This window comes from Micromonospora sp. NPDC049102 (genome assembly GCF_043197485.1).
Lineage (GTDB): Bacteria > Actinomycetota > Actinomycetes > Mycobacteriales > Micromonosporaceae > Micromonospora.
The window spans coordinates 171,508-226,648 of record NZ_JBICTE010000006.1 but is presented as its reverse complement, the minus strand read 5'-3'; the positions used below and the strand labels follow the sequence as shown (position 1 = coordinate 226,648).

At 72.7% G+C, this 55,141-nt stretch carries 57 protein-coding genes and 1 pseudogene (1 of these 58 cut by a window edge); 11 read left to right on the top strand and 47 right to left on the bottom strand.

All coding sequences use genetic code 11. The annotated features are described in order from the left end of the window. Positions 1 to 145: 145 nt before the first annotated feature. The 3 genes and pseudogenes from ACGFH9_RS09755 to ACGFH9_RS09745 form a co-directional block, all read right to left on the bottom strand. Positions 146 to 1,699, bottom strand: a complete 1,554-nt coding sequence (locus ACGFH9_RS09755) for an anthranilate synthase component I (RefSeq protein WP_393217165.1) — start codon at positions 1,697 to 1,699, stop codon at positions 146 to 148. Next, a complete protein-coding gene (gene hisI / locus ACGFH9_RS09750) occupies positions 1,696 to 2,118 on the bottom strand; it encodes a phosphoribosyl-AMP cyclohydrolase (protein ID WP_393217185.1) in 423 nt (140 codons plus the stop codon). Before hisI ends, ACGFH9_RS09755 begins: the two co-directional genes overlap by 4 nt. A gap of 180 nt (positions 2,119 to 2,298) precedes the next feature. Further along, positions 2,299 to 2,622 (bottom strand): annotated as a pseudogene (locus ACGFH9_RS09745) (phosphoribosyl-AMP cyclohydrolase); the annotation flags it as partial. A 554-nt stretch (positions 2,623 to 3,176) separates the two neighbouring features. On the opposite strand from ACGFH9_RS09745, the gene ACGFH9_RS09740 reads away from it, so the two are divergent. The 3 genes from ACGFH9_RS09740 (at position 3,177) to ACGFH9_RS09730 (ending at position 5,347) form a co-directional block, all read left to right on the top strand. Further along, positions 3,177 to 3,917 (top strand): ABC transporter ATP-binding protein, encoded by a 741-nt coding sequence (locus tag ACGFH9_RS09740; protein ID WP_393217164.1) that lies wholly within the window; start codon positions 3,177 to 3,179, stop codon positions 3,915 to 3,917. Further along, complete coding sequence (locus ACGFH9_RS09735) at positions 3,914 to 4,669, top strand: ABC transporter permease (RefSeq protein WP_355236776.1); 756 nt, start codon at positions 3,914 to 3,916, stop codon at positions 4,667 to 4,669. Before ACGFH9_RS09740 ends, ACGFH9_RS09735 begins: the two co-directional genes overlap by 4 nt. An 81-nt stretch (positions 4,670 to 4,750) precedes the next feature. Beyond that, on the top strand, positions 4,751 to 5,347 hold the full coding sequence (locus ACGFH9_RS09730) for a TetR family transcriptional regulator (RefSeq protein ID WP_355236773.1): 597 nt from the start codon (positions 4,751 to 4,753) through the stop codon (positions 5,345 to 5,347). Positions 5,348 to 5,431: 84 nt separating this feature from the next. Here ACGFH9_RS09730 and ACGFH9_RS09725 read toward each other — a convergent pair whose 3' ends face one another. The 3 genes from ACGFH9_RS09725 to ACGFH9_RS09715 all read right to left on the bottom strand — a co-directional run bounded on the left by ACGFH9_RS09725 (position 5,432) and on the right by ACGFH9_RS09715 (position 9,944). Next, complete coding sequence (locus tag ACGFH9_RS09725; RefSeq protein WP_393217163.1) at positions 5,432 to 6,181, bottom strand: DUF2470 domain-containing protein; 750 nt, start codon at positions 6,179 to 6,181, stop codon at positions 5,432 to 5,434. 95 nt (positions 6,182 to 6,276) lie between these two features. Continuing rightward, positions 6,277 to 8,052 carry an ABC transporter ATP-binding protein gene (locus tag ACGFH9_RS09720; RefSeq protein WP_393217162.1) on the bottom strand — a complete coding sequence of 592 codons (1,776 nt, stop codon included), beginning with the start codon at positions 8,050 to 8,052 and terminating at the stop codon, positions 6,277 to 6,279. An 8-nt stretch (positions 8,053 to 8,060) separates the two neighbouring features. Further along, positions 8,061 to 9,944: an ABC transporter ATP-binding protein gene (locus tag ACGFH9_RS09715; protein WP_393217161.1), complete on the bottom strand. Its 1,884-nt coding sequence runs from the start codon at positions 9,942 to 9,944 to the stop codon at positions 8,061 to 8,063. Positions 9,945 to 10,107: 163 nt separating this feature from the next. On the opposite strand from ACGFH9_RS09715, the gene ACGFH9_RS09710 reads away from it, so the two are divergent. The 3 genes from ACGFH9_RS09710 (at position 10,108) to ACGFH9_RS09700 (ending at position 13,778) form a co-directional block, all read left to right on the top strand. Beyond that, positions 10,108 to 10,737 (top strand): TIGR03085 family metal-binding protein, encoded by a 630-nt coding sequence (locus ACGFH9_RS09710; protein ID WP_393217160.1) that lies wholly within the window; start codon positions 10,108 to 10,110, stop codon positions 10,735 to 10,737. Between the two features lie 129 nt (positions 10,738 to 10,866). Continuing rightward, on the top strand, positions 10,867 to 11,814 hold the full coding sequence (locus ACGFH9_RS09705; protein WP_393217159.1) for a terpene synthase: 948 nt from the start codon (positions 10,867 to 10,869) through the stop codon (positions 11,812 to 11,814). 137 nt (positions 11,815 to 11,951) lie between these two features. Beyond that, positions 11,952 to 13,778: an AMP-dependent synthetase/ligase gene (locus tag ACGFH9_RS09700; RefSeq protein ID WP_393217158.1), complete on the top strand. Its 1,827-nt coding sequence runs from the start codon at positions 11,952 to 11,954 to the stop codon at positions 13,776 to 13,778. A 74-nt stretch (positions 13,779 to 13,852) separates the two neighbouring features. Here ACGFH9_RS09700 and ACGFH9_RS09695 read toward each other — a convergent pair whose 3' ends face one another. Continuing rightward, positions 13,853 to 15,310, bottom strand: coding sequence for a PLP-dependent aminotransferase family protein (locus ACGFH9_RS09695; protein ID WP_393217157.1), 1,458 nt, complete (start codon positions 15,308 to 15,310; stop codon positions 13,853 to 13,855). 59 nt (positions 15,311 to 15,369) lie between these two features. On the opposite strand from ACGFH9_RS09695, the gene ACGFH9_RS09690 reads away from it, so the two are divergent. Continuing rightward, positions 15,370 to 16,044, top strand: a complete 675-nt coding sequence (locus ACGFH9_RS09690; RefSeq protein ID WP_393217156.1) for a YitT family protein — start codon at positions 15,370 to 15,372, stop codon at positions 16,042 to 16,044. Between the two features lie 102 nt (positions 16,045 to 16,146). Further along, positions 16,147 to 16,608 carry a hypothetical protein gene (locus tag ACGFH9_RS09685; protein WP_393217155.1) on the top strand — a complete coding sequence of 154 codons (462 nt, stop codon included), beginning with the start codon at positions 16,147 to 16,149 and terminating at the stop codon, positions 16,606 to 16,608. Positions 16,609 to 16,703: 95 nt separating this feature from the next. Here the strand turns inward: ACGFH9_RS09685 and ACGFH9_RS09680 are convergent, their stop codons facing one another. Together ACGFH9_RS09680 and ACGFH9_RS09675 are read right to left on the bottom strand one after the other, a co-directional pair. Further along, the gene (locus ACGFH9_RS09680; RefSeq protein ID WP_393217154.1) at positions 16,704 to 17,249 is read right to left on the bottom strand and encodes a GNAT family N-acetyltransferase; all 546 of its coding nucleotides are present in this window, start codon (positions 17,247 to 17,249) and stop codon (positions 16,704 to 16,706) included. 11 nt (positions 17,250 to 17,260) lie between these two features. Continuing rightward, complete coding sequence (locus ACGFH9_RS09675) at positions 17,261 to 17,740, bottom strand: hypothetical protein (RefSeq protein ID WP_393217153.1); 480 nt, start codon at positions 17,738 to 17,740, stop codon at positions 17,261 to 17,263. Positions 17,741 to 17,915: 175 nt separating this feature from the next. On the opposite strand from ACGFH9_RS09675, the gene ACGFH9_RS09670 reads away from it, so the two are divergent. Further along, positions 17,916 to 18,164, top strand: a complete 249-nt coding sequence (locus tag ACGFH9_RS09670; RefSeq protein WP_393217152.1) for a hypothetical protein — start codon at positions 17,916 to 17,918, stop codon at positions 18,162 to 18,164. Positions 18,165 to 18,506: 342 nt separating this feature from the next. Here the strand turns inward: ACGFH9_RS09670 and ACGFH9_RS09665 are convergent, their stop codons facing one another. The 13 genes from ACGFH9_RS09665 to hisD all read right to left on the bottom strand — a co-directional run bounded on the left by ACGFH9_RS09665 (position 18,507) and on the right by hisD (position 26,951). Next, a complete protein-coding gene (locus ACGFH9_RS09665; protein WP_393217151.1) occupies positions 18,507 to 18,713 on the bottom strand; it encodes a DUF397 domain-containing protein in 207 nt (68 codons plus the stop codon). Positions 18,714 to 18,963: 250 nt separating this feature from the next. Beyond that, positions 18,964 to 19,731 carry an imidazole glycerol phosphate synthase subunit HisF gene (gene hisF, locus ACGFH9_RS09660; RefSeq protein ID WP_393217150.1) on the bottom strand — a complete coding sequence of 256 codons (768 nt, stop codon included), beginning with the start codon at positions 19,729 to 19,731 and terminating at the stop codon, positions 18,964 to 18,966. A gap of 72 nt (positions 19,732 to 19,803) precedes the next feature. Further along, positions 19,804 to 20,802: an NADP-dependent oxidoreductase gene (locus tag ACGFH9_RS09655; RefSeq protein WP_393217149.1), complete on the bottom strand. Its 999-nt coding sequence runs from the start codon at positions 20,800 to 20,802 to the stop codon at positions 19,804 to 19,806. A 47-nt stretch (positions 20,803 to 20,849) separates the two neighbouring features. Further along, positions 20,850 to 21,281: an organic hydroperoxide resistance protein gene (locus ACGFH9_RS09650; protein ID WP_393217148.1), complete on the bottom strand. Its 432-nt coding sequence runs from the start codon at positions 21,279 to 21,281 to the stop codon at positions 20,850 to 20,852. A gap of 5 nt (positions 21,282 to 21,286) precedes the next feature. Further along, positions 21,287 to 21,733, bottom strand: coding sequence for a MarR family winged helix-turn-helix transcriptional regulator (locus tag ACGFH9_RS09645; protein ID WP_393217147.1), 447 nt, complete (start codon positions 21,731 to 21,733; stop codon positions 21,287 to 21,289). A gap of 95 nt (positions 21,734 to 21,828) precedes the next feature. Further along, positions 21,829 to 21,987, bottom strand: coding sequence for a hypothetical protein (locus ACGFH9_RS09640; protein WP_393217146.1), 159 nt, complete (start codon positions 21,985 to 21,987; stop codon positions 21,829 to 21,831). Beyond that, positions 21,984 to 22,709, bottom strand: a complete 726-nt coding sequence (priA, locus tag ACGFH9_RS09635) for a bifunctional 1-(5-phosphoribosyl)-5-((5-phosphoribosylamino)methylideneamino)imidazole-4-carboxamide isomerase/phosphoribosylanthranilate isomerase PriA (protein ID WP_393217145.1) — start codon at positions 22,707 to 22,709, stop codon at positions 21,984 to 21,986. Before priA ends, ACGFH9_RS09640 begins: the two co-directional genes overlap by 4 nt. 14 nt (positions 22,710 to 22,723) lie before the next feature. Then, positions 22,724 to 23,047 carry a hypothetical protein gene (locus ACGFH9_RS09630; protein ID WP_355236707.1) on the bottom strand — a complete coding sequence of 108 codons (324 nt, stop codon included), beginning with the start codon at positions 23,045 to 23,047 and terminating at the stop codon, positions 22,724 to 22,726. 39 nt (positions 23,048 to 23,086) lie between these two features. Beyond that, positions 23,087 to 23,722 carry an imidazole glycerol phosphate synthase subunit HisH gene (gene hisH, locus ACGFH9_RS09625; RefSeq protein WP_393217144.1) on the bottom strand — a complete coding sequence of 212 codons (636 nt, stop codon included), beginning with the start codon at positions 23,720 to 23,722 and terminating at the stop codon, positions 23,087 to 23,089. Then, the gene (locus ACGFH9_RS09620) at positions 23,719 to 23,892 is read right to left on the bottom strand and encodes a hypothetical protein (protein WP_393217143.1); all 174 of its coding nucleotides are present in this window, start codon (positions 23,890 to 23,892) and stop codon (positions 23,719 to 23,721) included. The genes hisH and ACGFH9_RS09620 overlap by 4 nt, the downstream gene beginning before the upstream one ends. Before the next feature lie 58 nt (positions 23,893 to 23,950). Next, entirely contained in the window at positions 23,951 to 24,562 is a 612-nt protein-coding gene (hisB, locus tag ACGFH9_RS09615) for an imidazoleglycerol-phosphate dehydratase HisB (protein WP_393217142.1), read from the bottom strand. After that, entirely contained in the window at positions 24,562 to 25,632 is a 1,071-nt protein-coding gene (locus tag ACGFH9_RS09610; protein WP_393217141.1) for a histidinol-phosphate transaminase, read from the bottom strand. The genes hisB and ACGFH9_RS09610 overlap by 1 nt, the downstream gene beginning before the upstream one ends. Beyond that, entirely contained in the window at positions 25,629 to 26,951 is a 1,323-nt protein-coding gene (hisD, locus tag ACGFH9_RS09605; protein ID WP_393217140.1) for a histidinol dehydrogenase, read from the bottom strand. The genes ACGFH9_RS09610 and hisD overlap by 4 nt, the downstream gene beginning before the upstream one ends. Positions 26,952 to 27,057: 106 nt before the next feature. On the opposite strand from hisD, the gene ACGFH9_RS09600 reads away from it, so the two are divergent. Then, the gene (locus ACGFH9_RS09600) at positions 27,058 to 27,762 is read left to right on the top strand and encodes an LON peptidase substrate-binding domain-containing protein (protein ID WP_393217139.1); all 705 of its coding nucleotides are present in this window, start codon (positions 27,058 to 27,060) and stop codon (positions 27,760 to 27,762) included. On the opposite strand, the gene ACGFH9_RS09595 is transcribed toward ACGFH9_RS09600, so the two are convergent. The 25 genes from ACGFH9_RS09595 to mraZ all read right to left on the bottom strand — a co-directional run bounded on the left by ACGFH9_RS09595 (position 27,677) and on the right by mraZ (position 54,567). After that, entirely contained in the window at positions 27,677 to 28,444 is a 768-nt protein-coding gene (locus tag ACGFH9_RS09595) for a DUF2567 domain-containing protein (RefSeq protein WP_393217184.1), read from the bottom strand. The genes ACGFH9_RS09600 and ACGFH9_RS09595 overlap by 86 nt on opposite strands. A 188-nt stretch (positions 28,445 to 28,632) precedes the next feature. Next, a complete protein-coding gene (locus ACGFH9_RS09590) occupies positions 28,633 to 30,333 on the bottom strand; it encodes an AAA family ATPase (RefSeq protein WP_393217138.1) in 1,701 nt (566 codons plus the stop codon). A gap of 74 nt (positions 30,334 to 30,407) precedes the next feature. Next, the gene (locus ACGFH9_RS09585; protein ID WP_393217137.1) at positions 30,408 to 31,436 is read right to left on the bottom strand and encodes a hypothetical protein; all 1,029 of its coding nucleotides are present in this window, start codon (positions 31,434 to 31,436) and stop codon (positions 30,408 to 30,410) included. A gap of 42 nt (positions 31,437 to 31,478) precedes the next feature. Continuing rightward, a complete protein-coding gene (locus ACGFH9_RS09580; RefSeq protein WP_393217136.1) occupies positions 31,479 to 32,423 on the bottom strand; it encodes an RluA family pseudouridine synthase in 945 nt (314 codons plus the stop codon). After that, on the bottom strand, positions 32,420 to 33,034 hold the full coding sequence (lspA, locus tag ACGFH9_RS09575; protein ID WP_393217135.1) for a signal peptidase II: 615 nt from the start codon (positions 33,032 to 33,034) through the stop codon (positions 32,420 to 32,422). The genes ACGFH9_RS09580 and lspA overlap by 4 nt, the downstream gene beginning before the upstream one ends. Before the next feature lie 65 nt (positions 33,035 to 33,099). Beyond that, on the bottom strand, positions 33,100 to 33,519 hold the full coding sequence (locus ACGFH9_RS09570) for a TraR/DksA C4-type zinc finger protein (protein ID WP_007463005.1): 420 nt from the start codon (positions 33,517 to 33,519) through the stop codon (positions 33,100 to 33,102). A 223-nt stretch (positions 33,520 to 33,742) separates the two neighbouring features. After that, the gene (locus ACGFH9_RS09565) at positions 33,743 to 35,242 is read right to left on the bottom strand and encodes a potassium/proton antiporter (protein WP_393217134.1); all 1,500 of its coding nucleotides are present in this window, start codon (positions 35,240 to 35,242) and stop codon (positions 33,743 to 33,745) included. Between the two features lie 22 nt (positions 35,243 to 35,264). Next, positions 35,265 to 35,576 carry a DUF167 domain-containing protein gene (locus ACGFH9_RS09560; protein ID WP_393217183.1) on the bottom strand — a complete coding sequence of 104 codons (312 nt, stop codon included), beginning with the start codon at positions 35,574 to 35,576 and terminating at the stop codon, positions 35,265 to 35,267. A 1-nt stretch (position 35,577) separates the two neighbouring features. Next, on the bottom strand, positions 35,578 to 36,243 hold the full coding sequence (locus tag ACGFH9_RS09555) for a hypothetical protein (protein ID WP_393217133.1): 666 nt from the start codon (positions 36,241 to 36,243) through the stop codon (positions 35,578 to 35,580). Between the two features lie 80 nt (positions 36,244 to 36,323). Beyond that, a complete protein-coding gene (locus tag ACGFH9_RS09550; protein ID WP_355049472.1) occupies positions 36,324 to 37,127 on the bottom strand; it encodes a DivIVA domain-containing protein in 804 nt (267 codons plus the stop codon). Positions 37,128 to 37,171: 44 nt separating this feature from the next. Then, the gene (locus tag ACGFH9_RS09545) at positions 37,172 to 37,477 is read right to left on the bottom strand and encodes a YggT family protein (protein WP_355049471.1); all 306 of its coding nucleotides are present in this window, start codon (positions 37,475 to 37,477) and stop codon (positions 37,172 to 37,174) included. A 30-nt stretch (positions 37,478 to 37,507) separates the two neighbouring features. Next, entirely contained in the window at positions 37,508 to 38,203 is a 696-nt protein-coding gene (locus ACGFH9_RS09540) for a cell division protein SepF (RefSeq protein WP_355236660.1), read from the bottom strand. 190 nt (positions 38,204 to 38,393) lie between these two features. Beyond that, positions 38,394 to 39,137, bottom strand: a complete 744-nt coding sequence (locus ACGFH9_RS09535) for a YggS family pyridoxal phosphate-dependent enzyme (protein WP_393217132.1) — start codon at positions 39,135 to 39,137, stop codon at positions 38,394 to 38,396. A 9-nt stretch (positions 39,138 to 39,146) separates the two neighbouring features. Next, positions 39,147 to 40,262 carry a cell division protein FtsZ gene (gene ftsZ, locus ACGFH9_RS09530; RefSeq protein WP_355236654.1) on the bottom strand — a complete coding sequence of 372 codons (1,116 nt, stop codon included), beginning with the start codon at positions 40,260 to 40,262 and terminating at the stop codon, positions 39,147 to 39,149. Positions 40,263 to 40,509: 247 nt separating this feature from the next. Then, positions 40,510 to 41,331 carry a cell division protein FtsQ/DivIB gene (locus tag ACGFH9_RS09525; protein ID WP_393217131.1) on the bottom strand — a complete coding sequence of 274 codons (822 nt, stop codon included), beginning with the start codon at positions 41,329 to 41,331 and terminating at the stop codon, positions 40,510 to 40,512. After that, the gene (gene murC, locus ACGFH9_RS09520; RefSeq protein WP_393217130.1) at positions 41,328 to 42,893 is read right to left on the bottom strand and encodes a UDP-N-acetylmuramate--L-alanine ligase; all 1,566 of its coding nucleotides are present in this window, start codon (positions 42,891 to 42,893) and stop codon (positions 41,328 to 41,330) included. Before murC ends, ACGFH9_RS09525 begins: the two co-directional genes overlap by 4 nt. Further along, positions 42,890 to 43,996: an undecaprenyldiphospho-muramoylpentapeptide beta-N-acetylglucosaminyltransferase gene (gene murG / locus ACGFH9_RS09515; RefSeq protein WP_393217129.1), complete on the bottom strand. Its 1,107-nt coding sequence runs from the start codon at positions 43,994 to 43,996 to the stop codon at positions 42,890 to 42,892. Before murG ends, murC begins: the two co-directional genes overlap by 4 nt. Further along, positions 43,996 to 45,405 (bottom strand): FtsW/RodA/SpoVE family cell cycle protein, encoded by a 1,410-nt coding sequence (locus ACGFH9_RS09510; RefSeq protein WP_393217182.1) that lies wholly within the window; start codon positions 45,403 to 45,405, stop codon positions 43,996 to 43,998. Before ACGFH9_RS09510 ends, murG begins: the two co-directional genes overlap by 1 nt. Before the next feature lie 494 nt (positions 45,406 to 45,899). Beyond that, positions 45,900 to 47,024: a phospho-N-acetylmuramoyl-pentapeptide-transferase gene (mraY, locus tag ACGFH9_RS09505; protein WP_234591416.1), complete on the bottom strand. Its 1,125-nt coding sequence runs from the start codon at positions 47,022 to 47,024 to the stop codon at positions 45,900 to 45,902. After that, positions 47,021 to 48,418, bottom strand: a complete 1,398-nt coding sequence (gene murF / locus ACGFH9_RS09500) for a UDP-N-acetylmuramoyl-tripeptide--D-alanyl-D-alanine ligase (RefSeq protein ID WP_393217128.1) — start codon at positions 48,416 to 48,418, stop codon at positions 47,021 to 47,023. The genes mraY and murF overlap by 4 nt, the downstream gene beginning before the upstream one ends. Then, on the bottom strand, positions 48,415 to 49,971 hold the full coding sequence (locus tag ACGFH9_RS09495) for a UDP-N-acetylmuramoyl-L-alanyl-D-glutamate--2,6-diaminopimelate ligase (RefSeq protein WP_393217127.1): 1,557 nt from the start codon (positions 49,969 to 49,971) through the stop codon (positions 48,415 to 48,417). The genes murF and ACGFH9_RS09495 overlap by 4 nt, the downstream gene beginning before the upstream one ends. Positions 49,972 to 50,023: 52 nt before the next feature. Further along, complete coding sequence (locus ACGFH9_RS09490) at positions 50,024 to 52,219, bottom strand: peptidoglycan D,D-transpeptidase FtsI family protein (RefSeq protein ID WP_393217126.1); 2,196 nt, start codon at positions 52,217 to 52,219, stop codon at positions 50,024 to 50,026. 3 nt (positions 52,220 to 52,222) lie between these two features. Further along, positions 52,223 to 52,828 (bottom strand): septum formation initiator family protein, encoded by a 606-nt coding sequence (locus ACGFH9_RS09485; protein ID WP_355236633.1) that lies wholly within the window; start codon positions 52,826 to 52,828, stop codon positions 52,223 to 52,225. Continuing rightward, the gene (gene rsmH / locus ACGFH9_RS09480) at positions 52,825 to 53,931 is read right to left on the bottom strand and encodes a 16S rRNA (cytosine(1402)-N(4))-methyltransferase RsmH (protein ID WP_393217125.1); all 1,107 of its coding nucleotides are present in this window, start codon (positions 53,929 to 53,931) and stop codon (positions 52,825 to 52,827) included. Before rsmH ends, ACGFH9_RS09485 begins: the two co-directional genes overlap by 4 nt. A 204-nt stretch (positions 53,932 to 54,135) precedes the next feature. Next, positions 54,136 to 54,567: a division/cell wall cluster transcriptional repressor MraZ gene (gene mraZ / locus ACGFH9_RS09475; protein ID WP_393217124.1), complete on the bottom strand. Its 432-nt coding sequence runs from the start codon at positions 54,565 to 54,567 to the stop codon at positions 54,136 to 54,138. A gap of 355 nt (positions 54,568 to 54,922) precedes the next feature. Between mraZ and ACGFH9_RS09470 the strand changes: the two genes are divergently transcribed. Next, positions 54,923 to 55,141, top strand: the beginning of a protein-coding gene (locus ACGFH9_RS09470) for a MurT ligase domain-containing protein (protein ID WP_355236993.1). The gene runs 1,029 nt beyond the window's last position; only the first 219 of its 1,248 coding nucleotides appear in the window; it begins with the start codon at positions 54,923 to 54,925; its stop codon lies off the right edge, out of view.

The window sequence follows — 55,141 nt, the reverse complement described above, 5'->3', positions numbered from 1 at the left end:
GGCTCCGCTGCGCTGCACTCCTCGCACTCACCGAGCCCGCCTTTCGTTCGCGACTGCGGGGCTCCGCTGCGCTGCACTCCTCGCGCTCACCGAGCCCGCCTTTCGTTCGCGACTGCGGGGCTCCGCTGCGCTGCACTCCTCGCGCTCACCGAGCCGCCCGCAGCGTTTCGGCCGCGGCGATCGCCGCCAGCACGGCGGCGGCCTTGTCGCGGGTCTCCTGCTCCTCGGCCACCGGTTCCGAGTCCGCGACCACCCCCGCGCCGGCCTGCACGTAGGCGCGGCCGTCGCGGATCAGCGCGGTCCGGATGGCGATCGCCATGTCCAGGTCGCCGCCGAAGCCGAAGTAGCCGACCGTGCCGCCGTAGACGCCCCGGCGAACCGGTTCCAACTCCTCGATGATCTCCATGGCCCGGACCTTGGGCGCGCCGGAGAGCGTCCCGGCCGGGAAGGTCGCGGCGAGCGCGTCGAACGCGGAACGGTCGTCACGCAGCGTGCCGGTCACGGTGGAGACGATGTGCATCACGTGGCTGTACCGCTCGATGGTCGCGAACTCCGGCACCTGGACGCTGCCCGGCTCGCAGACCCGACCCAGATCGTTGCGGCCCAGGTCGACGAGCATCACATGCTCGGCCCGCTCCTTGGGGTCGGCGAGCAGCTCGGCGGCGAGCCCGGCGTCGGCCGTGGCGGTGCCGCCGCGCGGCCGGGTGCCCGCGATGGGGTGCAGCAGCGCCCGTCGCCGCCCGTCCGCACCGGCGGTCACCTTCAGGTGCGCCTCCGGCGACGAGCCGACGATGTCGAACCCGTCGAAGCGCAGCAGGTACATGTACGGGCTGGGGTTACTGGTGCGCAGCACCCGGTAGACGTCCAGCGGGTCGGCGCGCGTCGCCCGCTCGAACCGCTGGGACAGCACGATCTGGAAGCACTCGCCGGCCCGGATCGCCTCCTTGGCCGCGTCCACGGCCTTCAGGTAACCACCCTCGGGCGTACGACAGAGCACCTCGCCGGCCGGTGGACGCTCGACCGTCGAGATCATCGGCGGGATCGGGCGGGACAACGCGGTGGTCATCGCGTCGAGCCGGCCCACCGCGTGGTGGTACGCGGCGGTGACGTGCGCGTCGCGGCCCGGGGCGTCCAGGGGCGGCAGCACCGCGTTGGCGACCAGGATCGCGGAGCCGTCGTAGTGGTCGAGCACCACCAGGTCGGTCGCGAGCATCATGCCCAGCTCCGGCACGCCGAGGTCGTCCTCGGTCAGCTCGGGCAGCCGCTCGAAGCGGCGGACGAGGTCGTACCCGAGATAGCCGACCATGCCCCCGGTCAGCGGCGGCAGGCCGTCGCCCGGGCCGTGCGGCGGGCCGGCGAGCGCGGCGACGGTGTCGCGCAGCACCCGCACCGGGTCGCCGTCGGTGGGCAGCCCGGCCGGCGGCTGACCCAGCCAGGTCGCCACGCCGTCGCGCTCGACGAGGGTCGCGCTGCTCCGGACGCCGATGAACGAGTACCGCGACCAGGCCGTGCCCGCCGAGCCGACGCCCTGCTCGGCTGATTCGAGCAGGAACGTGCCGGGCCCGCCGGCGAGCTTGCGGTAGACCCCCACCGGGGTCTCGGCGTCGGCCAGCAGCCGTCGGGTGACCGGTACGACGCGCCAGCGGGCGGCCAGCTCGGTGAAGGTGGCCAGGTCGGGGCTCACCGCGCCGTCGGTCATGCCTCGGCCCCTGTCACCGGCAGCTCGGTGAAGAAACACGTCCGGTGCCCGGTGTGGCAGGCCGCGCCGACCTGGTCGACGCTGACCAGGAGCGCGTCGCCGTCGCAGTCCAGGGCGACCGAGCGCACGTACTGGTGGTGCCCGGAGGTGGCGCCCTTGACCCAGTACTCCCGCCGGCTGCGCGACCAGTAGGTGGCCCGGCCGGTGGTGAGGGTGCGGTGCAGCGCCTCGTCGTCCATCCAGGCGACCATCAGCACCTCGCCGGAGTCGTGCGCACGCACCACGGCGGCGACCAGGCCGTCGGCGCTGCGGCGCAGTTGGGCCGCGATGGCCGGGTCGAGCCGGGACGGACGGACCGGCGCCACCGGGCCACTCGGTTCGCTGGGTACGCCGGTCACCGGCGCGTCAGGTACGGGCACAGTTTCCCATTGTCCCGCACGCGGCGTGGGCACCGGTGACGACTCCCGCCGAGGGTTCGGCCGATGGCCCACGGGCGACGCCAGCTGGGCCACGTAACGGTCGAGGCGGCCGTCGACCAGGGCGTCGGCCAGGTCGGCGCCGGACACGTCGGCGATCTCCCCCGCGTACGGGCGGATCAGCGGGAGGATGCCGGCGACCAGCCGCACGGCGGCAGCCCAGAGCTGCCCGGTGGCGCCCGGACGCAGGCCGAGGCAGAGCAGCATGTCCTCGCGGTAGCCGGCCGGGGCGACCGGCAGTTCCAGGGCCGCCGCGAACGCCGCCCGGCGCGACGACACCCGCACCGACGGGTTCGCCGGGCGCAGCACCGACGGGCAGAGGCGGGCCAGGTCCGCCACCGCGAGCCGCACCCCGAGGCGGTCGGCGGCGGCCCGCGCGGCGGCGGCCTTGCCGAGCAGGGCGATCAGCTCCTCCAGCCGGGGTGGCTCGGCGGGTTGGCAGAGCACCGGGAGATCGATCCGGGGTCGCCAGTGCGGGTCTGCCCAGAGCAGCCGAGCCGGTGCGCTGACCGGCAGTCCGAACGCCCAGTCGGCCGGCTCGCCGAGCCGGTGCACCCAGGAGCGGACGTCGCGCGCCGCCACCGAGACGTGGGTGAGCCGGCCGGCCGTCTCGGCCAGGTAGGCGCGACGGGCGGCGTACGGCGAGCCACCGACCAGCACGTCGAGGTCGACGTCGCTGTGCGCGGTGGCCGCCCGCCGGGCGTGACTGCCGCGCAACAGGATGCCGACGACCGGCCGTTCGGCGGCGTCTCGCAACCGCGCGGCCCAGTCCTCGAGAAATCCGCTGTGCGGTAACGGAGCGTGACCCACGGCGTCATCGTGCCGTACGCCCGATCGGCGCGCAATGCCCGTTGCCGGACCTGCTGTCCGGTCCGAAGCCTACTGCCCGTTCTCATGCTTGGCGCGACGGCGGGCGCGGCCGGCCGGGCGGGCGTTGCGCGGGCGACACCGACCCCTCTAGCGTGAAATTCAACGGATGATGAGTTTCTCGGAGGTGCGCGATGGACGACGCCATAGGCGTCCACGACCTGGTGGTCGATCGGGGCGGACGGCGGGTGCTGGACGGCATCAGCTGCGCCGTCCCGCGCGGCGCCGTCACCGGTCTGCTGGGGCCCAGCGGCAGCGGCAAGACCACGTTCATGCGCGCGGTGGTGGGCGTGCAGGTGGTGACCTCGGGGACGGTCACGGTGCTGGGCCAGCCGGCGGGCAGCCCGGCGCTGCGGCACCGGGTGGGCTACCTCACCCAGGCGCCGAGCGTCTACGCCGACCTGACCGTACGGGAGAACGCCCGCTACTTCGCGGCCCTGTACGGGCGGGGTCGGGCCGAGGCCGACGAGGCGGTAGCCGCCGTCGGGCTGGCCCAGGCGGCCGGTCAGCTGGTCGCCACCCTCTCCGGTGGCCAGCGCAGTCGGGCCTCGCTGGCCTGCGCCCTGGTCGGCGACCCGGAGCTGGTCATCCTCGACGAGCCGACCGTCGGCCAGGACCCGGTGCTGCGGGCCGACCTGTGGGCCCGGTTCCACGCCATGGCCGCGGCCGGCACCACCCTGCTGGTGTCGAGCCACGTGATGGACGAGGCGGCCCGCTGCGACCGACTGCTGCTGATCCGGGAGGGTCGCCTGATCGCCGACGACAGCCCGGACGCGATCCGCGCCGCCGCCGGCGTGGACGACCTCGACGAGGCGTTCCTGCGGCTGATCCGGGCCGGCGAGGAGAAGGCGTCGACGGGAGGCATGCCGTCATGAACGTACGCATTCTGGCGGCGACCATCGGCCGTGTCCTGCGCCAGCTCCGGCACGACCGGCGGACGATCGCGCTGCTCGTGGTGGTGCCGACGGTCCTGCTCACGCTGGTCTACTACATGTACGCCGACAAGCCGACACTGCCCGGGCAGCCGTCGGTGTTCGACCGGGTCGCCCTGGTGATGCTGGGGACCTTCCCCTTCGTGATCATGTTTCTCGTCACCAGCATCGCGATGCTGCGGGAACGCACGTCCGGCACGCTGGAGCGGCTGCTCACCACCCCGTTGGGCAAGCTCGACCTGCTCTTCGGGTACGGCATCGCGTTCGGGTTGGCCGCCGCCGTGCAGGCCACGTTGGCAGCCGGCCTGGCGTACTGGGTCTTCGATCTGCGAACTCTCGGCAGCAGCGGTCTGGTGATCGGGATCGCGGTCCTCGACGCGGTGCTCGGGGTCGCCCTCGGCCTGCTGTGCAGCGCCTTCGCCCGCACCGAGTTCCAGGCAGTACAGTTCCTCCCGGTCGTGGTGATCCCCCAGCTCCTGCTCTGCGGGCTGTTCGTTGCCCGCGCCGAGATGGCCGGCTGGCTCCAGGGGCTCAGTGACGCGCTCCCCCTGACGTACGCCATCGAGGCGTTGCAGGAGGTCGGCGCCCACGCCGAGCCGACCGCGACCATGTGGCGGGATGTGGGCGTGGTGTTCGGCGCGGTGGTGCTGGCGCTGGTGCTCGCGGCGGCGACCCTGCGGCGGCGCACCGGCTGACCGGTCGGCGGCCCGCGTGGCGCGGGCCGCCACTCACCGTCGGGGCGACCGGCGGTGTCAGCGGACGAGCGAGGGGCGGCGATGGCGCGGCGGACCGGTCGGCGACCCGGCAACCCGGACACCCGGGAGGCCATTCTCGAGGCGGCGCGGGCCGCGTTCGCCGAGCGGGGTTTCGACGCCGCCCCGATCCGTGCCATCGCCGCGACCGCCGGGGTGGATCCGGCGCTGGTGCACCACTACTTCGGCACCAAGGACCAGCTCTTCCGCGCCGCCATGAACTTTCCCGTGGACCCGGCCGCGCTGCTCCCGGCCGTGCTGGCCGGCGACCAGGACGCGGTCGGCGAGCGGCTGGTACGCACCTTCGTCGGCATCTGGGACTCCCCGGCCGGCAGTGCGGGCGTGGCGCTGTTGCGCTCGGCGGTGAGCAGCGAGTGGACCGCGCGCCTGCTGCGGGAGTTCGTCACCACGCAGGTACTCCGTCGGGTGCTCGACCAGCTCGACGTCGATCCGGCCCAGCTGCCGCTGCGCGGGGCGCTGGTCGCGACCCAGCTGATCGGTCTGGCCATGATCCGGCACGTGGTGCGGCTGGAGCCGGTGGCGTCGGCCGATCCGGAGACCCTGGTCGCGACCATCGGTCCCACCGTTCAGCGGTACCTGACCGGGCCGCTGCCGGCCTAGCCGAGCGACGGGCGTTGTCACGCGGCACGGCAGCACGGCCGGCAGCGCACGACCAGCGTGGCACGTGGCGTCTGGCGCGGCCGGTCAGCGGGGCGGCTGGGCGTCGGCGGGGCGGCGTAGCGGCGGGAGCAGCCGGCCCAACTCGTCCGGGCCGCTCAGCGGGCATGGGAACGCCAGCCGGACACGTCGTCGCGCGCCGGGCCGGCCGAGGGCCACCACCAGCCCGTACCGGTCGACACGCACCACGCGTGGCGGTCCGTCCGGAGCCTGCTCGGTCAGCCCGAGCTGCCGGCGCAGGTAGTCGGTGACAGCGGCGGGCTCGCGCTCGGCGAAGTCGGCCAGCAGCAGCGACTCGAACGGGTGCACCGGGTCGGGCTCCGCCTCGGCGTACTCCCCCGGGTCGATCCGGTGCACGACGCCGGCCCGCTCCCAGCGGACCTCGGCCACCTCGAAGCGGAACAGCCGGAAGCGGGTGCCCACGTCGAGCAGGTCACCGGTCGGCTCGACGGCGGCGAAGTCGACCGCCGCCCGGCGTGCCTCGTCGTCGTGCAGTTCGGCGGCCCAGCCGGACACCCAGGCCCGTCCGAGACCGGGAGCGCCGGCCGCGGGCGGCAGGTCGAGGACGTCCAGGACCACCGCGACGTCGGCGCCCCCGGCGACGGGCTGGAGCGCGGCGCCCAGGTGGCTGGCCACGGGAACGAGCAGCAGCACCCGCCCGTCGGGGTCGGTCACGTGCCGGGTGTGGTGCGGGCCCGGGCGGCGCGCCAGGTGGACGAGGCCGGGCAGGCGACCGGCGACGAGGGTACGGACGATCTCGGCGGGGCTGGGCCGCATGGCGCAACCTCCTTCAAAGGTTAGCCTTACCTAACCGGAGCGTAGAGCACCAGGACCACCCCGTCCACCAGCGAATGCCCGCGGACACCGACCTGTTACCGGGTCTGCTCCAGCCAGGAGGCGTACAGCAGCCCGTAGACCGAGTCGGCGTCGCGGACCAACTCGTCGTGCGGGCCGCGCTGCACGATGCGCCCCCGGTCCACGACGATGACCTCGTCGGCGGCCTGGGCGGTGGAGAGCCGGTGCGCGATGGCGAGTGTCGTACGCCCGCGCGTGACGGCGTCCAGCGTGCGCTGCAACCGCACCTCGGTCGCCGGATCAACCGCGCTGGTCGCCTCGTCCAGCACCAGCAGGTCGGGGTCGGCCACGTACGCCCGGGCCAGCGCGACGAGCTGCCGCTCCCCCACGCTCAGCGCCTCGCCACGCTCCCCGACCGGTGTGTCCAGGCCGGCGGGCAGACCGTCCAACCAGTCCGCCAGGCCCAACTCCGTGAACGCCGCCGTCAACTCCTCGTCGGTCAGCTCCGGCCGGGCGAACCGCACGTTGTCCCCGACCGTCGCGTCGAAGAGGAACCCGTCCTGCGGCACCATCACCACCCGCGAGCGCAGCGAGTCGAAGCGCACCTGCGCCAGCGGCACGCCGGACAGCAGCACCGCCCCCGCCGACGGGTCCATCAGTCGGGTGAGCAGCTTCGCGAAGGTCGTCTTGCCGCTGCCCGTCTCGCCGACCACCGCCACCCGGCTCTTCGCCGGGATCTCCAGGTCGATGTCGTGCAGCACCGGCGGCCCACCCGGGTAGGCGAACCGCACCCCGGCGAACCGGATGTCCAGCGGACCGATCGGCAGGTTCCGGCCCTGTTCCCCGGGGTCCGCGACGTCCGGAGCGACGTCCAGCACGTCCAGCACCCGCCGCCAGCCCGCGATCGCGTTCTGCGCCTCGTTGAGCACCTCGGTGGCGATCTGCACCGGCTGGATGAACAGCGTCACCAGGAAGAGGAACGCGGTCAGCTGGCCGATCGACAGCGTGCCGTCCACGCCCAGCGTCACACCGAGCACCACCACGCCGGCCAGCGCCAGCCCGGCGGCCAGCTCGCCGACCGAGCTGCCCACGATGCTGATCCGGATCGCCCGCTGCTGCGCGACACGCTGCGCGTCGATGGCCTCGTCCAGCCGCCGCTCGGTACGCCCCGCGATGCCGTAGGCCCGGATCACCGGCGCGCCCACCACGCTCTCACCGATCGCGCCCAGCAACGCGCCGGTGCGTTGACGCACCGTCGCGTAGGCCGCGCCGAGGCGGCGCTGCAACTGGCGGATGACGAGCACCGCCGGCAGGAACGCCACGAGCACCACCAGGGTCAACTGCCAGGAGTACGCCAGCATCACGGCCGTCGTCACCACCAACTGACCCAGGTTGACCAGCAGGATCACCCCGCCCCACTGGAGGAACTGGGTGATCTGGTCGACGTCGCTGGTCACCCGCGAGACCAGCGACCCGCGCCGCTCCGACTGCTGGTGCAGCATCGACAGGTCGTGCACGTGCCGGAACGCCCGCGTCCGCACGTTCGCCAACGCCGTCTCGCTGACCGTGAACAGCCGGCGCATCATCAGGTAGCCGCAGGCCGTGGTGACCACGAGGATCGCCGCGGTGACCACCACCACCGACCAGACGACGTCCAGCTTCAGGCCGCCGACGATGCCGCGGTCGATGCCCTGCTGCACCGCCACCGGAACGGCCACCCGGCCCACCATGTAGACCAGGGCCAGGGCCAGGGTGGCGGCCAGGCCGGTCCGCAGCTCCGGTGAGAGGGCCAGCCCCCGCCGCAGCGTCTGCCAGGTCGTCTCCGTCCGCGCGTCACGCTCGTCAGTCGTCACCGTCGTACTCAATGGTCCACCTCGATCTCCAGGCCCGACGGCAGCGGTGCCACCTCGTCGTCGTACGCGCGTTCCTGCGCGCGGTCGACCTCCGCCTGCTCGTAGGCGGTGACCAGGTCCACGTACCCGGGCACGGTGGCCAGCAGCTCGGTGTGCGTGCCCCGCGCGACCACCCGCCCCTGCTCCACGTAGATGACCTCGTCGGCGAGGGCGATGGTGGCCCGGCGGTACGCCACCACCAGGATCGACGCGGCGGGCACCCCCGGCTCGCCGGCCGACGCGCGCAGCCCGGCGAGGATGGCCGCCTCCACGCGGGGGTCGACGGCGCTCGTCGCGTCGTCGAGCACCAGCAGGCGTGGCCGCCCGGCGAGCGCGCGGGCCAGCGTGAGCCGCTGCCGCTGCCCGCCGGAGAGCGAGGTGCCCCGCTCGCCGACCATCGTGTCCAGCCCGTCCGGCAGCGCCGCGACGAACCCGTCCGCCTCGGCCAGGCGCAGCGCCGCCCACACGTCCTCGTCCCCGATGCCGTCCCGGTCCAGGGCGATGTTGGCCCGTACGGTGTCGTCGAAGACGAACGGCACCTGCGCCACGAGCGCGACGGTGCCGGCCAGCGAGGCGGCGGTCAGGTCGCGGACGTCCACGCCGTCCAGCGCGACGGTGCCCGAGTCCGGGTCGACCAGGCGTACGGCCAGCGAGGCGATGGTGGACTTCCCAGCGCCGGTCGGCCCGACCAGGGCGACAGTGCGGCCGGCCGGGACGGTGAAGGCGACGTCCCCGAGCACCTGCGCACCGGGCTGGTGGGCCTCGGCCGGCGGGTAGGAGAAGTGCACGTCGGTGAACGTGAGGGTGGCCGGGCCGGGGGTGGCCGGGTCGAGTACCCGCTGGCCGTACGGCATCTCGCCGGTGGCGTCGAGCACCCGGCGCACCCGGTCCCAGCCGGCGACGCTGCGCGGCAGCTCGGCCAGCACCCAGCCGATCGCCCGCACCGGAAAGGCCAGCACGGTGAAGAGGAAGGCCACGCTGACCAGCTCGGTGACACTGATCGCGCCCTGGCGCAGCCGGATCGCCCCGACCACGAGCACGGCCAGGGTGCCGAGGCTGGGCAGTGTCTCCAGCAGCGGGTCGAAGACGCCCCGCAGCCGGCCGACCGCGATCAGGGCGTCGCGCAGCTCACCGGCGCGGCCGGCGAACCGGGTCGTCTCCTGCGCCTCGCGGCCCATCGTCTTGACCACCAGCGCGCCGTCGAAGCTCTCGTGCGCGATGCCGCTGACCTCGGCGCGCAACCGCTGCGCGCGGGCCTGGCGGGGCGCCATCCGGCGGGAGTAGACCACGTTGAGCGCGAACAGCGCGGGAAACACCGCGAGACCGACGAGGGCGAGAGCCCAGTCGGTGGCGAACAGCGAGACGATCGCGCCGACCAGCATCACCAGCGTGCCGACCGCGAAGGGCAGCGGGGCGATCGGATACCAGGCCGCCTCCACGTCGGAGTTGGCGTTGGACAGCAGCGTGCCGGTGGCGTTGCGGTGGTGCCACGACAGCGGCAGGTCCAGGTAGCGGCGGGTGACCCGGCGACGGTAGGCGGCCTGGAGCCGGTACTGCATGTAGCCGGCGCCGAGCCGACGGCCGAAGATGCCGACCACCCGCAGCACGCTGATCCCGAACAGCGCGACCGCCGCCAGCGTCAGGGCGCCGACGCCGACCTCGCCGCGCGCGACCGCCGGCACGACCACGTCGCCGACGACCGCACCCACCACGTACGCGCTGACGATGACCATCGAGCCGAACAGCACGCTGCCGACCACGGCGACCGTGAAGATCCGTGGCTGTTCCCGGATCGCCTGCCGCAGAACCCCCAGCCCTCTGCCGAGCACGTCCCGGCTTGTCCTGCTCGCCACGCTCTCCCCCGCCGTAAGCCACAATTATCTACCTCATCCTTACCGTTGCGGACCGGCACTGCCGACCCGGACGGGATATGTCGACCATCACGTACCGGGCGCCACGGAACGACCCGGTCCCGCTCGGCGCGCGGCCACGAAGGTCCGGGCCTACGATCGACCCATGTCGCGGTACGCCCGAGCCGAGCGCGAGGCGCTGGCCGATCTCCTCCTGGCCCTCGGGCCCGACGCACCGACGATCAACGAGGACTGGGCGACCCGCGACCTGGCCGCGCACCTGGTGCTGCGCGAGCGCCGTCTGGACGCGGCCGCCGGGATCATGCTGGCGCCGCTGCGGGGGTACGCCGAACGGGTCCGCCGCCGGCTCGCCGCCGGTCCCTACCCGGAGCTGGTGGCGCAGGTACGCCGGCCGCCGCTCTGGAGCCCGATCAGCAACCCGTTGACCGACGAGCTGGTCAACACGATGGAGTTCTTCATCCACCACGAGGACGTGCGGCGGGCCGTCCCGGGATGGCAGCCCCGCGAGCTGTCCCGCGACCTGCAGGCCACCCTGTGGAAGCGGGCCGCCCCGATGGCCCGGCTGACGCTGCGACGCTTCCCGGCGGACCTCTACGTGCAGGCGCCCGGGTACGGCGAGGTCTCCGTCGGCCGGGGCGGCGAACGGCTGCGGATGGTGGGCGCCCCGGCCGAGTTGACCCTGTTCCTCTCCGGACGCCAGCGGGTGGCCCGGGTCCAGCTGGACGGTCCGGTGTCGTCCGCTCGACAATTGCGCAACGCCAACCTGGGCATGTGACTTACTGCACTTAATCGGTCACAGCAAGCGGGACGAATGCCCCAGTCCCAGCGATGCGCACCGATACCTCCTCCCGTACGCTTCAGCGCGCCGTTCCGCGCCGGGGCGGCACGATGTGGGGGCACACGAATGCGAAGTTTCGCAATCTCGGCGCTACGGGAACCCTCCTTCACGGCGGGGCGCCACAAGTCCACGGATCGGGTAGCCAACGAAAGCGTCGAGTGGGCGCGCGCTTTCGGGCTGGTCAACTCCGGTCAAATTCATCGACTGCAACGGGCGGACGCCGCCGGTCTGGCGGGCCGAGCCTGCCCGGACGGGCCGGTGCGGGGCCTTCGGCTCCTCACCGATCTGATCTCCTGGCTCTTCGTCATGGACGACACCTGCGACGAGGACGGTCTCGGGGCCGATCCGGAGCGGCTCGCACCGGTCATCGCCGCCCTGCTCGACGTGCTGGACCGCGCTGGCGCCCCGGGCGCCCTGCTGCCGCCGGAGGCCGGCCCGCTGGGCGTCGCGCTGCACGACCTGTGCCGCCGGACCCGGGCCGAAGGCCGGGCGCCGATGCTGCTGCGGTTCGTCAGCCAGGTACGCCAGTACCTGCTCGCGCTGCTCTGGGAGGCCACCAACCGGGAACGCCGGCGGGTGCCCGGGGTGACGGAGTACGTCCAACTACGTCGACACATCGGCGGCGTACACCCCTGCCTCACCCTGACCGACCTCGCGTCGGAGCAGCCGCTCGGACCGTACCGACGGACCGATCCGGCACTGACCGCCCTGGACCTGCTGGCCGTGGACCTGGTCTGCTGGTGCAACGACCTCTTCTCGTACGGCAAGGAGAGCCGGTCCGACCCGGACGCGCACAACCTGGTGACGGTCATCGCCCAGGAGGGCGGCCTCGACGAGGCGGACGCGCTGCGGGCGGCAGCGGACCGTTTCAACCGGGGGTTGGCGGCGTACCTGGTGGCCGAGGAGGGCTTGCTGGCCAGCGGTGTCGAGGCGTTGCGCTCGCCGTTGGCCGCGCGGCGCAACTGGGTCCGGGCCACCTACGACTGGTCAGTCGTGGCCGCCCGCTACGCCTGATCGATCGCGCCGGTCGGCGCGACTGGGTCACCGGACGATCACCGGCACTAGCCGATGCCCGGTATCAGGCAATACTCTTCGGTAACCACCATGACGTGACGACCGTCACGCCACCACCCCCGAAGGCGGCTACAGCGATGGCTCTCGATGTACCGTACCGCTCCATCCCGGACATGTTCCTCAAGCGCGTGGCGGCCACCCCCGACCGGCACGCGTTCGCGTCCCCTACCCCTGACGACTCGGGGCCCGACTGGCTGACCTGGGAGCAGGTCGGCCAGCGCGCCAAGGCCGTCGCCGCCGGCCTGCACGCGCTCGGCGTGGGCCAGGAGAACCCGGTCGCGATCCTCGCCAACACCCGGCTGGACTGGGTTGTCGCCGATCTCGGCATCATGTGCGCAGGCGGGGCGACCACCACCGTCTACCCGACCACCGAGCCGGCGGACGCGACGTACATCATCGCAGACTCCGCCTCGCGGGTGCTCTTCGCCGAGAACCCGGCGCAGGCCGCCAAGATCGTGGGCGCGGACCTGCCGGCGTTGACCCACGTGGTGCTCTTCGACGGCGCCCCCGACCCGAACGCCGCGATCCCCCAGCTCACCCTCACCGAGCTGGAAGAGCGGGGCACCCGGGCGCTGGTCGCCGAGCCCGACCTGATCGACATGCTCGTCGGCGGCATCGGCCCCGACCACCTGGCCACCCTGATCTACACCTCCGGCACCACCGGCCAGCCCAAGGGTGTCGAGCTGCTGCACGGCGGCTGGTGCTGGGAGGCGGTGGCGCAGGCCGACGTCGGTTTGCTGCGCGACGACGACCTGCAGTATCTGTGGTTGCCGCTGGCGCACTCGTTCGGCAAGACGGTGCTCTGCGGCGCGATCCACGTCGGCCTGCCGACCTACGTCGACGGGCGGGTGGAGAAGCTGGTCGACCTGCTCGCGGTGATCCGACCGACGCTGATGTGCGGCGCTCCCCGGGTCTTCGAGAAGGTCTACAACTGGGCGGTGACCACCGCGCAGGGCGCCGGCGGCGCGAAGGCGAAGATCTTCGCCTGGGGTGTCCAGGTCGGCAAGGAGAAGGTCGCGCTGGAGCAGGCCGGTAAGCCGGTGCCGGCGGGGGTGAAGCTGCGCTACGGGCTGGCCGAGAAGCTGGTGTTCAGCAAGCTCCAGGCCGGCCTCGGTGGTCGGATGCGGGTGCTGGTCTCCGGCGCCGCGCCGCTCAGCCCGGAGATCGCCACCTTCTTCGCTGCCGCCAACCTCCCCATCTCGGAGGGCTACGGCCTCACCGAGACCAGCGCCGGCAACTTCGTGAATCCGCCCGACGGTCTGCGGATCGGCACCGTCGGGCAGGCGATGGGCGACCTGGAGTGCCGGATCGACACCGACGGCGAGATCCTGGTCCGCGGTCGGCCGGTGATGCGTGGCTACCACAACCTGCCCGAGGAGACCGCCGCCGCCTTCACCGAGGACGGCTTTTTCCGCACCGGCGACATCGGCACGCTCGACGAGCAGGGATACCTGCGGATCACCGACCGCAAGAAGGACCTGGTCAAGACCTCGGGCGGCAAGTACATCGCGCCGTCGCACATCGAGGGGATGTTCAAGGCCATCTGCCCGTACACCTCGCAGGCGGTCGTGGTGGGGCAGGCCCGCAACTTCTGCACGATGCTCGTCACGCTCGACCCGGACGCCATTCGGGGCTGGGTGGCCGGCGGTCCGCTGGAGGGCCGCGACTACACCGAGATCGTCGCCTCGCCGGAGGCGCAGGCGATGGTCGAGGAGTACGTCGCCCAGCTCAACGCCAAGCTGAACCGCTGGGAGACGATCAAGAAGGTGGCGATCCTGCCGCGTGACCTGACCATCGAGGACGGCGAGATCACTCCCTCGCTGAAGATCAAGCGGCGGGGCGTGGAGAGCAACTTCGCCGCCGAGATCGACAAGATGTACGCCGGCACCCTCGCCGAGCTGTAGCAACGGACCGCCGGTGGCCCCGCACCCGCTCGGGTGTGGGGCCACCGGCGTCTCGATCGGCTGTCCGCCGGTCTTCAGGCGATGACCGACGGCTCCGGCCACCGCTGCCGGCCGCTGCGGTCCAGGTCGTAGCGGACCGTGGCGATGCGCTCCACGGCCTCCACCAGCTCGGCGGCCGGCAGGGTGAACGGCAGCCGCAGGAAACGTTCCAGGGTACCGTCCAGACCGAAGCGGGGGCCGGGCGCGAGCCGGACACCGACCTCCTCGGCGGCCCGGGCGAGCGCGCTGGAGACCGGGCCGTCCAGTTCCGCCCAGAGGGTCACACCGCCGCGTGGCACGGTCACCCGCCAGTCCGGGAGTCGGTGCGCCAGCGCGCCGAGCAACGCGTCGCGCTGGGCGGCGAGCTGCGTCCGGCGGTCGGCGACGATGGCTGCCGCGTCGGCGAGCAGGCGCACCGCGACCAACTGGTCGAGCACCGGGCTGGACATGTCCACGCCGACCCGCACGGCGGCCAGCCGCTGCACCTGCGGCGCGGAGGCGCGCACCCAGCCGATCCGCAGGCCACCCCAGTACGGCTTGCTCATCCCCCCGATGCTGACCACCCGGGAGTGCCTGTCGAACGTGGCCGTGGGAGGGGGCAGCTCGGCCCCGTCCAGCGGAAGGTCCACGAAGGACTCGTCGACGATCAGGTCGGTGCCCACGGCGTGGGCGGCGGCGACCACCCGCTCGCGCAACGCGGCGGGCATCAGGTGCCCGGTCGGGTTCTGGAACTCCGGGATCAGGTACGCCAACTTGGGCCGGGTCTGCCGCAGGCTGCCCAGCAGCAGGTCCGGCTCCCAGCCACCGGCGTCCGCGGACAGCCCGTGTGTGGTGATCCGGGCCCGCCGCCCGGCCAGCGCGGCGAGCGCGTTGGGGTAGGTGGGTGACTCGACCAGTACGCTCCCGCCGGGGGCCAGGGCGAGACGCAGCACCAGGTCCAGGGCGTGCTGCGTGCCGCTGGTGACCATGATCTGGTCGGCCGAGGTGGGCAGGCCCCGCGCGGTGTAGCCGTCGGCCACCGCCTCGCGCAGCTCGGCGATGCCGGTCGGGTGGTAACCGGCGCCGCCCAGGTAGCGGGGCAGGTCCTCGACGGCGGCCCGGGCGGCCCCGAGCAGTTGGGGCGGGGCGGCCAGGGCGGCGACGCCGAGGTCGATCATGTCCCGGTCGTCCAGCGGGGTCCACAGGCCGGTGCTGGCGACCCGGTGGTTGCCGGGCAGCATCGTCCAACTGCCGGCGCCCCGGCGGCTGGCCAGGTGGCCGGTCTCGCGCAGTTCCCGGTACGCGGCGGTGACCGTGGTACGGCTGATCCGCAGCGCCTCGGCCAGCTCACGTTCCGCCGGCAGCCGCACGCCCAGGGGGAGCCGGGCGTCGGCGAGCAGCCCGCGTACCGCACCGGCGAGCGCCGCGTAGTCGGGGCTGCGGCGACGGCCCGGCAGCGCGTGCCACTGCCCCAGCAGCCGCGCTAATTGGACCCCTCGAACCTGACCGCTCATGGCCACTCCTCGGATATTGGCTTCTTCCTCCGGGAGGATTGGCACCTAGAGTGGCATGCATGGCACTGATTGGCAATCTCCGGGAGCGGCCGGTCCGACGGCTCAGCCAGCTCTACGCCGGCCTCGTCCTCTACGGGGTGAGCATGGCCCTGATGGTCCGCTCCGGCCTGGGCCTCGACCCGTGGGACGTCTTCCACCAGGGGTTGTCCAGACTGACCGGGCTCTCCTTCGGCACGGTCACCATCGGCGTCGGCGCCCTGGTGCTGCTGCTGTGGATCCCGCTACGACAGCGGCCCGGCCTCGGCACCGTCAGCAACGTGCTGGTGGTCGGCCTGGTGGTGGACGCCACCCTGGCCCTGCTGACCACCGGTGGCCCCCTCGGCGTCCGCATCGCCCTGTTGATCACCGGGATCGTCGCCAACGGCGCCGCCACCGCGCTCTACCTCGGCGCCCGCCTGGGTCCGGGCCCACGCGACGGGCTGATGACCGGCTTCGTCGCCCGTCATCCCCGCTTCTCGGTGCGGCTGGTGCGGACCGTCATCGAGATCACCGTGCTCGCGCTGGGCTGGCTGCTCGGCGGCACGGTCGGCCTGGGCACCATCGCGTACGCGCTGGCCATCGGCCCCCTGGCGCAGTTCTTCATCCCGCTCGTCGCGGTGCCCCCGGCCAAGGACGACGTCGACGACGAACCGGCGGTCACTGCCGGTGATCCCTCGCACGCTCCGGCCGCCTGAGCGCTCACCGACCGTTCACCGACCGGCACGCCGCGCTGGTGGAAGCGGGCTCGTTGGAGGGTGGGTGTTCCCTTCCGCGTCGCTCGCCGTCATCATCACTGCATGGGGGAGAACGGTTGGCGCTGGAGCGACGCATGGATCTTCGTGTCGTTGGTCATCGCGAGCGGGGCCGGACGGCACCGACGCTCCGCGACCAGCCGCCGGCCGGAGGGGGTACGTCTGACCGACGTGCTGTCCACCGCCGACCATCTCAACCACGCGATCCCCGAACGACACGAGGTGGAGGCCGCGGTCCAACGGCTGGTCGGCGCGGGCCTGGTCACCGTCGCCGACGGGTGGTTCCGCATCACCACGGAGGGTGAGCAGCTCTGGCGCAGCCGTCCCCGCGCCGGCGTCGCCACCATGGTGGACACGGTCCAGGGGGTGCTCAGCCGCCGGCACGCGCCCGGCAGCGCCGACTGGATCCTGGAGGAGGCCGACCACGCGGCCGCCGTGCAGGAGTACGCGGTCCGCTCGATCCCCACCCCCCGCCGGTCACCCGAGGACCACTCCGGCGGCCACTGAAACCGAATGCAGATCTTGGACACTTTCCGTTAGCAGCTAACGGAAAGTGTCCAAGATTTTGACGGTGAAGCCGCGCCGATTGGCGCGGGTGGGGGTCAGCGGGGGCGCCGGACGGGCGCGGCGGGTAGCCGTAGGACAAGCAGGTGCATGGGCGTGCCGTCGGGCATCGCCGATCCGCCGACCCGCTGCCACCCCGCCCGCTGGTAGATGGCGCGGGCGGGTGCCGCCGGGTTGGCCGCGAGGGTCGCCCACCGTTCGGGCCGCCCGTCGAGGAGCCGACCGATGAGCTCCGCACCGATTCCCGCACCGCGCCGATCGGGATGAACGACCCACTCCATCACCGCGAACTTGTCGGCGGCCCGCAGGTCGGCGGGAGGCTCGACGTCGGCGCGCGCCCACCACCGTCCGGCGGACATCGTCCATCCGTACGCCGCACCCACCAGCACGCCTGCGTCCTCGGCGACCACGAGGGTGAACCCCGGGCGTCGGGACTCGTCGGGCAAGCCGTCGGCGAAACCGGCCACCTGCTCCGGTCCCTCGTCGTACGGCGGCTCCGCGTAGACGATCGCGTACAAACGCATCAGCGCCGCAAACACGGTCGTCGCCGATTCGGGGGTGTGCACGGTGTACGTGACGGGCACGGCGGAGGAGCCTAGGCCCGAATCCGGTCGGCGAGATCAGCGAACGCGGGCCGGGCCCGTTCCACTGCGGGTACCGCACTCGTGACCTGGGCGGCAACTGAGCGCAGCGAGTTGTTGTGCAGGTGGGGCGGCAGTGCGTCGAGACTGTCGGCGGCGTGCCGCAGTCCGTCCGGGATGTGGCCGCCCCGAATCAGCCGGGCTGCCTGATGCAGTTGCACCTGGGCACGTAGCCGCGCCTGCGAGCCCGGATACAGGCCGAGGGCCAGATCCTGCGCGACCTCGGCGTCGGCCAGCCGGCCGGCGTGGGTGTACACCCACGATTCGGTGTGGTGGACCCGATGCTCCGGCCACCCCCACAGCGACTCCACGTCACGCACGATCGTGGCCGGCAACCGCTGGGCGAGGTCGGCGAGTTGCCGCACACCGAGCTGTCGCAGGGACAGTCCGGCGCTCTCTCGATGCTGCCTGAGCAACTTCCCGAAGGCGTCCATAGTCGGCTCCCAGCGTGTGCAGGAGCGTGTGCACACCGCGCACGCCTGCCGTATGGGCAGCTTATCGGCCAGGCTCGACGTGTCAGCCCCGCTGACAGAGCCGCTTCCGGCGGGAGTGGCGGAACTGTCTCTGCCGTTCGGGTGGTACCCACACCTATTGCCCTCGGAGCCGAGCATGACCGAAAGCCTTCAGGTGCCTGCGGGCACCCTGCTGCACCTGCTGGCACGGGAGATCATCCCCAATCCCACCAACCGCGACGAACTGGTGTGGGCGGTGGTCGTAGACCAGCAGCCGGCCGGCGGCATGGTGCGGATGCGGGGGCACACGTGTGCCAGCCCCATTCCGGAGTGTGCGGGCGGGTGGTGCTTCGAGGCACAGGTATCGGTCGCGGCGATCCGAGCGAACATGGGTGGAGCGCGGTGAGTGCATCCGCCGCCGAACAACTACTCACCTGCTGGTGGCGGATTCTGGCCGAGCACGAGCCGCGTCACGGGCGATGCCCGGTCTGCGGCACACGCGCCCGGTGCTGGGCCTGGGCGGGAGCATTCGCAGATTTGGTCGCGCACGACGCGTACCATCTGGGTGCGCCGTCACCCTGCGCCGACGGTCGGCGGTGACCCTCGGTCACCTCCGTGGAGGGCGGATGCGGTCGTGAGCGGTATACCAGAGAGTCATATCCATACCTCTGAGGTATACCGCTCAACAGCACATCGACACGGCGGCAGCCACAGCGGATCAGCGGCGTCGATGTTCGAGTCGCGTGAGTCAGGGCCGCGGGTTGGCGTGCTTGACCCCGTCGATGAATGCCCGCCACGCCGCCACGGTCACGACCAGGGACGGGCCGCACGGGGCCTTGGAGTCACGGATGCCGACCGCGTGCGACGCCAGAGCGACTTCGACGCACTGCGCATTTTCGTTCAAGCTGCGGCTGCTCTTGCGCCAGGTGGCGGTGGTCAGGAAGTCGCGCTTCATGTGGTCTTCCTCCGGTATGAGCCCGCTAGGCCGTGTGTCAAAGCCCCTGGCCGGCCTGCGGAGGCCGAGAGGACCGACCGTTTCGGCCGCTGGTGAACCGTCGCTCGCGGGCCCGTGGTCCGGCCGGATCGGAGCCGCCCCCTCCATTGAGCGTGATGCCTGTGGGTCATCAAGATGACTCACAGGCATCACCCTCATCGTGGTGTCCGCCGTCCGCCCCTCTGCTCGACCGAGGACCTTGACACACGGCCTAGCGCACCGGGTGGCCGCTGCGGCGCAGGGCGTCCTTGACCTCGCCGACGGTCAGCTCGCCGAAGTGGAAGACACTGGCCGCGAGGACCGCGTCGGCCCCGGCCCCGATCGCGGGCGGGAAGTGCGCCACCTCGCCGGCGCCGCCGCTGGCGACGACCGGTACGTCCACCACCGCCCGCACCGCGCCGATCAGTTCCAGGTCGAAGCCCGCCTTGGTGCCGTCGGCGTCCATCGAGTTGAGCAGGATCTCCCCTGCGCCCAGCTCGGCGACCTGCCGGGCCCAGCCGACCGCGTCGATGCCGGTGCCGCGTCGGCCACCGTGGGTGGTGACCTCGAACCCGCTGGGCGTGCCGCCGGCCGGCGCACGGCGTACGTCGAGGGAGAGCACGAGCACCTGCCGGCCGAACCGGTCGGCGATCTCGGCGATCAGCTCCGGCCGCGCGATGGCGGCGGTGTTCACGCCGACCTTGTCGGCCCCGGCGCGCAGCAGCGTGTCGACGTCGCCGACCTGCCGGACCCCGCCCCCGACGGTCAGCGGGATGAAGACCGACTCGGCGGTGCGGCGCACCACGTCGAGCATGGTGCCCCGGTCACTGGAGGACGCGGTGACGTCGAGGAAGGTCAACTCGTCGGCGCCGGCCCGGTCGTACGCGGCGGCCAGCTCGACCGGGTCGCCGGCGTCGCGCAGGTCGAGGAAGTTGACCCCCTTGACCACCCGCCCGGCGTCCACGTCGAGACAGGGGATCACCCGTACCGCCACCGTCATGCCGTCACCCTATCCTCCGCGTGCGGCGCGGCGGCCGACCCGAGGGGCCGATCGCCGTGCAGGACGTCCACGTCACACCCGGACGAGCATCTTGCCCAGGTTCTCGCCGCGCAGCAGGCCCAGGAACGCCGCCGGGGCGTTCTCGATGCCGTCGACGACCGTCTCGTCGTACGAGAGTTTGCCCTCGCGCAGCCAGCCGGCCACGTCCTGGACGAACGTCGCGCGCACGTCGTTGTGGTCGTTGACCAGGAACCCGCGCAGGGTGAGCCGCTTGCCGATGACCAGCGCCAGGTTGCGCGGCGCGGCCGGCGGCTCGGTGGCGTTGTACTGCGCGATCATGCCGCAGATCGCGACCCGGCCGTGCAGGTTCATGGCCGAGATCGCCGCCTCCAGGTGGTCGCCGCCGACGTTGTCGAAGTACACGTCGATGCCGTCCGGGGCGGCCGTGCGCAACGAGTCGCGGACCGACCCGTCGTGGTAGTCGAACGCGGCGTCGAAGCCGAGCGCCCGGAGCCGCTCGACCTTCGCGGCCGAGCCGGCGCTGCCGATCACCCGGCCCGCGCCCTTGAGCTTGGCGATCTGGCCCACCAGGCTGCCGACCGAGCCGGCCGCGGCGGAGACGAAGACCGTCTCGCCGGGCTTCAGGGCGGCGACCTCCAGCAGGCCGGCGTACGCGGTCAGGCCGGGCATGCCGAGCACGCTCAGGTACGCGCTGGCCGGGGCGATGCTCGCGTCGACCGTGCGCGCACGGTTGGCGTCGAGCAGCGCGTACTCCCGCCAGCCGAGCCCGTGCAGGACGGTGTCGCCCACGGAGATGTCGGGTGACTCGCTGGCCACCACCTCGCCGACGGCGGCCCCGTCGAGCGGGGCGTCGAGCGCGAACGGCGGCACGTACGACTTGACGTCGTTCATCCGTCCCCGCATGTACGGGTCGACGGAGACGTACTGGTTGCGGACCACGATCTGGCCCGGTCCGGGCGTCGGGACGTCGGTCTCGACGAGCCGGAAGGTGTCCTCGGTGGGCCAGCCCTCGGGGCGGCGGGCCAGGTGGATCTCGCGATTGCTGGTCATCGGGTGGTCGTCCTCTCGTACGCGGATGGGGGCGGGGTCCGCGCCGGTCAGGCGGCCAGGGCCTCGCGGACGGTCAGCGCGACGTCGATGTTGCCGCGGGTGGCGTTCGAGTACGGGCAGACCTGGTGAGCCTGCTCGACGAGCTGCTCGGCGGTCTCCCGAGGAACGGCCGGCAGGTCGACGACGAGCTGCGCGGTGAGCCCGAAGCCACCGCTGCCGTTCGGGCCGATGCCGACCTCGGCGGAGACGACGGAGCCGGTCACGTCGGCCTTGGCGCGGCGGCCGACGATGCGCAGTGCGCTGTGGAAGCAGGCCGCGTAGCCGGCGGCGAAGAGCTGCTCCGGGTTGGCGGCGCCGCCCGCGCCACCCAGCTCCTTCGGCGACGCCAGGTCCAGGGCGAACGTGCCGTCGGAGGTCTCGACGTGGCCGTCGCGGCCGTCACCGGTGGCGGTCGCGGACGCGGTGTAGAGAACCTGCATGGTGGTCACTGCTCCTTCTGTCGGTGGATGGTCTCGGTGACCCGGGTGAGGGTGTCGCGCAGCGCGACAAGCTCGTCGATGCCGAGTCCGGTGGCCTGCGCGATCCGCAGCGGGACGCCGCACAGCCGCTCGCGCAGCGCCCGACCCTGCTCGGTGAGGCTGACCTCGACCCGCCGTTCGTCGCGCGCCGAACGCTGACGCGCCACCAGTCCGGCGTTCTCCAGCCGCTTGAGCAGCGGCGAGAGGGTGCCGGAGTCGAGCCGCAGCTCGGTGCCCAGCTCAGACACCGTGGGCGGGTCGTCGGGGCGTTCCCAGAGCACCAGCAGCACCAGGTACTGCGGGTAGGTCAGCCCGGCCTCGTCGAGGATCGGCCGGTACACGTCGGTGAGGGCGCGTGACGCGGCGTAGAGCGCGAAGCACACCTGCCGGCGCAGCACCAGGTCATCGGTCACCGTTGAACCGTAGTCCGCAACTAAGTTGTGCACAACCTATCAGTGCGGAGTGCGGCCGTGACGACCGCCACCGACGCCACCCCGATCCGCAACGCCTAGGCGGTCTGCGCGGCCGCGTCCCCGACATGTACCACCCGACCGTTCACCGTGGCCGTGCAGCCCGCCGTGAGGGCCAGGTCACCGGCCCGGACCACCCGGGAGTAGCCGTAACTCTGCTCCCACGGCCCTCCCGAGCCCAGCCGGGTGACCGTCACGCCTCGGCCAGGGTGCGCAGCGCCTCGGACACCGTGAACGCGCCCGCGTACAGGGCCTTGCCGGCGATCACGCCCTCCACACCCAGCGGCTCCAGCGTGGCCAGCGCCCGCAGGTCGTCCAAGGTGGACACGCCACCGGAGGCGATCACCGGACGGTCGGTACGCGCGCACACGTCCCGCAGCAGATCCAGGTTCGGCCCGCGCATGGTGCCGTCCTTGGTGATGTCGGTGACCACGTACCGGGTGGCACCCGCCTTGTCCAGGCGCTCCAACACCTCGTACAGGTCACCGCCGTCGCGGGTCCAACCCCGCGCGGACAACGTCTGACCCCGTACGTCCAACCCGATGGCGACCCGGTCGCCGTACTCCCCCACCACCCGGTCACACCACTCCGGGTTCTCCAGGGCGGCGGTGCCGATGTTCACCCGGCTCGCCCCGGTGCCCAGCGCGGCGCGCAGCGACTCGTCGTCGCGGATGCCACCGGACAACTCCACCTGCACGTCCAACTGACGCACCACCTCGGCGAGCAGGTGCGCGTTGGTGCCCCGGCCGAACGCCGCGTCCAGGTCGACCAGGTGGATCCACTCCGCGCCGTCGCGCTGCCACGCCAACGCCGCGTCCAGCGGGTCGCCGTAGACGCTCTCGCTGCCGGCGGCGCCCTGCACGAGCCGGACGGCCCGGCCGTCGGCGACGTCCACGGCGGGTAACAGGGTCAGGCTCACGGTCTTCTCCTCGATCAGGTACGACGGTCCAGGGCGATCACCACGATCGCCGGCAGTACGAGCAGCAACAGGACGATCAGCGCGACACGCAGCGCCAGATCGTCGACGAACGTCCAGATCAGAATCATCGCCGCCCCGGTGAGCAGCACGATCGCGGCGCGCTCACCCCGCGAGTGCCGGGCCAGCCGGCCCGTACGACCCCGTCGGACCTGCGGCGCCAACCGGCGCAGGACCGCGCGGCGGCGCTGGCGACGTGCCACCCGGCGCTGCCGGACCGCCCGCTCCCGTGCCAGCTCCGCCTCACGTTCCGCCCGCCGACGCGCGCGCTCGCGACTCACCGCGACGCCCGCCGATCCGACGACGGACGGCGTCGGCGCTCAGCCACCGGCGGGCAGGGTGGCGAGCCAGTTGCGCAGCAACGCGGCACCGGTGTCGGCGGATTTCTCCGGGTGGAACTGCGCCGCCGACAGCGGCCCGCGCTCCACCGCCGCCACGAAGTCGGTGTCGTGGTGGGCCGTGGTCACCAGCGCGCCCGCGCCCGCCAGCGCCGCCGGGTCACCCATCGCGTACGAGTGCACGAAGTAGAACCGGCTCTCGGCCGACAACCCGGCGAACAGCACCGACCCCCGGGGTGCGCGGACCGTGTTCCAGCCCATGTGCGGGAGGCGGTGCGCGGCCAACCGGATCACCCCGCCGGGCAGCAGCCCGAGGCCCTTGGTCACCACCCCGTGCTCCTCGCCGTGTTCGAAGAGCACCTGCATGCCCACGCAGATGCCGAGCACCGACCGACCCGCGGCCACCCGCTCCGCGATCACCGGCCCCGCGCCCAGCGCGTCGATACCCGCCATGCAGGCGGCGTACGCGCCCACGCCCGGCACCACCAGACCATCGGCGGCGGCCGCCGCGGCCAGGTCGTCGGTCACCCGGACGGTCGCGCCGGCCGCTTCGAGGGCCCGCTCCGCCGAGCGCAGGTTGCCCGAGCCGTAGTCGAGCACCACCACGTCGGGGGTCACGACCCCGACCCCGGAATAAGCCGGAGCACCCCGGCCGCCGTGGCGAGCAGCGCCAGCAGCCCGGTGACCACGACGGCGCCACGCGGAGCGCCCTGTCGGTGCAGCGACCACGCCCCACCCACCAGCACCCCGGCCAGGATCAGCAGCAACGTCGGCAACGCGGCTCCCATCAGAGCCACCTTCCATTCGCGACTGCGGGGCTCCGCTGCGCTGCACTCCTCGCGCTCATCAGAGGGCGCCCTTCGTGCTCGGGATCGCGCCCGCCGCCCGCGGGTCGATCGCGGTGGCCTCCCGCAGCGCCCGGGAAACCGCCTTGAACTGGGCCTCCACCACGTGGTGCGCGTCCGGGTTGCCACCGGGACGCGCCGCCCGCAGCACGTCGACGTGCAGCGTGACCCGGGCCGCCTGGCCGAACGACTCCCAGATGTGCCGGGTCATGCTGGTCGGGTACACCGGGCCGATGTACGGCGCGAGGACAGGCTCGTCGTGCACCACGTACGGGCGGCCGGACAGGTCCACCGCGGCCCGGACCAGCACCTCGTCCATCGGAACGGTCGCCGACCCGTACCGCCGGATGCCGGCCTTGTCGCCCAACGCCTGGTCGAACGCGGCACCCAGCGCGAGCGCCGTGTCCTCCATCGTGTGGTGTGCGTCGATCTCCAGGTCGCCCACCGTGCGGACGGTCAGGTCGTAGCCGCCGTGCCGGGCGATCTGGTGGAGCATGTGGTCGTAGAAGCCCACACCGGTGCTGATCTCGGCGGCGCCGGTGCCGTCGAGGTCGATCTCGACGAGGACCTTGGTCTCCTTGGTGATCCGCTCCACCCGGGCGGTCCGACTCATCACAGGGTCTCCATCGCAGTCAAGAAAACATCGGTCTCGGCGGGCGTGCCGGCTGTCACGCGCAGCCAGCCGGGCAGGCCGACGTCACGAACCAGCACACCCTGCTCCAGCAGGGCGCGCCAGACGACGGCCTGGTCGCCGCCGACCTCGAACAGCACGAAGTTGGCGTCGCTGTCGGCCACCCGCAGACCGCGACCGCGCAGCGTCGCCACGATCCGGTCCCGCTGCGCCATGACCGCAGCCACCGTACCGAGCAGGGCGTCGCGGTGGGCCAGGGCCGCCCGGGCGGCGGCCTGGGTCAGGGCGGACAGGTGGTAGGGCAGGCGGACGAGCTGCACCGCCCGCACCACCGCCGCGTCGGCGGCCAGGTAGCCGAGCCGGCCACCGGCGAAGCCGAACGCCTTGCTCATCGTGCGGGTCACCACGAGCCGCGGGTGGCCGGGCAGCACCGCGAGGGCGCTGACCGTGCCGGGCCGGGCGAACTCGGCGTACGCCTCGTCGACGACCACCATTCCGGGCGCGACGTCGAGCACGGCGGCCACGACCGCCGGGTCCAGGGCGGTGCCGGTCGGGTTGTTCGGTGAGCAGAGGAAGACCACGTCGGGCTGGTGCTCGCGGACCTGGGCGACCGCCTCGGCGGCCGTCAGCCCGAAGTCGACGCCGCGCCGCGCCGGCACCCACCGGGTGCCGGTGCCGAGGGACAGCAGCGGGTGCATCGAGTACGCCGGGACGAAGCCCAGCGCGCTGCGTCCCGGCCCTCCGAACGCCTGGAGAAGCTGCTGCTGGATCTCGTTGGAGCCGTTCGCCGCCCACACCTGCTCGACGGTGAGTTCGTGCCCGAGATAGCCGGCCAGGTCGGCGCGCAGCGCCACCGCGTCCCGGTCCGGGTAGCGGTTGAGGTCGCGCAGTTCCGCCGCGAGCGCCTTGCCGATCGCCTCGACGACCGGCTCCGGCACCGGGTACGAGTTCTCGTTGGTGTTGAGTCGCACCGCCACGTCGAGCTGCGGCGCCCCGTACGGCGTCAGCCCCCGCAGGTCGTCGCGGATCGGCAGATCGTCGAGATCGCTCACGCCGACGCTCCCGGGAAGCGGGCCTGCACGGCCTGACCGTGCGCCGGCAGGTCCTCCACGTTCGCCAGGGTGACGACGTGCGGCGCGACGTCACGCAACGCGGCCTCGGTGTACTCGATCAGGTGCACCCCGCGCAGGAACGACTGCACCGACAGACCGGACGAGTGCCGGGCGCAGCCGCCGGTGGGCAGCACGTGGTTGGAGCCGGCGCAGTAGTCGCCGAGCGACACCGGCGACCAGGCACCCACGAAGATCGCTCCAGCGTTTCGCACCCGCAGCGCCCACTGGCGGGCGTCGACGGTCTGGATCTCCAGGTGCTCGGCCGCGTACGCGTCGACGACCCGTAGCCCCGCCTCCAGGTCGTCGACCAGGACCACGCCGCTCTGCTCGCCGGTCAGTGCCGTCGTCACCCGCTCGGCGTGCTTGGTGGCCGGCACCTGCCGGGACAGCTCCGCCTCGACGGCCTCGACGAGCGCCAGGGAGGGGGTGACCAGCACGCTCGCCGCGAGTGGATCGTGCTCGGCCTGGCTGATCAGGTCGGCGGCGACGTGCGCCGGGTCGGCGCTGTCGTCGGCCAGGATGGCGATCTCCGTCGGGCCGGCCTCAGCGTCGATGCCGACCACACCGCGCAGCAACCGCTTGGCGGCCGTCACCCAGATGTTGCCCGGGCCGGTGACCAGGTCGACGGGCTCGCAGCGCAGTTCGCCACCCGGGTCGACGGCAGACCCGTACGCCAGCATCGCGACCGCCTGCGCACCGCCGACCGCGTACACCTCGTCGACGCCGAGCAGCGCGCACGCGGCGAGCACCCGGGCGTCGGGCAGGCCGCCGTTGTCCTTCTGCGGCGGGCTGACCACCACCAACGAGCGCACGCCGGCCGCCTGCGCCGGGACCACGTTCATCACCACCGTCGACGGGTACATGGCCAGACCGCCGGGGACGTAGAGGCCGACCCGGTCGACGGGCAGCCACCGCTCGGTGACGGTGCCGCCGGGCACCACCTGGGTGACGTGGTCGGTACGCCGCTGGTCGGCGTGCACCTTGCGGGCCCGGCTGATCGACTCCAGCAGCGCGGCACGCACCGCCGGGTCGAGCACCCCCTCGGCCTCCGTGATCGCCTCGACGGGCACCCGCAGCACGTCCGGCGAGATGCCGTCGAACCGGACACTGGCCTCCCGGATCGCCGGGTACCCATGCTCACGGACCGCCTCGACGAGCGGCTTGATCCGCTCGACGGCCACCGACACGTCGAGCTGGGCACGGGGCAGCAGACGGCGCGGGTCACCGAGACCCTCGCGCAGGTCGATCCGATTCAGCACTCTAAGGAGTCTAGGCGGCCCGCCCGTCGCCCACCCCAGCCGCCCGCACGGCGGGACGGTGAGCCGGGCCACGCCGTCGCGGGCGCGATTGGTTAGGCTCGACGACGTGACCGCACGGCTGCCGGTGTTTCCGCTCGCAACGGTGCTCTTTCCCGGGTTGGTGCTGCCGCTGCACATCTTCGAGGAGCGCTACCGCGCCCTGGTGCGGCATCTGGTCGATCTGCCCGAGGGCGCGCCGCGTGAGTTCGGCGTGGTGGCCATCCAGGCCGGCTGGGAGGTCGCCCCCACCGGGCCCGGCGCCCGCACCGGCAACGGTGTCGGTGACGTCACCCTGCACGAGGTGGGGTGCACCGCCGAGCTGCGCCAGGTCACCGAGCTGGCCGACGGCGGCTTCGACATCGTCACGGTGGGCCGGCGCCGCTTCCGGATCGCCGACGTCGACGACGCCTCCACGCCCTACCTGACGGCCGCGGTGGAGTGGCTGCCCGAGGCCAACGGGCCGGACGAGGTGGCCGACCTGCTCGCCACCCGGGTGATCGCCGTGTTCCGGCAGTACCTGGGGTTGATCCGCCCCGACCCGGAGGAGATCTCCGAGCAGCTTCCGGAGGACCCGACGGTGCTGTCGCACCTGGTGGCGGCCACCGCAGCTCTGACCGTCGACGACCGGCAGCGGCTCCTCGCGATCGACGACACCGCCGCCCGGCTGCGCGCCGAGCTGCGCCTGCTCAACCGCGAGGCGGCTCTCCTGCGCCAGGTGCGGGCGGTTCCGGTGCCGTTGTCGGAGCTGGCGTCCCCGCCGACACCCAACTGAATTCCGCCGGTTCCGGCTCCGGACGCAACGACGGCCAGCGGGACCAGCCCGCCAGCAGGGTGTACGTGGCGGCGGCGCCGAACGCCGGCAGCAGCAGGTTGCCGTGCGGCACGGGCAGCACGTGCAGGAGCCAGTCGATTCCACCGGCCCGCAGGTCGGCCGGTTTGGTGAAGGCCTGCCCCGCCGGGGCGGTCTCCAACAGCCGCTCGAAGGTCGCCAGCCCGACCCGACGTCCCACCTGCCAGGCCACCGGGGCGGCGGCCAGCGCGCCCAGCACCGCGCTGAGCAGCCCAACGGGCCCGCGTCTCCGGCGCAGCAGGAACCACAGGGCCAGCGCCGCGAGCACGCCGAACGCCACCCCGAGCAGGCTGAACCAGCCGTCCGCGGCGATCGGCTGCTCCGGCTGGGGCTCTGCGTAGATCGCGCCCTCGGCGACCTTGAGCACCGGGGTGTCCGGCGCGAGCGCCGCCCAGAGCAGCCCGAGTGGCGCGCCCAGCACGGCCAGGGCGAGCGCGGCGCCGAGCACCGTGGTCACCGTCCGCAGCGGCCGGCGCGGCTCGTCGAAGGTCAGCTCCAGCGGGCTCTGGTACGCCGACGAGGCGGGATTCCCGTCGGGGTCGGACCCGAGCGGCGGCCAGGCCGGCGCGCTCGACGCGGGCGGCACGGTCGACTCGGCGGACATCGCCGAATCGCTCGGCGCAGACGGCGTGGTCGACCCGCTGGGCGTCGGCGGCACGGCCGACGCCCGGGGTGGCGCGGGCCGGTCGTCGGGGGTCTCGGCGGGCCGCTCAGGGTCGGAGTTGTCCGGGCTCACCCGATGATCCTCTCAGGCCCCGCTACCGACCGGAGCGCCGGTGGCGGCGAACCAGCTCACCGGGCGAACGGCTCGGCCATGGCCGCCGCGGCGCGCAGCCACGCCTCACGGGTCTCCGGCTGGAGCTGGTGGTATTCGATCGACGAGCCGGTCTCCAACGCCGGGTCGTACGGCACCACGGCCACCGCGCGGGTACGCGTGGCGAAGTGCCGTTCCAGGTCGTCCTGGAGGGACGAGCGGCCGGGGGTCGGGCAGGAGATGAGGGTGACCGCGTTGTCGGCCAGTTCGCCCATCCCCTCCTCGTGCAGCAGGTCGAGCATCCAGTCGGCGCTGAACGCCGCGTCCTCGCGGGGCACCGTGGTCACCACCAGTTGGTCGGCGGCGTGCATCACGGTGCGCCAGTTGGCGCTCTCCACGTTGTTGCCGGTGTCCACGCAGATCACGTCGTGCGTACGCCGCAGCAGCTCGAGGACCCGCTTGACGGTGAACTTGTCGAGCCGCTGGGCGAAGCGCGGGCTCTCCTCGCCCGCCAGCACGTCGTACGAGCCGTCGGAGGCGTGCCGCAGGTAGTCGTCCAGCCGCTCCAGCAGGGTCTCGCTCTCCAGGATCTCGATCTGGGCGAGGTCGCTGATCAGGTGCCGGATGGTGCGGGCATGACGGGCGCTGCCGGCGCGCAGTCCGAGGGTGCCGCGCAGCTCGTTGTCGTCCCAGGCCAGTACGCCCCGCCCCCGCACGCTGCCGATGGTGGCGGCGGCGAGCACCGTGGCGGTTGTCTTGTGCACCCCGCCCTTGGGGTTGGCGAAGGCGAAGACCCGAGGTGTGCCCAGGTCGCGGCGGAGCACGCCGGTGGAGCGCTCCAGCTCCTGGTCGACGCCCTGCGGACGCCACTCGATCCGGGCCGGGTAGCCGCGCTCGGCGAGGGCCGAGCCCGGGGCCGTGGTGACCGGCAGGGCGGGCGGCGGCACGACCGGTGACGGCGCGACCGGTGGCGGCGCGACCGGTGGCGGCGCGACTGCGGGGGCCCGCGGTGTCAGCGGCGGCGCGGAGGCCGGATAGCCGGTCTCCGGCTGGTAACCGGTCTCCAGCAGCGCGTACCGCGACTCCCCGGCGGGGTTGCCCTGCCGGTAGCCGTTGTCCAGGATGGCGTACCGCGATTCCGGCTCGGCCCGGTGCGGCGGCTCGGGCTCGGCCGGATAGCCCGGGTCGGCGCGGTAGGTGGGTTCGGCACGGTGACCGGGCTCGGCACGGTACGTCGGCTCGGCGCGGTAGTCCGGCTCGGGCTGGTAGGCGGGCTCGGCACGGTACGCGGGCTCGGCGCGATAGTCCGGCTCGGACCGGTACGCCGGCTCGGCACGATAGTCCGGCTCGGCACGGTACGCCGGCTCGGACCGGTACGCCGGCTCGGCGCGATAGTCCGGCTCCGAGCGGTACGCCGGCTCGGCACGATAGTCCGGCTCGGCACGGTAGGCGGGGTCGACCCGGTACGTCGCCTCGGCCCGGTAGCCGGGCTCCTGGCCGTACGACAGATCAGCCGGATGCCCGATGGCCGGCGCGCGCCCCGCGTAGCCGTTGGGGGCCGCGCGTCGCGGCAGTGGGTCCGGGGGCGCCTCGTCGGTCCGGCGCTCGGGCTCGGGCTGCTCCGCTGCCCGACCGCCCAGCCGGGCACGGTCGAGCAGCGCCCGCCACCTCGGCGCTGGTTCGGCCGGCCGGCCCCAGCCGGTCTCGCTGCCCTCCACGGCCCGCCCTCCCAGCGCCATCGCTCTCTGCCTGACAGGCTACGAACCAAACCCTATTCGGACCACACCTGAGGACGCACGCCACCCGGCGTAGATCACGACGGGGAGGGTGCCACCAAGCCGGCGCCGGTCGCGTCCGGGGAGGTGGTGACAGTTGGCGGGGCAGGCTCGGTGGCCTCCACCGACGACGGCTCGGGTGGCGCAATCGTTACGAGCGGTGCGGGTTCCGACGATTCGCCCATCGGCACCGGCGGCCTCGGTGTGCCCGGCGTCGACCCGTCGCTCGCGCGCGGCGTCGGCGTCGGGCTCGGCCCGGTGTCGACCGGCGGCCGGACCACGTCGCTCTGCTCGGGCAGTGGCGGCGTGAAGACCGTACGGTCGAGTCGGTACACCTCGGGCGCCGGATCGACGGCCCGCACGTCCGGACGGGAGGCCACCCGGCGCAACGCCTCCGGTGCCGCGCGCACCACCGCCGCGTACACGCAGGCGCACCCGGCGCGGTATGCCCGCGCCTCGGCGCTCGCCACGTCGGCGCCGACGACGTACCGCTCGCGAAGCTCACGCTCGGCGGCGCCGTCGCCGCGCACCGCGGCGGCCCGCGCCCGGTAGTCGGCGGCCTCGCCGTCCTTGCGCGCGGCCACCCGCTCCATCTGCGCGACCACGTCGTCGGGTACCCGCAGGGCGGGCATCCGGACGATCTCGGTCTGCCGACCGGGCAGCGGCACCCGCCCGAAGACCGTCGAGACCGGGACGTCGCCGAGCACCGTCGCCAGTCGGTGCGGCGGCACGTACGCGTCGAGCGTCACCAACGCGTACGTGCCGTCCACGGCGGCCGGAGCGGTCGGACCCAGTGCGGCCAGGTCAGCCGCCGCGGAGCTGAGGTAGCCCGGGACGGAGTCGCCGTCGGCCACCCCCACGCGGGTCACCTCGCCCACGGTCGGGTCGCTCACCGGAGCGTCGTCGACCGTCCAGAGGGCCGTGCCCAGCACCGCCGCCGCCGAGAGCACGGCGACCCAGGTGAGCGCCCCGGAGCGCGTCGGACGCTCACCGAGACGGGCCACCGCCCGGGTCAGCGGCGGCAGCAGCCGTTGGTCCAGCTGCCGCAGCAGGTCGCCGGCGCGCACGGGCGAAATCCCCTCGTCGGATCGATGTCGGGTGGTCGCCGCTCAGTCACGCAGGATCTCAAGCGCACGTTCCAGATCGTCAGGGTAGTCGCTGACGAACCGGACCTCGTCCCCCGAACGGGGATGCAAAAAGCTCAGTTCGCGGGCGTGCAACCACTGACGGGACAGTCCGAGACGGGCCGAGAGGGTGGGGTCGGCACCGTAGGTGAGGTCGCCCACACAGGGGTGCCGCAGGGTGGAGAAGTGCACCCGGATCTGGTGGGTCCGGCCGGTCTCCAACCGGACGTCGACAAGGCTGGCGGCCGGGAACGCCTCGATGGTGTCGTAGTGGGTGATGCTCGGCTTGCCGCCGGACACCACCGCCCAGCGGTAGTCGTGGGTGGGGTGCCTGTCGATCGGCGCGTCGACGGTGCCCCGCAGCGGGTCCAGGTGACCCTGCACCACGGCGTGGTACCCCTTGTCGACCTCGCGGTACTTGAAGGCCCGCTTCAACGCCGTGTACGCCTGCTCGCTCTTGGCCACCACCATGATCCCCGTGGTGCCCACGTCGAGGCGGTGCACCACGCCCTGGCGCTCGGCGGCGCCGCTGGTGGAGATGCGGTGGCCGATCGCGGCGAGCGCGCCGATCACCGACGGGCCGGTCCATCCCGGGCTGGGGTGCGCGGCCACACCGACGGGCTTGTCCACCACGACGATGTCGTCGTCGGCGTACACGACGCGCAGGCCCGGCACCGCCTGCGGCACCACGGTCGGCGGCGCGACCGGGGCCGGCAGCGTGACGTCCAGCCAGGAGCCGGCCTTGACCTTGTGGGAGTTGGCTCGGGCAGTACCGTCGACGAGGGCGTCGCCCGCGTCGACGAGGGCGGCCGCGGCGGTCCGGGAGAGACCGAACAGCCGGGACACGGCCTGGTCCAGGCGCATGCCGTCGAGGCCGTCGGGTACGGGCAGGGATCGGTGGTCGCCGCCAGCGGCGAAGGCGGAGGTCATGCCCGCTCCCTCTGCTCGGCACCGGCGGTGGCGTCCGCGTCGCCGGTGGCGCCGTCACCGCCGGCCCGTCGGCCGTCGCGTTGACGGCCGGTCAGCTCCAGCAGTACGGCCAGCACCACGCCGCAGACGAGCGAACTGTCGGCCAGGTTGAACACCGGGAAGTACTCGCCGTACGGCCCGAAGACGCTGATCATGTCGACCACGTGGCCGTGGAAGGGGGCGGGTGCCCGGAAGATGCGGTCCGTGAGGTTGCCCAGCGCGCCACCGAGTACCAGACCGAGGGAGATCGCCCACGGCAGCGAGCGCAGCCGCAGCGCCATCCAGACGATCCAGCCGACCACACCGATGGTGATCAGCGGGAACACCCAGGTGTAGTCCGCCCCGATGCTCCACGCGGCGCCGCTGTTGCGGGTCAGGCTCAGGTAGATCAGCCCGCCCAGTATCCGGACCGGCTCACGGTCGGTGAGGCCGGCCAGCGCGAGGTGCTTGGTCACCAAATCGGCCAGCAGGGCCACCAGGGCCACTCCGGCGAGGATCGCGACAGCCCGGGGACGGGCCTTGCCGCCGTCCGGGTCGGTGCGGCCGGGTTCGGCGGGCGGTGCTGCGGTCATGCGCTCCCCATCGAGGTGTCTCGGCGGTGATCGCTCACCGTCTCATCGCAGACGGGGACCGGCTTTCAGCGCCGCTCCTCCAACTGCTTGCACGTCACACAGAGGGTGGCCGACGGGAAGGCGGCGAGGCGCTCGACCGGGATCGGGTTGCCGCACCGCTCACACCAGCCGTAACCACCCTCGTCGAGGCGCTCCAGGGCGCGCTCGACCTGCGTGATCCGTTCCAGAATGCTGTTGGCGAGAGAGATCTCCTGCTCCCGCTCGAACGTCTTGGTGCCGGTGTCGGCCTGGTCGTCCCCGGCCGAGTCCGTCAACCGATCGCGCTGCAGCTCGGTGATCTCGCTCAGCGTCTGATCGTACTCGGCGCGCAGCTCGTCCCGCCGCGCCGCCAGGGCCGCCCGGATCTTCTCGGTCTCCGCCGCGCTGCGGGTGGCCTTGGCCACCGGCTTGCGGCCGGCGGTCCTGGTGTCGGCTGGCTTCGCCATGGGTCGCTCCCTCGGCCGGGGAGCCGCGCGGTCGCGGCACCTGGTCAGGGGGCGCCGACGAGGCGTCCCCTGAGTACGAAAAGGGGCGCACGGCAACAATGGCCGCGCACTCCGGAGGTTGGCAAGAATACGGAACGTACAGGCGTCCGACAACGTGGCGCACCGTCGCACCGCTCAACCGCCCCGAGCCCTGCCTAACTGGGGCAAAGGGAACGCTAGCAGATCAACCGACCGCTTCATCTCCGTACTCGCCAAACCATCGGGCCAGCCGACCCCGTCGGCTGACCGCCCGCAGCCGCCGTTCGGCGGCGTCGCGCACCCCACCGGTGGCGACGATCAGCAGGCTGTCGCCAGTCTTCAGCCGAGTGTCCGGGCCGGGCACGAAACCCACCCCGTCGCGCAGCACCAGGGTCACCGAGGCACCCAACGGCAACCGCAGCTCGTCGACGTGCACGCCGGCCAACCGGGAGCCCGGAGGCACCTCGAGTTGCAGCAGGTCGGCGCGCATCCGCTCGAGCGGGGCGGTCTCCACGTGGATCTCGGTGGCCTCGGCGGGCGCGGTGGTCCCCAGCCGACGGGCCAGCGGACCGAGCGTTCCGGTCTGCACCAGCGTGAAGATCACCACCAGCACGAACACCGCGTCGAAGAGGCGTTCCGCTCCCGGCACCCGTTCCGAGAGCGGAATGGTGGCCAGCACGATCGGCACCGCCCCACGCAGCCCGGCCCAGGACAGGAAGACCTGCTCCCGTAGGCCGACCCGGAACGGCAACGCCGAGACGGCCACCGACAGCGGCCGGGCCAGCAGCACCAGCGCCAGACCGGCGACCACCGCCGGCAGCACCGCCGCGTCCAACCGGCCCGGCGCGACCAGCAACCCGAGCAGGACGAACAACCCGATCTGCGCGAGCCACGCCAGCCCGTCGGCGAAGCCGAGGATCGCCTGCCGGTGCGGCAGACGGGCGTTGCCCAGCAGCACCCCCGCCACGTAGACGGCGAGGAAGCCCGAGGCGTGCAGCACGGCACCGGCGGCGTACGCCAGGATGGTGATCCCCACCGCCGCGATCGGGTACAGCCCGGCCGACGGCAGCGCGGCCCGGCGCAGCGCCCACGTGCCGGCGAGGCCCGCACCCACGCCCACCGCCGCGCCGACGCCCAGCTCGTAACAGACCAGCGCGACCTCGTACCACCACGGATGCGACAGACCCCGATGCGACAGCAGCACCACCAGCAGCACCACCGGGGCATCGTTCATGCCCGACTCGGCCTCGAGCGTGGCGACCAGCCGGGGCGGCAACCGCAGCCGCCGCAGGGTGGCGAACACCGCCGCCGCGTCGGTGGAGGAGAGCACCGCGCCATAGAGCAGCGCCAACCGCCAGTCCAGACCCAACAACAGGTGTACGGCGACGCCGACCAGCACGATGCTGACGACCACACCGACCGTGGAGAGCGCGGACGCCAGCCCGAGCACCGGACGCAGGGTGCTCCACCGGGCGGTGAGGCCACCCTCGGCGATGATCACGATCAGCGCGCAGAAACCGAGGGTCCGGGTCAGCTCGACGTCGTCGAAGCGGATGCCCAGCCCGGCCTCGCCGATGGCCACGCCGAGCGCCAGGTAGACCAGCAGGCTCGGCACCCCGAGGCGGCTCGACAGCCGGACCGCGCCGACCGCCACCAACAGCACTGCCGCGCCGAGCAGCAACGCGATGTCCAGCCCGGGCGTCACGGTTGCCGGGCCCGGGCGGTCCTCACCCCGCGGCTCCGTCGCGCAGTCGGCGCAGCACGTCGGACAGCTCGGGGGCGGGGCGGTCTACGAGGAAGAGCTTGTCCCGGCTGGCCGCGCCGGTGCGCAGCGACACCGTCGCCGGTCGGACACCCAGCGCGGCCGCGAGGGCGCGGCGGGCCGCCTCGGTCGCCTGGCCGTCCACCGCACGCGCGTGGACGGCGATCACCAGGGCGGGGCCGTGCGGGCCGTCGAAGCGTCCGCCGACGGCGTCCCGGGAGGCGCCCGGCTTCACCCGTACGGCCACGGTGAGGGCGTCCTGCGGGGGCACCGGCAGCTCAGATCGGCCGGGCGTCGGTGAGCAGGGCGGTGGCCGGCGCACATGCCGCGCAGGGCGTGAAACCGAGCTCGACGGCCTCGGCGACCGGAAGCGTCTCGGGAATCCGGCCGATCAGGTGCGCACACGCGGCCAGGTGGTAGCGGGGTCGCCCGTCCACCACCTCGACGGGGTCGGGCAGCCGGGCGACGCGGGCCGCCTCGGCGGGGGTGATCGGTTGCTCCGCGGGCTCGTCGGCCAACGTGTCGGCGGCCGCGGCGTCGGCCCGGTACGCCTCGTCGGTGCGCGCCACGAACGGCGACGCCGGACTGACCGGGTCGGGGTCGAACGGCGGCTCGGGTGGTTGCCGCCACCCGGTGCCGCCGTTACCGACCGTCGAAGGTACATGCTGGACCGGCACATCCAGCTCGGCCAGCGGTGGACCGTACGCGGCACCCGGCTCGGCCTGACTGGCCGTGCGGAATGCCGTGCGCTCCTGCGGGCCGACCCGACCGGGGTCCGCCGCAGCGCGGTTGGCGGCTGCCTGGCGGGCGCCCACCACCAACGCCACGGCGGCCAGCAGACTGGCCGCGATGGAGATGGTCAACAGAATGCTGGAACCGCCGGCAAGACCGAACACCAGCAGAACCACGGCGACGAGGATGAGCAGGAGACTCGCGACTATCACGGCTCACCCCCGCCGCGTCGTACCGTCCAGGCGGGGCCGGCGACCGTCACCATCTGCGGAGAACGATCGCCGGCCGGTGCTCAGCGTCCGGCTTCGAGGGCGCCGGAGCGCCCGCCGCCGTACGAGCCGGCGAGGCCCGCCGCGGCCAACCCGTTGCCGCCGGCAACCCGGCCTGCCTCGGATCGGGTCATCTCGGCTTCGAGGCCCTGGCCACGACCGTCGAGGTCCCGCAGCTGGCTCTCCAGGTACGCCTTGAGCCGGGTGCGGTACTCACGCTCGAACTGCTTGAGCTCCTCGATGTGCTTCTGCAGGGCCGTGCGCTTGGCGTCCAGGCCGCCCATGGCCTCCTGGTGCCGCTGGCGGGCGTCCCGCTCCAGAGCGTCAGCCTTCGCGCGCGCCTCGCGGGTCACCTCCTCGGCCTTGCTCCGCGCCTCGGACAGCAGGCTGTCGGCCTCGCGACGCGCGTCGGACACGTGGTCGTCGGCGGTGCGCTGGGCCATCATCAGCACCCGCAGCGCCTGCTGCTCACCGTCACCGGTGACGCCGGCCGGACCGCCGGTCGCACGGACCTGCTCCAGCTCGGCCTGCATGGCGCGGGCGGCCTGCTCGGCAGCGGACTTGTCGCGCTGGACCCGGTCGAGCTGGGCCTTGACGTCGTTGAGCTCCGCTGCCAGTCGGGCGTCGCCGCCGGGGCCGGCGGGGGCACCGCCACGGCCGCCGCGCTCCACCTGGGCGCGCAGCTCGTTGTTCTCCTCGATGAGACGGGCGAGCTCGCGCTCTACCTCGTCCAGGAAAGCGTCGACCTCCTCCTCGTCATACCCCCGCTTGCCGATCGGCGGCTTTTTGAAGGCGACGTTGTGGACGTCGGCCGGGGTCAGCGGCATCGAAACTCCTCGGGTCAGTTGCGGCCGCGAAAGCGCGTCGGTCATCAGGCAGATGCCCTGATCGACGGCCCTAACACGAACTCCATCAGCACGAACAGGATAACCAGGAGCACAAGGGAGGCCAGGTCGATGCTCACGGTACCAATTCGCAGCGGAGGGATCACACGCCTCAACGCGTTGAGAGGGGGATCAGTGACGCTCCACACGGATTCCAGTCCTGCTGCCGCTCCGCGCCCCGGCTGCCAACGGCGGCCGTACTGGAGGACGGCGCTCAACACGAACCGGGACAGAAGAAGAAGCAGGAACACATAAAGGACCAGGTACAACACTTGCAGCAAGATCGACAACACGGTCAGCGACGTCCCTCGGATCGGGCGGGGTCAACTCAGACTGAAAAAACCACCCTCAGCGATCTTGGCCTTGTCCTCAGCGGTGACCTGGACATTGGCCGGTGAGAGCAGGAACACCCGATTGGTCACGCGCTCGATCGTACCGCGCAGCCCGAACGCCAGACCGGCCGCGAAGTCAACCAGACGGCGGGCGTCGGCCTCGTCCATCTCGGTGAGGTTGATGATCACCGGCACGCCGTCGCGGAAGTGCTCCCCGATGGTGCGCGCCTCACGGTAGGTGGTCGGGTGCAACGTGGTGATCTGGTAGCGCTGCTCCTCCTCGGGCACGACCACGCGCTCACGCGTCACGGCCTGCGGCGCGAGGGCCAGGTTGTCCCGCGTGTGGTAGGTCAGCGCGCCCGACGTCTCGCTGGCCGAGGACCGCGTGATCGACCGTACGCTCGACCGCTCGGCCCGCTCCGGACGTTCGGTGTCACCACGGTCGGACTCGGTGGCCCGGCCGGTCGACCGCTCGGAGAGTCGGCCCCGCTCACTCGCGCGCGGCCGGGGAGCCGGCGGCTCCTCGGTGTCGTCGTCGTCCTCGTCGGCGAACTCCTCCGCGTACCGGCTCTGCCGGTAGCGCGAGTCACGGTAACCACCCTTGTCGTAGTCACCGTCGTCGTAGGCCCGCTCGTCGTCTTCCTCGACGAGACCGAGCCAGACCCCCGCCTTGCGCAGTGCACCCATCCCGCGCCCTTCCGTCCGCCGTGCGGCACTCGCCCCCGTGCCGTGTCGCCCGTCGCGAGTGGACAACCATGCCCCTCGGACCGGAACCGCAATCCCCCTGACACGCGATTCGCGTCGCGTGTCACGACCCCCACAAGGATCCGCCGCCCCTGAAACAACACTGATGTAATTTGCCTGTCTCGCGGTCAGGCTACCGCAGCGTGGAACGCATTCCGAGCAACGCGCTACCGACGCGGACATGTGTCGCGCCGTAGCGGATCGCTATTTCCAGGTCGCCGCTCATTCCCGCCGACAACGCTGTCGCTCCCGGATGGACCGACCGAAACGCCTCGGCGATCTCGGCCAGCCGGGCGAAGGCCCGCTCCGGCGGCCAGCCCAGCGGCGCGACCGCCATGAGACCGGTCAGCCGCAGCGCGGCAGCGTCGGCGACCGCCGCGGCTACCGCGTCCAGGCCGGACTCCGGATCGGCCGACCCGGGCAGAGCCCCGCCCCGCGCCGGGTCACCGTCGATGCTCACCTGGAGCAGGGCGTCCAGCGGCCGTTCCCGCTGCGCCGCCGCGCCGTCCAGGGCCCGGGCCAGCCGTACGCTGTCCACCGAGTGCACGACGTCGGCATAGCGGACCACCGACCGGGCCTTGTTGCGCTGCAACTGCCCGATGAAGTGCCACCGTGGACGCACCCCGGCGGCGGCCACCTCGGCCGACTTGCCGGCGGCCTCCTGGTCGCGGTTCTCCCCCATGTCGGTCACCCCGAGCCCGGCCAACGCCACCACGTCGCCGGCCGGGTACGTCTTGGTCACCGCGATCATCGTGACGTCGCCCGGGTCCCGGCCCGCCTGGACGCACGCGTCGGCGATCCGGGCCCGTACCGTCGCCAGGCCGGCCGCGAGTTCGGCGCGCCGGTCCGGTCGTACCGTGGCTGAGCTGTCGGTCATCGGCGGCGCTCAGGAGCCGTTCTTGAGGAAGTCGGGCACGTCCACGTCGTCGAAGAGCACCCGGCGCGGCGACTGGGCCGGGGCCGGCAGGGTCGCCGGCGGCGGCACCGGGGTGTTCTGCGGCGCCGGCTGGTTGGTGTTGGTCTTGCGGGTCGGCTCGGCCGCCTTGTAGGCGGGCGTGCCGCCGTCGAAGCCCGCCGCGATGACCGTCACCCGCACCTCGTCGCCGAGCGCGTCGTCGATGACCGCGCCGAAGATGATGTTGGCGTCCGGGTGGGCCGCGTCGGTGACCAGCTGCGCCGCGTCGTTGATCTCGAAGAGGCCCAGGTCGGAGCCACCGGCGATGGAGAGCAGCACGCCACGCGCGCCGTCCATGCTCTGCTCGAGCAGCGGGCTGGAGATGGCCGCCTCGGCCGCCTCGACCGCGCGGTTCTCGCCCCGGGCGCTGCCGATACCCATCAACGCGCTGCCCGCGCCGCTCATCACGCTCTTGACGTCGGCGAAGTCCAGGTTGATCAGACCAGGGGTCGTGATCAGGTCGGTGATGCCCTGCACACCGGAGAGCAGTACCTGGTCGGCGGTGCGGAACGCGTCCATCATGCTGATGTTGCGGTCGCCGAGCGCCAGCAGCCGGTCGTTCGGGATGACGATCAGGGTGTCGCACTGGTTGCGCAGTTCGTCTATCCCCGACTCGGCCTGCACCTGGCGGCGCTTGCCCTCGAAGGAGAACGGCCGGGTCACCACGCCGATGGTCAGCGCGCCGAGCTTGCGGGCGATGTTCGCCACGACGGGCGCGCCGCCGGTGCCGGTGCCGCCACCCTCGCCGCAGGTCACGAAGACCATGTCGGCACCCTTGAGCACCTCCTCGATCTCGTCGCGGTGGTCCTCGGCGGCGTTCTTGCCCACATCCGGGTTGGCACCCGCGCCCAGCCCGCGGGTCAGCTCGCGGCCGACGTCGAGCTTGACGTCAGCGTCACTCATCAGCAACGCCTGGGCATCGGTGTTGATCGCGATGAACTCGACGCCCTTGAGCCCAACCTCGATCATCCGGTTGACGGCGTTGACGCCGCCGCCCCCGATGCCGACGACCTTGATGACCGCCAGGTAGTTGTGCGGAGGTGTCATCTCCGGTCCTTTCCCTTCGAGATTGGCTTCGGCCGACCGGGTACGGTGTGGCCAGCCCAGCGGCCGACGACAGCGCCACCAGTGAGGATCAGAGGTGAACCCTCACCCTCTACTAGAGGCTTACAGTTATGTCAACCACTGATCCTCTTCGGGGCAACGTAAGCGCCGCCGCGCCAGGAGCCAAGGACCCGACCGGCGTGTCGCCGGCCGGAGCGCGACTCGTCACGTCCGCAGCCCCGCTCACCGGTCAGCGGAAGGTCACCACGTCCGGCGCGCTGACGTCGATCCGCTCGCTGTCCTCGCCGAGCAGCGCGGTGGCCACCCGGGCCTTGTCCGTACCCCGCGTGGCGTCGCCCCAGAACACCGTGCGGTTCTTCCGCAGCTTCAGGCTGATGCGGGCCAGGCCCTCCACGCTCACGTCCACCAGCTCGGCGCGCAGTTGCGGAGTCAGCGCGGCGAGCACCTCCAGCGCGGCCCGCGTGTCCGGGTCGTCGGCGGCGGGACGGACCACCCGCACCAGCGGCAGCCCGGCCGGGCGACGGGCCACCGTCTGGAACGCCACGCCGCTGCGGTCGATCAGGGCGAACGCGTCCGCCTGCGGCACCACCGCCACCGCCGTCCGCTCGGTCACCCGGACCACCAGCGTGCCCGGCCAGTCCCGGGACACCGTGGCCCGCTCCACCGGCGCCAACCCGCCGACGCGACGCGCGGCGGCCGCCAGGTCGACACGCGCCAGCGGCACCCCGTCGGCCACCCCCACCGCGTCGCGTACCTGCACGTCGGTGACCAGCTTGGCACCCTCCACACGGACCGAGCGGACCCCGAACAGCCCGGTGCCGAGCACCGTCCAGGCGATCAGCCCGAGCAGCGCGAGCACCCCGGCGGCCACCGCCCACGGAAGTGCCGCCCGCATCCGGCGCTGCCGGGCACGGGCCATGAATCGGCGGGTCGACGCCGGCACCGCGTCGCTGCTGGCGCGGACCAACTGCCAGCGCCGGACCGGACCGCGCCGCGGGCCGCCGCCGCTGTCGGAGGCGTTGGTCCGCCCGCGGGCGGGGCCGGGGCTCATCCGGCCGTGGGCGCCGCGCCGTCCGGTGCGGCGGCGCCGCCGAGGGCCGCCCCGTCGCCACCGGCGGTGGACCCGCCGGGCACCGGCTGGCCGATCGCCGGCGTCGTCGCCACCGGGTCGACTGTCGCGGTCGGGGCGGCGCCGGCGGTACGCGCACCGAGGGCGGCCAGCAGTTCGTCACCCATCAACGAGATCGGCGGCGCGCCCATGGTCACCACGACGTCGCCCGAGCCGGCCCGACGGACCACCTCGCCCGGCGCGGCATCCCAGGAGTCGACGAACACCTTACGGTCGGCGGGCAGGTCCACCGCCGCGATCAGCGCCGCCGAGCCCTCGCCGGGCTGACGCAGCTCGCCCGGCCCGAAGACCTCCAACAGCACCACCTCGTCGGCGATGGCCAGCGCCTCGGCGATCTCCGCCTGGTTGTCGCGGGTTCGGTACAGCCGGTATGGCTGGAAGACGACGATCAACCGCCCGTCCCCGGCCACCTCGCGCAGCGTCTGCAACGCCAACATGATCGAGGTCGGGTGGTAGGCGTACTCGTCGTAGACCAGCACGCCGTCCGCGACGCCCTTGCGCTCGAAGCGCCGCCGCACGCCGGGGAAGACCGCCAGCGCGGCCTCCGCCGCCTCCAGCGGCAACTTGAGCAGGTACGCGGTCAGCACCGCCGCCGCGCTGTTGAGCCCCATGTGCCGGCCCGGCACCGGAAGCCGGAACTCGCCCAGCGACTGCCCGTCGATCTCGGCCAGGTAGCGCACACCACGCGCGGAGGAGACGACCTCGGTCAGCCGCAGGTCGGCGTCGCTCGCCGCCCCGTAGGTGAACACCCGCCGCCCCTCGGTGCGCAGGGTCTCGGCCAGCCGGCGACCGCCCGGGTCGTCGGCGCAGGTGATGATGAACCCGTTCGGGTCGGTGAGCCGCGCGAACTCCGCGAACGCCGCCTCCAGCGTCGCGAGGTCGCCGTAGGTGTTCAGGTGGTCCGGCTCGACGTTCGTGATGACCGAGACGTACGGGCGGTAGATGAGGAACGAGCGGTCGCTCTCGTCCGCCTCGACCACGAAGTGCTCGCCGGTGCCGTGGTGGGCGCCCGAGCCGACCTCGGAGATCTCCCCACCGATCACGAACGACGGGTCCACACCGGCCTGCTGGAGCACCATCGTGACCATCGAGGTGGTGGTGGTCTTGCCGTGCGTACCGGCGACCGCGATCGCCCGGCGGCCGGTCATCGCCGCGGCGAGAGCCTCCGACCGGTGCAGCACCCGCAGGCCGCGGCGACGGGCCTCGACCAGCTCCAGGTGGTCCTTCGGAATGGCCGAGGAGTAGACGACCGTGTCCACCCCGTCGAGGTTCGTCGCCTCGTGGCTGAGGTAGATGGTGCCACCGAGCGCCCGCAGCCCCGCCAGCGAGGGCCACTCGCGCAGGTCGCTGCCGGACACCCGGATGCCCCGGGTGAGCAGCAGCCGGGCCACGCCGAGCATGCCGACCCCGCCCACGCCGATCAGGTGGACGGCGCCCAGGTCCTCGGCGGTGAGCGTGCCGGCCGGGGTGAACTGCGCGGTCACCGGGCCACCGCCTCGAGGACGAACGAGCGCAGCGCCTCGTCGCCGTCACGCCGCCCGTACGCGGACGCGGCGGCCCCCATCGCGTACAGCCGTTGCGGGTCGCGGATCAACGGGATGACCGCGCGCTCCAGCCAGTCCGGGGTCAACTCCGCGTCGTCGACGAGCAGACCACCGCCGGCCTCCACCACGGGCAGGGCGTTGCGCTTCTGCTCCTGGTTGCTGTGCGGGTACGGCACGTAGATCGTCGGCAGGCCGATCGCGGCCACCTCGGCGACGGTCATCGCTCCGCCCCGGGCCAGCATCAGGTCGGCGGCGGCGTAGCCCAGCTCCATCTCGGACAGGTACGGCAGCGTCACGTACGGGACCGGCAGGTCGGTGGGGATGGGCACCGGCTCGTTGCGGGCGCCCATCACGTGCAGCACCTGCACACCGTTGCGGGCCAGCTCCTTGGCCGCGCCGGAGACCGCCAGGTTGATCGAGCGGGCGCCGGACGAGCCACCCGCGACGAAGAGCACCGGCAGGTCCGGCCGGAGGCCGAACCGGGCGCGGGCGGCGTTGCGCTGCGCGTACCGGTCCAGCGAGGCGATGCTGCGCCGCAGCGGCACACCGACCACTGTCGCGTCGCGCAGCGACTCGGCCTGGCTCGGCTGGTGCGGGAAACCGACCGCGATGTTCTTGGTGAACTTCATGCCGAGGCGGTTGGCGACGCCCGGCGGCACGTTCACCTCGTGGATCACCATCGGCAGCTCGCGCCGCCACGCGGCCAGGTAGGCCGGCACCGAGACGTACCCGCCGAAGCCGACGACCGCGTCGGCCCGCACCTCGTCGATCACCTTGCCCGCCGCGCGGGCCGCGGTCCACATCCGGCCCGGGGTACGGACCAGGTTCATGTTCACCGACCGGGGCAGCTGGTACGCCGGGATCTGCCGCAGGTCGTAGCCCTGCGGCGGGATCAGCTCGTTCTCCATGCCCTTGGGTGTGCCGAGGCAGGTGATCCGGACGCCCGGGTCGTGTCGGCGCAGGCAGTCGGCGAAGGCGAGCAGCGGGTAGATGTGCCCCCCGGTGCCACCTCCCGCGAGCACCACCGAACGCAGCGGACCCATCAGCGTCTCCTCTCGCTCGCCGTACCCTGGCGGCTCCGGCCCTGCCGGACACCGCGCGGTACGGCCTGGTCGTCCTCGCGCCGCCCGCGGGACCGGGGCACGGACCCTCGGCCAGCCGGCGGCGTCGCCGGTCGGCGACGCCGGCCGGGAAGCGGCGGCAACGGGGCCCAGAGTAGTCGGACCCACCGGGCCGGCGGACGGGCATGCAGTGCTCTGGCCGCATCGGGTTCGGCGCGGGCGAAGGACGCCAGCATCCCGATCGCCGCCAACGTCACGACCAGGGCACTTCCGCCGTCGGAGATGAACGGCAGCGGCAGGCCGGTGATCGGCAGCAGCCCGACCACCCCACCGACGTTGATCACCGCCTGGCTCACCAGCCAGGTCGTCACCGCGGCGGCGGCGAGCCGCCGGAAGGGGTCCTCGACCCGTCGGGCGATGCGCAGACCGGTGTACGCGAGCACCGCGAACAGGCTCAGCACCACCGCGCAGCCGATCACCCCCAACTCCTCGGCGATGATCGCGAAGATGAAGTCGTTGTGCGCCTCGGGCAGCCAGTCCCACTTGAGGCTGCTCTTGCCCAGCCCCACGCCGAACCAGCCGCCGTGCTCAATGGCCAGGCGGCCCTGGTAGAACTGGTAGCAGGGGTCACCACACCGATCCGGTGGCGGCGGATTGAGAAAGAGCGTCAGCCGCGCCAGCCGGTAGTTCTCCGCGCCGCGCTCGCCCGAGCCCGCGCCCAGCGAGGCGACCGCCACGAGCAGGCCGACGCCGAGCAGACCGACCGCGGTCAGCGCGCCGAAGACGCGCGTCTGCACCCCGGCCGCCCAGAGCAGGCCGACGACCAACGCCAGCAGGCAGAGCATGGTGCCCGTGTCGTTGTAGCCGACCAGCACGAACAGCAGGCCCATCACCGGGAAGAGCGGCGTGGCCAACTCCCGCCACCAACCCAGCGCGGCGCCCTTGCGGGCGATGACGTGCGAGCCCCACAGCACCAGCGCGAACTTGGCCAACTCGGAGGGCTGCACCTGGATCCCGCCGACGAACAGCCAGTTCAGTCGCGCCTCGACCGGCCCGAACACGACCGACTTCAGATGGGCGAGCCGGCCGTAGGCCACCAGCAGGTTGAGCAGCAGCAGCAGCGCCACCGACGTGTACAGCAGCGGCCGGCCCAGCGAGCGGTAGGTGCTGGCGGGCAGGCGCTGACACACCCAGAACGCCCCGATGCCGATCACCGCGAAGATGGCCTGCTTGGTCACCGAGGCGGACGCGTTGCCGTCCTCGGCGTAGTCCTTCACGCTGGTCGCCGAGAAGACCATCGTCAGACCGATGAGCAGCAGCAGACCGGCGCTGGACAGCAGCAGGTAGTAGGACGCCAGCGGCCGGTCCAGCAAGCCACGCAGCGCGGCCAGCCCGCCGGCCGCGTCCAGCCCGCGCAGCGGCGGTGGCGTTTCCGGTGCCGCCTCGCGACGTGCCACACCCAGCTCCACGCCACGCGTCTCGTCCGACTGCCGGCCGACCTCCGTGGCGCGTCCCGCTTCCGCCGTCGGTGGCCGACGCGGCCGGCCGACCGTCCTGTCTTCGCTTTTCCCTCGGTCCTCCCCCACACGGACATCATCACCGTTCGGCGCGCGCGAGTGGTCCACAACGCTGCACCGGGCGTGTCGTGCGGAGACGCTGCCCGCCGGACCCCGCCCGGCGGGCAGCGGGGAGGCGACCCTCCCCGCACGTCCTTTGCTCTGCTTCAACCCGCGCAACAGTTCGGTCACCCGACTGTTGCCTGGGTTGAAGCAGAGCAAAGGACGCTCCGAGCACCCGCGCCACCGGTACAGACCAGAGCCCACGGCCCAGCCGCAGCGCGCCAGCCCCGGCTACGGCCACCGGTGCCGACCCGCTGGCCAGCGGGTCAGGTCATGTTGGCGAGGAACTCGCTGTAGAACAGGCCCAGGGCGATGGCCACGCCGATGCCGGCGATGATCCAGAACCGGACCACGATGTTGACCTCGCTCCAGCCGGCCAACTCGAAGTGGTGCTGCAACGGGGACATCCGGAACACACGTTTACCGGTGGTCCGGAAGGAGATGATCTGGATCACCACGGACATCGTGATGATCACGAAGAGCCCGCCGATGATCGGCAGCAGCAGGATGGTCCGGGTGGACATCGCCATGCCGGCGATCAGGCCGCCCAGCCCCAGCGCTCCGGTGTCACCCATGAAGATCCGCGCCGGGGACGTGTTCCACCACAGGAAGCCCACACACGCCCCGGCGGCGGCCCCGGCTATCAGCGCGATCTCCAACGGGTCACGGACCTCGTAGCAGTACGGCTGGGTGTAGCTCGGGTCGGCGCACCAGTGGCGGTACTGCCAGAATGCGATAAGCGCGTACGCGGCGAGCACCATCACCGACGCGCCGGTGGCCAGACCGTCCAGGCCGTCGGTGAGGTTGACGCCGTTCGTCGCGGCCATCACCACGAAGATGAAAATGATCACCGCGCCGACCTTGCTGACCTCCAGGAAGTCGATGTCCCGGATGAAGCTCAGCGTGGTGCTGCCCACGGTCTGGGTGTTGGTGGCGTTGCCAGTCGCGTCGGTCATCGTGCTCGGGAACCACAGCGCGATGACGCCGAAGACCGCGCCGACCAGGATCTGACCGAGTAGCTTGCCCCGCTTGTTGAGGCCGGCGCTGTTGCGCTTGCGCACCTTGAGGAAGTCGTCGAGGAAGCCCACCGCGCCGGAGAACACCATCAGCCCCAGCAGCACCAGCGCCGTGATGGTCGGCTCCACCTGCGCGATCTGCGCGTCCGGCAGCGTGGTCAGGGCCAGGTGGCCGGCCACGTACGCGATCACCGTGGCCAGGATGAAGACCACGCCGCCCATCGTCGGCGTGCCCTTCTTGCCCTGGTGCATGGCCGGACCGTCGGACCGGATCGGCTGGCCGGCCTTGAGCCGGGTGAACACCTTGATCGCGATCGGGGTGCAGAACAGCGAGACGACGAAGGCCACCCCGATGGCGACGATGATGGCCCTCATCGACTGGCCTCCTCGGCGGCGTCGGCGCGCAGGGCGTCGGCCACCTCCCAGGTCCGGTACCGGGAGCCCTTGACCAGGACGACGTCGCCCGGCCGTAGCTCGCCCCGCAGCACCTCGACGGCCGCCGCCTGATCGGTGAGCAGCACCGACTCTCCTCCCCAGTTCGCTACCGCTGTCGCGCCTTCGTGGATCGGCGCGGCCGGCTCGCCCACCACGAGCAGCCGGTCGACACCCAGCTCGGCCGCGAGCCGGCCGACCTCGGCGTGGCCGTCGCGCTCGAACGGGCCCAACTCGGCCAGGTAACCGAGCACCGCGACGGTACGCCTCGCACGGCCGAGGCTGGCGAGCGCCCGGAGCGCGACCGCCATCGAGGCCGGGTTGGCGTTGTACGAGTCGTCGATGACCGTCACCCCGTCGGGCCGGTCGAAGACGTCCATCCGCCGGGTGGACTTCAGCCCCAGCTCGCCGAGCGCCGTGGCCAGCTCGGCCAGCGGCATGCCCAGCTCCCGGGCGACCGCGGCGGCGGCGAGCGTGTTGCCGACCTGGTGGCGGCCGGTCAGCACGAGCCGCACCGGCGCGCTTCCCTCCGGCGTGACCAGGGTGTACGACGGATGGCCCCGCTCGTCGAGCGTGACGTCCTCGGCACGCAGGTCGGCGTCCGGCGCCTCGCCGTAGCGGACCACGCGCGCCCGCGTGCGGCTCGCCATGGCGTCCACCCGGGGGTCGTCGGCGTTCAGCACAGCCAGCCCGTCGGACGGCAGCGCCTCGACCAGCTCGCCCTTGGCCTGGGCGATGGCCTCCTGCGAGCCGAACTCGCCGATGTGCGACGTGCCGACGTTGAGCACCACCGAGATCCGCGGCGGCACCAGCTCGCACAGGTAGCGCACGTGCCCGATGCCCCGGGCGCCCTTCTCCATGACCAGGTAGCGGGTGTCCGCCCCGGCCAGCAGAGCCGTGTACGGGTGGCCCAGCTCGTTGTTGAACGAGCCGGGCGGCGCGACCGTGGCACCGAGCCGGGCCGTGAGCTGCCCGATCAGGTCCTTGGTGGTGGTCTTGCCGGACGAGCCGGTCACCCCGATCACGGTCAGCTCGGGCAGCCGGGCCACCGCCGCGCGGGCCAGCTTGCCCATCGCGGTCAGGGCGTCGTCGACCAGCACCATCGGCACCCCGGGCACCTCGCGGGTGCCGAGCACCGCCACCGCGCCGGCCTCGACCGAGGTCGCCGCGTAGTCGTGCCCGTCGACCTTCTCCCCGGGGAACGCCACGAAGAGCGAACCGGGCCCGACCTTGCGCGAGTCGAACTCGACCGAGCCGGTGACGGTAACGGCCGGATCGGCGGCGACGAGCCGCCCGTCGACGGCCGCGGCCACCTCGGCCAGGGTCAGGGCGATCACCGCTGACCCGCCCGGTCCGCGAAGCGCGCCCGCAGCGCGTCGGCCAACTCGATGCTGTCGTCGAACGGGAACACCTCGCCCGCCACCTCCTGGCCACGCTCATGCCCCTTGCCGAGCAGAGCGATCACGTCGCCCGGTTCGGCCAGCCGGACCGCCTCGTCGATCGCGTCCCGGCGACCGGCCACCTCGATGATCCGCGCCGCCGTGCCGGCCCGGTACGCCCCGGCGAGCACCTCGGCGCGGATCTCGGCCGGGTCCTCGGTACGCGGATTGTCGTCGGTCACCAGCACCACGTCGGCCCCCTCGGCGGCGGCGGCCCCCATCACCGGCCGTTTGCCCCGGTCCCGGTCCCCACCGGCGCCGATCACACAGATCAGGCGTCCGGCGCTCAGCTCACGCAGCGCGGCCAGCGCCGCCACGATGGCGTCCGCCTTGTGCGCGTAGTCGACGACACCGCGTACCGGCCCGGTGACGTCGACCAGTTGCAGGCGACCGGGCACGCCACCGCAGGCGGCCACACCGTCGGCTGCCGTCGCCGGGTCGACCCCGGCGCCCACCAGCGCGGCGATGGCCAGCAACGCGTTGGCCACGTTGTGTCGGCCGGGCAGCGCCACCCCGGCGGACACGACCACGCCGTCCGGGCCGTGGGCGGTGAAGCGCTGGGCGTACCCCTCGCCGTCGACGTCGTCGGCCCACCACGTCGCGGTCGGGTCGCCGGCCGCCGAGTAGCTGACCGTCGCCGGCTTGTAGAGCGGCGTCAGTGCCGGGTCGTCCTGGTTGAGCACCTCGACCGCGCACCGACCGTCGAAGAGTTGCGCCTTCGCGGCGAAGTAGTCGGCGCTGTCGGCGTGAAAGTCCAGATGGTCGGAGCCGAAGTTGGTGTAACCGCCCACGGCGAAGCGCACCCCGCCGACCCGGCCCATGGCCAGGGCGTGACTGGAGACCTCCATGACCACGGCGGTGACTCCACGCTCCCGGGCGGTGGCCAGCATCGCGTGCAGGTCGGTCGCCTCGGGGGTGGTCCGCACGCTGTCGATCACCAGGTCGCCGAGACGGGTCTCCACGGTGCCGATCAGCCCGGTGGTGTGCCCGGCGGCGCGCAACCCCGACTCGACCAGGTACGCCGTGGACGTCTTCCCGGCCGTGCCGGTGATGCCGATGACGGTCAGGTCGGCGGTCGGGTCGCCGTAGACGGCCGAGGCCAGCTCGCCGAGCGCCGCGCGCGGGTCGGGTACCACCAGGGCGGGCAGGCCGCTCGCCGCCGCCAACTCGGCGCCGGCCGGGTCGGTCAGCAGGGCCACCGCACCGGCCTCGGCCGCGCCGACGGCGAACTCCGCGCCGTGTCGGCGGGCGCCGGGCAGGGCCGCGTACAGGTCGCCGGGGCGGACCTCCTGGCTCGCGTGGGTGGCACCCGTGACGACCACGTCGGCGGCGTCCGCCGGTAGGTCGACGGCGAGCCGGACGGCGAGATCACCGAGCCGGACGCCGGTCACGGTACGTGGATTGCCGGGCACGGCGTCAGACCCTACCCGGTCGTCCGGTTCCGGCCGCACAGCCGCCCCGGTGGTTCGTCGGCACTCACCGATGATGTCGCGCCTGCGCTGGTCAGCGCGGATAGACCACGAACTTCGGTGCCGAACCGGTCGGGGACGGCGGCACGCGGTAGTGACGCAGCGTGAACTGCATCATGTTCCGGAAGGCCGGGTTTGCGATCGCCGCGCCTCCGCCACCCGGGGCGTACACGAAGACCGCGATCACGTACCGGGGCTTCTCGGCGGGGGCCATGCCGATGAAGGAGGCCACCTCACCCGGCTGCTTCTTGCCGTCGACCAGACGCCAACCGGTGCCGGTCTTGCCGGCGACCCGGTAGCCGGGGACCGCGGCCGTGGTGCCGGTGGCGCCCTCGACAGTGGTGACCGCCTCCAGCATGGTGCGCAGCGCCGCCGCGTTCTGCGGGCTGAGCACCGAGCGGGTGACCGGCGCCGGCGCCGGGGTGTGCTTACCGTCCGGCCCGATCGTCTCCTTGACCAGGTGCGGCTGCACGTACGTACCGTCGTTGGCGATCGCGGCGTACGCGGCGGCCATCTGCAGCGGCGTGGCGTCGACGCTGTGCCCGATCGGCACCGACCCGTACGACGAACCGCTCCACTCGTCGGCCGGCAGCAGCCGGCCGCTGGCCTCGCCGGGCAGGCCCTCACGGGTGGGCTGGCCCAGCCCGAACCGCTTCTGGTAGTCGATCAGTCGTTCCTTGCCGAGCTTGTCGGCGACGGTGATGGCGCCGACGTTCGACGAGAAGGCCAGCATGCCCGGCACGCTCATCTTCCGGCCGTTGGCGGGGTGCGTGTCGGAGAACCAGGTGTCGCCCATCTTGATGCTGTTCGCGATCGGCAGCGTCGTGTCCGGGGTGATCACCCCCTCCTGGAGCGCCGCGCCGTAGGTGATCGCCTTGTGTACCGAGCCCGGGTCGACCACGAAGCTGGTCGCCGCGTCCTCCCGGGCGACCGGATCGCTGTCCCCCGGCTTGGCGGCGTTGTAGGTGGGGTCACTCGCCTGCGCCCGCACCTCGCCGGTGGCGACGTCGATGATCACGGCCGCGGCGGTCGCGCCCTTCTGCCCCGCCATCCCCGCGCTGAGGATCTGCTGGCAACGGAACTGGAGATCCCGGTCGATGGTGAGCGCGATCGAGCTGCCCGGCTTGGCGGCGGTCGTCTTGCTGTAGCCGCCGGGGATCGGCGCGGCCAGGTCGCCGAGGCCCGCCTCGTACACCCGGCGGCCGTCCTGCCCGGAGAGCAGGTCGTCGTAGCGGGCCTCCAGCCCTTCCAGGCCGTCCATGTCCTGGCTGGTGAAGCCGATCAGGTTGGCCGCCAGGTCACCGCCGGGCACCTCGCGGCGCTCGTCGCGGTGCACCCCGATGCCGGCCAGGTCCAGCGCCAGCACCTGCTTGGCGGTGGGAATCTCCACCCCCCGGACCAGGTACTCGAAACGGGACGCGTTGCCGTTCTCCAGCTTGCGCGGCTTCATCAGCTCGGCGAGCTTCGACGCCGGGATGCCGAGCAGCGGGGAGAGCGCCTTCGCGGTGGCGGCCGGATCCTTGATCAGGGTCGGGTCGGCGAACACGTACCGGGCCTCGACGCTGTGGGCCAACGGCTCGCCCCGGAAGTCGTAGATCGCGCCGCGCGGCGCGGGCAACTCGACCGTGCGGGTCCGGGCGGCGACGCCGCCTCCGGCGTACGCCGGAGCGTCCACCGTCTGGAGAAAGATCAACCGCACCCCGATGACGACGAAGAGCGCCAGGGTGAGCGCGGTGCCCAGGCGCAGCCGCAGCCGCGGGTCGGCGAGCTTCGGCGGGCGTGGCGGCTTGCGGGACGGTCGGCGGGCGGCCGGACGGTCGGTGCGGCGTGGTGCGCGCGGCGTGGTGCGGCGGCGCGGCGGCGGCTCGTCGCCGGCCGGGCCGCGCGGGGCGACGGTCCGTACGACGCCGCCCCGGCCGGCCGCCGGAGCGTCCCGTCGGCCGGAGCGGGCGGCGGCCCGGCCGCCGTCGAGCACCTGCAACGCCGGCCGGAACGGATCGCCGGACCGCGTGCTGCCACGAGGGGTACGCCGCTGCTCCGTGTTCGCGCCGCGCGCGGGCGTTCCACGTTCCTCGCGGACCGTCCGACCCCTCGGGGTGTACGCCCGAGCGCCGGAGATGCCACCGATCCCCTGCCCACTCGTGCGCGACTCGGAGTCGGTGGCGTCCCGCGCAGAACCGCGCCGGGACCCCGTGGGGTCCCGGCGCGGTTCGTCCGACCTTGGTGGCACCGGTCAGCCTCCCGCACCCTGGCTGGTGACCGACGGCTCGCCGGTCGCCGGCTTCGGCACGCCGATCGGCTTGCCGTCCGGCATCCGGATGTACGCCGGCTCACCGGCGTCCACCAGGCCCAGACGACGTGCCTCGGCGGTCAGGTTCCCCGGCGCCTTGGCGTCGGCGATCTCCTTGTCGAGCTGCTGCTTCTCCAGGTCCAGTCGGGCCTGCTGCTGCTGCAGCTTCTCCAACCGGAACGCGTTCTCATTGATCTTGGTGTTGACCGCCAGGATGCCGAAGACCCCACCGACGACCAGCAGCACGATCAGCGCCGCGAACGGCGCACGCGGCACCGACACCGGCGGCGGCGGCGCAACCCGCAGTCGCGGCGAGCGGGCGGTCGCCGTGGCGGTCGCCTTCTCGGCCGGACGCAGCGCGGCGCTGCCCTGGGTGGGGAACTCGCGCGCCCCCCGGGCGCGAGTCTCCCCCTGCCGGTTGACCCGATCGATGCGTGGCGTACCGTTCCCCACGCGCGGGGCTCGCTCCGCCGCGGTCCGGCCCCCCGACCGCGGTGCGCGCTGCCCGCCGCCGGTGATGTCCCGGCGGTCGCGCTTGTCAATGTTCATGTCCCCTCCCCCTCTACATCCGTCCCTCTGCCGTCCGCCGGCGCCGCTGGATCCCCCACGGATCCCGCTGACCCCGTCCCCGGTTGGTGCATCGCCTTCACTCGTCGGCGGGACCGTTCGCGGTCGGTCCGCCCCTGCTCCGTCGCGTTCGGGTCGAGTCGCTCCGCGGCCCGCAGCCGCACCGAGGCGGCGCGCGGGTTCGCGGTGACCTCCGCCTCACCGGCCAGTTCGGCGCCCCGGCTGAGCAGCCGGAACGTCGGACCGGACCCGGGGAGCTCGACCGGGAGGTCGACCGGGCCCTTACTGCGGACCCGGTCCGCGAGCGCCGCCTTGGTGAGCCGGTCCTCCAGCGAGTGGTAGGACAGGACCACCATGCGACCGCCCACGGTCAGTGCGTCGAGCGCGGACGGCAGCGCTGTCTCCAGCGCTGCCAGCTCTCTGTTTACCTCGATCCGTAACGCCTGAAACGTTCTCTTTGCCGGGTGCCCACCCGTTCGTCGGGCTGGTGCCGGAATCGACTCCCGAACCAGCTCCGCCAGGCGCGCGGACGAGGTGATCCGGACGCGCTCGCGCTCCCGGATGATCGCCGAGGCGATCCGGCCGGCGAACTTCTCCTCGCCGTACACCCGCAGCACGCGTGCCAGGTCCGGATGGCCGTACGTGTTGACCACCTCCTCGGCGGTCACCCCCCGGGTCTGGTCCATCCGCATGTCCAGAGGCGCGTCCTGCGCGTACGCGAACCCGCGGTCGGGCGCGTCCAGTTGCAGCGACGAGACACCCAGGTCGAACAGGATCCCGTCGATGCCCGGATAACCCAGCCGTTCGAGCACCTCGGGCAGCTCGTCGTAGACGGCGTGCTCCAGGTGCACCCGGTCGGCGAACCGCGCCAACCGCACCCGTGCGTGGGCGAGCGCCTCGGTGTCCCGGTCGAGCCCGATCAGGACCGCTTCCGGGTGTGCCTCCAACACCGCCTCCGCGTGCCCGGCCAGGCCGAGCGTCGCGTCGACGTGCACCGTCCGGCCGCCTCGACCCAGCGCGGGGGCCAACAGCTCGAGACACCGCTCGAGCAGCACCGGCACGTGCGTGCCGCGCAACTCCCCCATGACGACCCCCACTGGTTGAAACGTCCGTTCTTCTCGCGCGCCTGCCGTGAAACGGCGCTGCCGTCGTACCGCCAGATCCCCATCCGCTCCCGCCCGACACCGACTCTCGCCGGATGACTGGATCGTGCGCCTGGCACCGGGGAAGTGATGCCAGGAACTCGAAAGCGGCTGGAGATCTCGCAGTACGTCGGGCGCCGTTCCGCCCTACAGGCCGCCGGGCAGCACCCCCTCCTCGATGTCGGCGAAGTCGTCTTCGCTCTCGGCGAGGTAGGTCTCCCAGGCGGTCTTGTCCCAGATCTCCACCCGCGTGCTCGCGCCGATGACCACCAGGTCACGGTCGAGCGCCGCGTACGCACGAAGGTGCGCCGGAATCGTCACGCGACCCTGCTTGTCCGGCACCTCGTCGTGCGCGCTCGCGAAGAAGACCCGGCTGTAGGCCCGGGCCGCCTTGTGTGTCATCGGCTGCGCGCGCAACTGCTCCGCTATCCGCTGGAACTCGGGTGTCGGAAAGACATAGAGGCAGCGATCCTGCCCTTTTGTGACCACGACACCCCCCGCCAGCTCATCCCGGAACTTGGCCGGAAGGATCAGCCGACCCTTTTCGTCGAGGCGTGGGGTATGGGTGCCGAGGAACATCGGCCCAACCCCCTCGCCCTTGAGCGGCGTTCGCGGCGCCGCTGACCCCCCGGGCCGGTGAGCCCTCCCGGCCTCACCATTGGGCCCCACTCTACTCCACTTCCCTCCACCTGCAACCAGATTCGCCCGCGTGGCGCGTCCGATCCGCTCGCAAAACAGCACGTCACAGGGGGTGGAGCGCAGTGGAGGGCCCGGGCGCCCGCCCGGCGTGGTCCGCTTTCCGACATAGATCGACTCCGTCCGGTGGAGCGCGGGCCGACCTCCCGCACGAACGCCACGGCCGAACGGTTCCCCGTCGGCGGCGATCTGGCGAGGCGGGCGGTCCGGTAACCTCGCTCGCGTGACGGACGCGAAAATGCCCCTACGGGCCAAGGTGGCGAGCTCCGTGTCACGGACCGCCGCGGCGCTCTCCCGGGCCGCCGGTCGTGGCGACGGTTCGGTGATCGGCGGGTGGATCGGGCTGAAGATCGACCCGGACCTGCTGGCGCACCTGTCGGCCGGACGCGCCATCGCGCTCGTCTCCGGCACCAACGGCAAGACGACCACCACCCGGTTGACCGCCGCCGCGGTCGGC

Excerpts from the sequence above, each read along its gene's own strand:
- ACGFH9_RS09725 (WP_393217163.1), bottom strand. The coding sequence starts at position 6,181 with ATGCGGCCCAGCCCCGCCGAGATCGTCCGTACCCTCGTCGCCGGTCGC.
- ACGFH9_RS09690 (WP_393217156.1), top strand. The coding sequence starts at position 15,370 with ATGGCACTGATTGGCAATCTCCGGGAGCGGCCGGTCCGACGGCTCAGC.
- ACGFH9_RS09535 (WP_393217132.1), bottom strand. The coding sequence starts at position 39,137 with ATGACCGACAGCTCAGCCACGGTACGACCGGACCGGCGCGCCGAACTC.
- ACGFH9_RS09650 (WP_393217148.1), bottom strand. The coding sequence starts at position 21,281 with ATGCAGGTTCTCTACACCGCGTCCGCGACCGCCACCGGTGACGGCCGC.
- ACGFH9_RS09735 (WP_355236776.1), top strand. The coding sequence starts at position 3,914 with ATGAACGTACGCATTCTGGCGGCGACCATCGGCCGTGTCCTGCGCCAG.
- mraY (WP_234591416.1), bottom strand. The coding sequence starts at position 47,024 with ATGAGGGCCATCATCGTCGCCATCGGGGTGGCCTTCGTCGTCTCGCTG.
- hisB (WP_393217142.1), bottom strand. The coding sequence starts at position 24,562 with ATGAGTCGGACCGCCCGGGTGGAGCGGATCACCAAGGAGACCAAGGTC.
- lspA (WP_393217135.1), bottom strand. The coding sequence starts at position 33,034 with ATGACCGCAGCACCGCCCGCCGAACCCGGCCGCACCGACCCGGACGGC.
- ACGFH9_RS09525 (WP_393217131.1), bottom strand. The coding sequence starts at position 41,331 with ATGAGCCCCGGCCCCGCCCGCGGGCGGACCAACGCCTCCGACAGCGGC.
- ACGFH9_RS09710 (WP_393217160.1), top strand. The coding sequence starts at position 10,108 with ATGTCGCGGTACGCCCGAGCCGAGCGCGAGGCGCTGGCCGATCTCCTC.
- ACGFH9_RS09675 (WP_393217153.1), bottom strand. The coding sequence starts at position 17,740 with ATGGACGCCTTCGGGAAGTTGCTCAGGCAGCATCGAGAGAGCGCCGGA.
- ACGFH9_RS09620 (WP_393217143.1), bottom strand. The coding sequence starts at position 23,892 with ATGGGAGCCGCGTTGCCGACGTTGCTGCTGATCCTGGCCGGGGTGCTG.
- ACGFH9_RS09670 (WP_393217152.1), top strand. The coding sequence starts at position 17,916 with ATGACCGAAAGCCTTCAGGTGCCTGCGGGCACCCTGCTGCACCTGCTG.
- ACGFH9_RS09695 (WP_393217157.1), bottom strand. The coding sequence starts at position 15,310 with ATGAGCGGTCAGGTTCGAGGGGTCCAATTAGCGCGGCTGCTGGGGCAG.
- ACGFH9_RS09580 (WP_393217136.1), bottom strand. The coding sequence starts at position 32,423 with ATGACCTCCGCCTTCGCCGCTGGCGGCGACCACCGATCCCTGCCCGTA.
- hisF (WP_393217150.1), bottom strand. The coding sequence starts at position 19,731 with ATGACGGTGGCGGTACGGGTGATCCCCTGTCTCGACGTGGACGCCGGG.
- mraZ (WP_393217124.1), bottom strand. The coding sequence starts at position 54,567 with ATGTTCCTCGGCACCCATACCCCACGCCTCGACGAAAAGGGTCGGCTG.
- murG (WP_393217129.1), bottom strand. The coding sequence starts at position 43,996 with ATGGGTCCGCTGCGTTCGGTGGTGCTCGCGGGAGGTGGCACCGGGGGG.
- ACGFH9_RS09740 (WP_393217164.1), top strand. The coding sequence starts at position 3,177 with ATGGACGACGCCATAGGCGTCCACGACCTGGTGGTCGATCGGGGCGGA.
- ACGFH9_RS09595 (WP_393217184.1), bottom strand. The coding sequence starts at position 28,444 with ATGTCCGCCGAGTCGACCGTGCCGCCCGCGTCGAGCGCGCCGGCCTGG.
- ACGFH9_RS09665 (WP_393217151.1), bottom strand. The coding sequence starts at position 18,713 with ATGAAGCGCGACTTCCTGACCACCGCCACCTGGCGCAAGAGCAGCCGC.
- ACGFH9_RS09485 (WP_355236633.1), bottom strand. The coding sequence starts at position 52,828 with ATGAACATTGACAAGCGCGACCGCCGGGACATCACCGGCGGCGGGCAG.
- ACGFH9_RS09705 (WP_393217159.1), top strand. The coding sequence starts at position 10,867 with ATGCGAAGTTTCGCAATCTCGGCGCTACGGGAACCCTCCTTCACGGCG.
- rsmH (WP_393217125.1), bottom strand. The coding sequence starts at position 53,931 with ATGGGGGAGTTGCGCGGCACGCACGTGCCGGTGCTGCTCGAGCGGTGT.
- ftsZ (WP_355236654.1), bottom strand. The coding sequence starts at position 40,262 with ATGACACCTCCGCACAACTACCTGGCGGTCATCAAGGTCGTCGGCATC.
- ACGFH9_RS09730 (WP_355236773.1), top strand. The coding sequence starts at position 4,751 with ATGGCGCGGCGGACCGGTCGGCGACCCGGCAACCCGGACACCCGGGAG.
- ACGFH9_RS09755 (WP_393217165.1), bottom strand. The coding sequence starts at position 1,699 with ATGACCGACGGCGCGGTGAGCCCCGACCTGGCCACCTTCACCGAGCTG.
- ACGFH9_RS09590 (WP_393217138.1), bottom strand. The coding sequence starts at position 30,333 with ATGGCGCTGGGAGGGCGGGCCGTGGAGGGCAGCGAGACCGGCTGGGGC.
- ACGFH9_RS09570 (WP_007463005.1), bottom strand. The coding sequence starts at position 33,519 with ATGGCGAAGCCAGCCGACACCAGGACCGCCGGCCGCAAGCCGGTGGCC.
- ACGFH9_RS09655 (WP_393217149.1), bottom strand. The coding sequence starts at position 20,802 with ATGACCAGCAATCGCGAGATCCACCTGGCCCGCCGCCCCGAGGGCTGG.
- ACGFH9_RS09700 (WP_393217158.1), top strand. The coding sequence starts at position 11,952 with ATGGCTCTCGATGTACCGTACCGCTCCATCCCGGACATGTTCCTCAAG.
- ACGFH9_RS09685 (WP_393217155.1), top strand. The coding sequence starts at position 16,147 with ATGGGGGAGAACGGTTGGCGCTGGAGCGACGCATGGATCTTCGTGTCG.
- ACGFH9_RS09550 (WP_355049472.1), bottom strand. The coding sequence starts at position 37,127 with ATGCCGCTGACCCCGGCCGACGTCCACAACGTCGCCTTCAAAAAGCCG.
- ACGFH9_RS09540 (WP_355236660.1), bottom strand. The coding sequence starts at position 38,203 with ATGGGTGCACTGCGCAAGGCGGGGGTCTGGCTCGGTCTCGTCGAGGAA.